Annotated in this window: 59 protein-coding genes, 1 riboswitch and 1 other annotated feature (2 of these 61 running past the window's edge); of the genes, 45 read left to right on the forward strand and 14 right to left on the reverse strand. The window is 35.8% G+C overall.

Going from position 1 to position 57,671, the window contains the following annotated elements; genetic code table 11:
* A protein-coding gene (locus D8M04_RS00580; RefSeq protein WP_121520359.1) for a UDP-N-acetylmuramoyl-L-alanyl-D-glutamate--2,6-diaminopimelate ligase crosses the window boundary here: on the reverse strand, positions 1–794 show its 5' portion. It extends 697 nt beyond the left edge of the window; the window shows 794 of its 1,491 coding nt (coding positions 1–794); its start codon is at positions 792–794; its stop codon lies beyond the left edge, outside the window.
* A 348-nt stretch (positions 795–1,142) separates the two neighbouring features.
* Here D8M04_RS00580 and D8M04_RS00585 point away from each other — a divergent pair, with 348 nt between their 5' ends.
* Together D8M04_RS00585 and D8M04_RS00590 are read left to right on the forward strand one after the other, a co-directional pair.
* Positions 1,143–2,327 (forward strand): carboxylate--amine ligase, encoded by a 1,185-nt coding sequence (locus D8M04_RS00585; RefSeq protein ID WP_121520361.1) that lies wholly within the window; start codon positions 1,143–1,145, stop codon positions 2,325–2,327.
* A 97-nt stretch (positions 2,328–2,424) separates the two neighbouring features.
* Positions 2,425–3,144, forward strand: a complete 720-nt coding sequence (locus tag D8M04_RS00590) for an aspartate/glutamate racemase family protein (protein WP_121520363.1) — start codon at positions 2,425–2,427, stop codon at positions 3,142–3,144.
* A 132-nt stretch (positions 3,145–3,276) separates the two neighbouring features.
* On the opposite strand, the gene D8M04_RS00595 is transcribed toward D8M04_RS00590, so the two are convergent.
* The 4 genes from D8M04_RS00595 to D8M04_RS00610 all read right to left on the reverse strand — a co-directional run bounded on the left by D8M04_RS00595 (position 3,277) and on the right by D8M04_RS00610 (position 8,901).
* Positions 3,277–4,440, reverse strand: a complete 1,164-nt coding sequence (locus D8M04_RS00595) for an acetoin utilization protein AcuC (protein ID WP_121520365.1) — start codon at positions 4,438–4,440, stop codon at positions 3,277–3,279.
* Entirely contained in the window at positions 4,437–5,087 is a 651-nt protein-coding gene (locus D8M04_RS00600) for an acetoin utilization AcuB family protein (protein ID WP_121520367.1), read from the reverse strand. The genes D8M04_RS00595 and D8M04_RS00600 overlap by 4 nt, the downstream gene beginning before the upstream one ends.
* The gene (locus D8M04_RS00605) at positions 5,087–5,743 is read right to left on the reverse strand and encodes a GNAT family N-acetyltransferase (protein ID WP_121520369.1); all 657 of its coding nucleotides are present in this window, start codon (positions 5,741–5,743) and stop codon (positions 5,087–5,089) included. The genes D8M04_RS00600 and D8M04_RS00605 overlap by 1 nt, the downstream gene beginning before the upstream one ends.
* Before the next feature lie 146 nt (positions 5,744–5,889).
* A complete protein-coding gene (locus tag D8M04_RS00610) occupies positions 5,890–8,901 on the reverse strand; it encodes a transglycosylase domain-containing protein (protein WP_121520371.1) in 3,012 nt (1,003 codons plus the stop codon).
* A gap of 124 nt (positions 8,902–9,025) precedes the next feature.
* Positions 9,026–9,239, forward strand: a binding site (T-box leader).
* Positions 9,240–9,291: 52 nt separating this feature from the next.
* On the opposite strand from D8M04_RS00610, the gene tyrS reads away from it, so the two are divergent.
* From tyrS to D8M04_RS19950, 5 genes are all read left to right on the forward strand, one after another.
* Complete coding sequence (gene tyrS, locus D8M04_RS00620; RefSeq protein WP_121520375.1) at positions 9,292–10,563, forward strand: tyrosine--tRNA ligase; 1,272 nt, start codon at positions 9,292–9,294, stop codon at positions 10,561–10,563.
* 94 nt (positions 10,564–10,657) lie between these two features.
* Positions 10,658–11,284: a flavodoxin family protein gene (locus tag D8M04_RS00625; RefSeq protein WP_121520377.1), complete on the forward strand. Its 627-nt coding sequence runs from the start codon at positions 10,658–10,660 to the stop codon at positions 11,282–11,284.
* Positions 11,285–11,461: 177 nt separating this feature from the next.
* Positions 11,462–11,680 carry a hypothetical protein gene (locus D8M04_RS00630; protein WP_121520379.1) on the forward strand — a complete coding sequence of 73 codons (219 nt, stop codon included), beginning with the start codon at positions 11,462–11,464 and terminating at the stop codon, positions 11,678–11,680.
* A gap of 117 nt (positions 11,681–11,797) precedes the next feature.
* Positions 11,798–13,060: a hypothetical protein gene (locus tag D8M04_RS00635; RefSeq protein WP_121520381.1), complete on the forward strand. Its 1,263-nt coding sequence runs from the start codon at positions 11,798–11,800 to the stop codon at positions 13,058–13,060.
* An 82-nt stretch (positions 13,061–13,142) separates the two neighbouring features.
* Positions 13,143–13,292 (forward strand): hypothetical protein, encoded by a 150-nt coding sequence (locus D8M04_RS19950; protein WP_158595066.1) that lies wholly within the window; start codon positions 13,143–13,145, stop codon positions 13,290–13,292.
* A gap of 299 nt (positions 13,293–13,591) precedes the next feature.
* On the opposite strand, the gene D8M04_RS00640 is transcribed toward D8M04_RS19950, so the two are convergent.
* The 4 genes from D8M04_RS00640 to D8M04_RS00660 form a co-directional block, all read right to left on the reverse strand.
* Positions 13,592–13,723 (reverse strand): YjcZ family sporulation protein, encoded by a 132-nt coding sequence (locus tag D8M04_RS00640; protein WP_121520383.1) that lies wholly within the window; start codon positions 13,721–13,723, stop codon positions 13,592–13,594.
* Between the two features lie 580 nt (positions 13,724–14,303).
* Positions 14,304–15,620 (reverse strand): DUF5068 domain-containing protein, encoded by a 1,317-nt coding sequence (locus D8M04_RS00650; protein WP_121520385.1) that lies wholly within the window; start codon positions 15,618–15,620, stop codon positions 14,304–14,306.
* A gap of 579 nt (positions 15,621–16,199) precedes the next feature.
* The gene (locus tag D8M04_RS00655; RefSeq protein WP_121520387.1) at positions 16,200–17,369 is read right to left on the reverse strand and encodes a tyrosine-type recombinase/integrase; all 1,170 of its coding nucleotides are present in this window, start codon (positions 17,367–17,369) and stop codon (positions 16,200–16,202) included.
* 129 nt (positions 17,370–17,498) lie between these two features.
* Positions 17,499–18,326, reverse strand: coding sequence for a hypothetical protein (locus tag D8M04_RS00660; RefSeq protein ID WP_121520389.1), 828 nt, complete (start codon positions 18,324–18,326; stop codon positions 17,499–17,501).
* A 226-nt stretch (positions 18,327–18,552) separates the two neighbouring features.
* Here D8M04_RS00660 and D8M04_RS00665 point away from each other — a divergent pair, with 226 nt between their 5' ends.
* The 15 genes from D8M04_RS00665 to D8M04_RS00735 all read left to right on the forward strand — a co-directional run bounded on the left by D8M04_RS00665 (position 18,553) and on the right by D8M04_RS00735 (position 29,113).
* Positions 18,553–18,732 (forward strand): hypothetical protein, encoded by a 180-nt coding sequence (locus tag D8M04_RS00665; protein WP_121520391.1) that lies wholly within the window; start codon positions 18,553–18,555, stop codon positions 18,730–18,732.
* Positions 18,733–18,812: 80 nt separating this feature from the next.
* Complete coding sequence (locus tag D8M04_RS00670) at positions 18,813–19,097, forward strand: hypothetical protein (RefSeq protein WP_246001082.1); 285 nt, start codon at positions 18,813–18,815, stop codon at positions 19,095–19,097.
* A 155-nt stretch (positions 19,098–19,252) separates the two neighbouring features.
* Positions 19,253–19,861 (forward strand): CHC2 zinc finger domain-containing protein, encoded by a 609-nt coding sequence (locus D8M04_RS00675; protein WP_158595067.1) that lies wholly within the window; start codon positions 19,253–19,255, stop codon positions 19,859–19,861.
* On the forward strand, positions 19,840–21,411 hold the full coding sequence (locus D8M04_RS00680) for a YfjI family protein (RefSeq protein ID WP_121520395.1): 1,572 nt from the start codon (positions 19,840–19,842) through the stop codon (positions 21,409–21,411). Before D8M04_RS00675 ends, D8M04_RS00680 begins: the two co-directional genes overlap by 22 nt.
* Before the next feature lie 238 nt (positions 21,412–21,649).
* Positions 21,650–21,859: a hypothetical protein gene (locus D8M04_RS00685; RefSeq protein WP_121520397.1), complete on the forward strand. Its 210-nt coding sequence runs from the start codon at positions 21,650–21,652 to the stop codon at positions 21,857–21,859.
* Positions 21,860–22,096: 237 nt separating this feature from the next.
* Positions 22,097–22,315 (forward strand): hypothetical protein, encoded by a 219-nt coding sequence (locus tag D8M04_RS00690; RefSeq protein WP_121520399.1) that lies wholly within the window; start codon positions 22,097–22,099, stop codon positions 22,313–22,315.
* The gene (locus D8M04_RS00695) at positions 22,308–22,517 is read left to right on the forward strand and encodes a hypothetical protein (protein ID WP_121520401.1); all 210 of its coding nucleotides are present in this window, start codon (positions 22,308–22,310) and stop codon (positions 22,515–22,517) included. Before D8M04_RS00690 ends, D8M04_RS00695 begins: the two co-directional genes overlap by 8 nt.
* Positions 22,510–22,794 (forward strand): hypothetical protein, encoded by a 285-nt coding sequence (locus D8M04_RS00700; protein WP_121520403.1) that lies wholly within the window; start codon positions 22,510–22,512, stop codon positions 22,792–22,794. Before D8M04_RS00695 ends, D8M04_RS00700 begins: the two co-directional genes overlap by 8 nt.
* Positions 22,795–23,083: 289 nt before the next feature.
* Positions 23,084–23,722, forward strand: coding sequence for a GIY-YIG nuclease family protein (locus D8M04_RS00705; RefSeq protein ID WP_121520405.1), 639 nt, complete (start codon positions 23,084–23,086; stop codon positions 23,720–23,722).
* Entirely contained in the window at positions 23,659–25,488 is a 1,830-nt protein-coding gene (gene asnB, locus D8M04_RS00710; protein ID WP_121520407.1) for an asparagine synthase (glutamine-hydrolyzing), read from the forward strand. Before D8M04_RS00705 ends, asnB begins: the two co-directional genes overlap by 64 nt.
* Positions 25,489–26,336: 848 nt before the next feature.
* On the forward strand, positions 26,337–26,534 hold the full coding sequence (locus D8M04_RS00715) for a hypothetical protein (RefSeq protein WP_121520409.1): 198 nt from the start codon (positions 26,337–26,339) through the stop codon (positions 26,532–26,534).
* 107 nt (positions 26,535–26,641) lie between these two features.
* Positions 26,642–26,977, forward strand: coding sequence for a hypothetical protein (locus tag D8M04_RS00720; protein ID WP_121520411.1), 336 nt, complete (start codon positions 26,642–26,644; stop codon positions 26,975–26,977).
* 250 nt (positions 26,978–27,227) lie between these two features.
* Positions 27,228–27,785, forward strand: a complete 558-nt coding sequence (locus D8M04_RS00725; RefSeq protein WP_121520414.1) for a recombinase family protein — start codon at positions 27,228–27,230, stop codon at positions 27,783–27,785.
* Positions 27,786–27,820: 35 nt separating this feature from the next.
* Complete coding sequence (locus D8M04_RS00730; protein ID WP_121520416.1) at positions 27,821–28,093, forward strand: hypothetical protein; 273 nt, start codon at positions 27,821–27,823, stop codon at positions 28,091–28,093.
* A 141-nt stretch (positions 28,094–28,234) separates the two neighbouring features.
* Positions 28,235–29,113: a hypothetical protein gene (locus tag D8M04_RS00735; protein WP_121520418.1), complete on the forward strand. Its 879-nt coding sequence runs from the start codon at positions 28,235–28,237 to the stop codon at positions 29,111–29,113.
* 352 nt (positions 29,114–29,465) lie between these two features.
* On the opposite strand, the gene rpsD is transcribed toward D8M04_RS00735, so the two are convergent.
* A complete protein-coding gene (gene rpsD / locus D8M04_RS00740) occupies positions 29,466–30,068 on the reverse strand; it encodes a 30S ribosomal protein S4 (protein WP_121520420.1) in 603 nt (200 codons plus the stop codon).
* Between the two features lie 503 nt (positions 30,069–30,571).
* On the opposite strand from rpsD, the gene D8M04_RS00745 reads away from it, so the two are divergent.
* Complete coding sequence (locus tag D8M04_RS00745) at positions 30,572–32,377, forward strand: sensor domain-containing diguanylate cyclase (RefSeq protein WP_121520422.1); 1,806 nt, start codon at positions 30,572–30,574, stop codon at positions 32,375–32,377.
* A gap of 15 nt (positions 32,378–32,392) precedes the next feature.
* Here D8M04_RS00745 and D8M04_RS00750 read toward each other — a convergent pair whose 3' ends face one another.
* Positions 32,393–32,878 (reverse strand): GAF domain-containing protein, encoded by a 486-nt coding sequence (locus D8M04_RS00750; protein WP_121520424.1) that lies wholly within the window; start codon positions 32,876–32,878, stop codon positions 32,393–32,395.
* Positions 32,879–33,020: 142 nt separating this feature from the next.
* On the opposite strand from D8M04_RS00750, the gene refZ reads away from it, so the two are divergent.
* The 5 genes from refZ to D8M04_RS00775 all read left to right on the forward strand — a co-directional run bounded on the left by refZ (position 33,021) and on the right by D8M04_RS00775 (position 38,432).
* A complete protein-coding gene (gene refZ, locus D8M04_RS00755; RefSeq protein WP_121520426.1) occupies positions 33,021–33,653 on the forward strand; it encodes a forespore capture DNA-binding protein RefZ in 633 nt (210 codons plus the stop codon).
* Between the two features lie 273 nt (positions 33,654–33,926).
* A complete protein-coding gene (ezrA, locus tag D8M04_RS00760) occupies positions 33,927–35,621 on the forward strand; it encodes a septation ring formation regulator EzrA (protein ID WP_121520428.1) in 1,695 nt (564 codons plus the stop codon).
* 126 nt (positions 35,622–35,747) lie between these two features.
* The gene (locus D8M04_RS00765; protein ID WP_121520430.1) at positions 35,748–36,887 is read left to right on the forward strand and encodes a cysteine desulfurase family protein; all 1,140 of its coding nucleotides are present in this window, start codon (positions 35,748–35,750) and stop codon (positions 36,885–36,887) included.
* A 5-nt stretch (positions 36,888–36,892) separates the two neighbouring features.
* Positions 36,893–38,095, forward strand: a complete 1,203-nt coding sequence (gene thiI / locus D8M04_RS00770) for a tRNA uracil 4-sulfurtransferase ThiI (RefSeq protein WP_121520432.1) — start codon at positions 36,893–36,895, stop codon at positions 38,093–38,095.
* A 133-nt stretch (positions 38,096–38,228) separates the two neighbouring features.
* Positions 38,229–38,432, forward strand: coding sequence for an alpha/beta-type small acid-soluble spore protein (locus tag D8M04_RS00775; RefSeq protein ID WP_121520434.1), 204 nt, complete (start codon positions 38,229–38,231; stop codon positions 38,430–38,432).
* 202 nt (positions 38,433–38,634) lie between these two features.
* Here the strand turns inward: D8M04_RS00775 and D8M04_RS00780 are convergent, their stop codons facing one another.
* Positions 38,635–39,435, reverse strand: coding sequence for an NAD kinase (locus D8M04_RS00780; RefSeq protein ID WP_121520436.1), 801 nt, complete (start codon positions 39,433–39,435; stop codon positions 38,635–38,637).
* A gap of 411 nt (positions 39,436–39,846) precedes the next feature.
* On the opposite strand from D8M04_RS00780, the gene D8M04_RS00785 reads away from it, so the two are divergent.
* The 5 genes from D8M04_RS00785 to D8M04_RS00805 all read left to right on the forward strand — a co-directional run bounded on the left by D8M04_RS00785 (position 39,847) and on the right by D8M04_RS00805 (position 43,865).
* Positions 39,847–40,263, forward strand: coding sequence for a DUF2953 domain-containing protein (locus D8M04_RS00785; protein WP_158595068.1), 417 nt, complete (start codon positions 39,847–39,849; stop codon positions 40,261–40,263).
* A gap of 42 nt (positions 40,264–40,305) precedes the next feature.
* Complete coding sequence (ytfJ, locus tag D8M04_RS00790) at positions 40,306–40,791, forward strand: GerW family sporulation protein (RefSeq protein WP_121520440.1); 486 nt, start codon at positions 40,306–40,308, stop codon at positions 40,789–40,791.
* Between the two features lie 182 nt (positions 40,792–40,973).
* Positions 40,974–41,474: a thiol peroxidase gene (tpx, locus tag D8M04_RS00795; protein WP_121521670.1), complete on the forward strand. Its 501-nt coding sequence runs from the start codon at positions 40,974–40,976 to the stop codon at positions 41,472–41,474.
* A gap of 188 nt (positions 41,475–41,662) precedes the next feature.
* On the forward strand, positions 41,663–42,652 hold the full coding sequence (locus tag D8M04_RS00800) for a class I SAM-dependent methyltransferase (RefSeq protein WP_121520442.1): 990 nt from the start codon (positions 41,663–41,665) through the stop codon (positions 42,650–42,652).
* A gap of 19 nt (positions 42,653–42,671) precedes the next feature.
* The gene (locus D8M04_RS00805) at positions 42,672–43,865 is read left to right on the forward strand and encodes an acetate kinase (RefSeq protein ID WP_121520444.1); all 1,194 of its coding nucleotides are present in this window, start codon (positions 42,672–42,674) and stop codon (positions 43,863–43,865) included.
* A gap of 497 nt (positions 43,866–44,362) precedes the next feature.
* Here D8M04_RS00805 and D8M04_RS00810 read toward each other — a convergent pair whose 3' ends face one another.
* Complete coding sequence (locus D8M04_RS00810; protein WP_121520446.1) at positions 44,363–44,791, reverse strand: universal stress protein; 429 nt, start codon at positions 44,789–44,791, stop codon at positions 44,363–44,365.
* Positions 44,792–44,915: 124 nt separating this feature from the next.
* Here D8M04_RS00810 and D8M04_RS19955 point away from each other — a divergent pair, with 124 nt between their 5' ends.
* Entirely contained in the window at positions 44,916–45,092 is a 177-nt protein-coding gene (locus tag D8M04_RS19955) for a hypothetical protein (protein WP_158595069.1), read from the forward strand.
* Positions 45,093–45,236: 144 nt separating this feature from the next.
* Positions 45,237–46,355 (forward strand): alanine dehydrogenase, encoded by a 1,119-nt coding sequence (gene ald, locus D8M04_RS00815; protein ID WP_121520448.1) that lies wholly within the window; start codon positions 45,237–45,239, stop codon positions 46,353–46,355.
* 75 nt (positions 46,356–46,430) lie between these two features.
* On the opposite strand, the gene D8M04_RS00820 is transcribed toward ald, so the two are convergent.
* Entirely contained in the window at positions 46,431–47,525 is a 1,095-nt protein-coding gene (locus tag D8M04_RS00820; protein WP_121520450.1) for a M24 family metallopeptidase, read from the reverse strand.
* Positions 47,526–47,674: 149 nt separating this feature from the next.
* Here D8M04_RS00820 and D8M04_RS00825 point away from each other — a divergent pair, with 149 nt between their 5' ends.
* The 10 genes from D8M04_RS00825 to D8M04_RS00870 form a co-directional block, all read left to right on the forward strand.
* Complete coding sequence (locus tag D8M04_RS00825; protein WP_121521671.1) at positions 47,675–48,193, forward strand: DUF4178 domain-containing protein; 519 nt, start codon at positions 47,675–47,677, stop codon at positions 48,191–48,193.
* A 14-nt stretch (positions 48,194–48,207) separates the two neighbouring features.
* Positions 48,208–48,873 carry a PspA/IM30 family protein gene (locus tag D8M04_RS00830; RefSeq protein ID WP_121520452.1) on the forward strand — a complete coding sequence of 222 codons (666 nt, stop codon included), beginning with the start codon at positions 48,208–48,210 and terminating at the stop codon, positions 48,871–48,873.
* 82 nt (positions 48,874–48,955) lie between these two features.
* Positions 48,956–49,585, forward strand: a complete 630-nt coding sequence (locus D8M04_RS00835; RefSeq protein ID WP_246001083.1) for a DUF4247 domain-containing protein — start codon at positions 48,956–48,958, stop codon at positions 49,583–49,585.
* A 15-nt stretch (positions 49,586–49,600) separates the two neighbouring features.
* Positions 49,601–49,996: a DUF350 domain-containing protein gene (locus tag D8M04_RS00840; protein WP_121520454.1), complete on the forward strand. Its 396-nt coding sequence runs from the start codon at positions 49,601–49,603 to the stop codon at positions 49,994–49,996.
* A gap of 121 nt (positions 49,997–50,117) precedes the next feature.
* Positions 50,118–51,674 carry a polyamine aminopropyltransferase gene (locus tag D8M04_RS00845; RefSeq protein ID WP_121520456.1) on the forward strand — a complete coding sequence of 519 codons (1,557 nt, stop codon included), beginning with the start codon at positions 50,118–50,120 and terminating at the stop codon, positions 51,672–51,674.
* Positions 51,675–51,823: 149 nt separating this feature from the next.
* Positions 51,824–52,504 carry a metal-dependent hydrolase gene (locus tag D8M04_RS00850; RefSeq protein ID WP_121520458.1) on the forward strand — a complete coding sequence of 227 codons (681 nt, stop codon included), beginning with the start codon at positions 51,824–51,826 and terminating at the stop codon, positions 52,502–52,504.
* Between the two features lie 127 nt (positions 52,505–52,631).
* On the forward strand, positions 52,632–53,387 hold the full coding sequence (locus tag D8M04_RS00855) for a prepilin peptidase (protein WP_121520460.1): 756 nt from the start codon (positions 52,632–52,634) through the stop codon (positions 53,385–53,387).
* 163 nt (positions 53,388–53,550) lie between these two features.
* Positions 53,551–53,634, forward strand: a riboswitch (cyclic di-GMP riboswitch).
* A 134-nt stretch (positions 53,635–53,768) separates the two neighbouring features.
* Positions 53,769–55,322, forward strand: coding sequence for a VanW family protein (locus tag D8M04_RS00860; protein WP_121520462.1), 1,554 nt, complete (start codon positions 53,769–53,771; stop codon positions 55,320–55,322).
* On the forward strand, positions 55,322–56,977 hold the full coding sequence (locus D8M04_RS00865; RefSeq protein ID WP_121520464.1) for a GspE/PulE family protein: 1,656 nt from the start codon (positions 55,322–55,324) through the stop codon (positions 56,975–56,977). The genes D8M04_RS00860 and D8M04_RS00865 overlap by 1 nt, the downstream gene beginning before the upstream one ends.
* A 13-nt stretch (positions 56,978–56,990) precedes the next feature.
* Positions 56,991–57,671: the 5' portion of a type IV pilus twitching motility protein PilT gene (locus D8M04_RS00870; RefSeq protein WP_121520466.1), read on the forward strand. 363 nt of this gene lie beyond the right edge of the window; the window shows 681 of its 1,044 coding nt (coding positions 1–681); its start codon is at positions 56,991–56,993; its stop codon lies beyond the right edge, outside the window.

Genomic DNA, 57,671 nt, shown 5'->3' on the forward strand with positions numbered 1-57,671 from the left:
TATATATCAGCAGAATCGTCTAAACCATAGGTTATTAAATTTGCTTTTTCCTTTTCTAACATTTCGACTAACTTTTTACCATAGTAATCTTCATTATTTATAATGTTATAATCACTAGTCATTTTAAATAATTTTGCTTTTGCCAGGAAATATTCTTCCATGTTTTTATGCAGTTCCAAATGATCTGGAGTAAGGTTTGTAAAAATGCCTATATTAAAGTCTGTATAAGATACCCTGTCTAAACTAAGTGCATGAGAAGAGACTTCCATCATACAATTGTCAACATCTGCATCTACCATTTGTCTGAAAAGAGATTGAAGTCTTAAAGATTCTGGGGTAGTATTATCGTTTTTAGTTAGTTCATTATTTATGACGGTACCTATTGTACCAATTAATGCAAAGGGTCTGTTGGATTGGTCAAAAATTGATTTAACAAAATAGCTGGTTGATGTTTTTCCATTCGTGCCTGTTATTCCAATCAACTTCAAATTCTCTGATGGATTTCCATAAAAGTTACTAGAGATCCTAGCTAAAGCTTTTCTGGAATTATCTACTTTTATAACAGTAACACCTTTATCTGAAGTAAACGGTTTTTCGCATACAATAACAGAAGCACCAGCATCTATAGCACTTTCTATAAAATGATGTCCATCTACTGTATAGCCGGTGATGGCAACAAACATGCTATCGTTTTTAACTTCTCTTGAATCATATGTAACGGAATTTATCTCCTGATTGAGTTGACCTTGTAAAACTTCAAATTTTAATCCTTCTAAAATTAAAGATCCTAACATTGTTATCGCTCCTTACAATCTGTATATGACCAATGCTTGTTAACTAAATATAAGAATACACAGAGAGTGTGTATAATAGAACAATTTTTGTTTCTGGATTCTTACCTTGTAATTATATCGAGAAGAATTTATTATGTCTAATATTATTTAACCGGTACCGTTTCTTCATAGTTAAAATCTTTATATGATTACACTAAATGGGATTAAATGCTTAGATATTACTTTTCTACTTACCAAATATTGGGTGGTAGAAGTGCGCCCAATGTAGTATAATTTAGGAATATAGAGAAAATTCATTAGGTTATATAAATTGGTTCAACTTAACTATTACATTGGGGAGAAGATGGAATGAATAATAAGGCGGTCATATTAGGCAATAATTATTATATTGGCTTAAGTACTATAAGATGTTTAGGTTCACAAGGTATTCATACGGTAGCAATGGATTATTCTGATGAAGAGAGATATGGTGTCAGATCAAAATACTGTAAAGAGCAGGTGATTGTTCCGCACTATAAGAAAGAAAAGGAACAATTTATTGGGGCACTCATTAATTATGCTAAAAAACAAGAAATGAAGCCGGTTCTAATTCCCTGTCACGATTCATATGTAGAGGTTATTGATGAATATTTACCAGATTTAAAGGAATATTATTTAATCCCTCAAACAGAGCAGGGTCTTTATACAAGGATTATGAATAAGGATAAATTACATCAACTAGCAGAAAAGCATGGAGTTAGAGTGCCAGAGACGGTCAGGGTGGATGAAGTAGATTTTGAGAAAAAGATTGAAGAAACTATCAAGTTCCCCTGTTTAGTAAAGCCGGTAGACTCACCAACATTTGTTAGCGTATTTCGTAAGAAGCTTTTTAAAGTAAACAATATGGAAGAGCTATATGCTTCAGTGGAGAAGGCGAAGGAAGCAGGTCTCGAAGTCATTATTCAACGAATCATCCCTGGTTTTGATGATCATATGCATACGTTTGATGCTTATTTGAATCAAGAATCCAAGGTAACACATTGGGTGACCTGCCAGAAACAGCGTCAGTACCCAATTAACTTTGGTGCAAGTGTATATACATCGCAAAAATATATACCAGAATTATATGATATTGGAGCTACTTTTCTTGAGGCAATTGGATATAAGGGATTCGCAGAGATTGAATTTAAAAAAGATGCTGAAACAGGAAATTTTTACTTAATCGAAATAAATGCGAGAATAACAAATTTCAACCAACTATTATATAAAGTTGGTATTAATTTTCCTTACATTACCTATAAAGAATTAACTGGAGAGCCACTAGAACCGAAAGCCTTAACGGAAACAACAAACAGAACGTTCTGGTATGTTTATGAAGATATGTTAGCGATTCGGAATTATTTAAAAACAGGTCAATTGACTATAAAGCAAATTATACTTTCCTTCTTACGACCTAAGATTCATGCCTTTTGGGACAGGACAGATCCTAAACCAGCATTATACTACACTAAGTTAATGGCATTTAAAGCTGTTAGGCGGGTTGGGAAGAGATAAAGTGAAATTTAACCTGAATTCTGGAAGCGGCTCTTACAGCCAGTTAACCTGAATAAAAGGGAGCAATATTGAATTTTATTATAATGGCGGTGAAATAATGCAAGGAAAGATGCTAGGAGTTATCGGAGGAATGGGGCCAATGGCAACATCTGTATTTTTAGCAAAGCTAGTTAAAAATACAGCAGCAGAGAAAGATCAAGATCATATAGACACCATTATTTTGAACCATGCTACTATTCCGGACAGAACAAATGCAATAATAACAAATACAGGACAAAATTTCCTTAAAGTTATAAGAAAAGATATCAAATTATTAGAAGATATAGGGGTGGAGAATATAGCCATCCCTTGTAATACATCTCATTTTTATTATAAGGAAATGCAGGATATGACTAGTGTTCATATTATTAATATGGTGGAGAAAACGACTGAATATATCCATCAACTCTATGGTGATTATAGTAAAATTGCCATCCTAGCTACAGATGGAACGATAAGATCGAGAATCTATTGTAATTCAGGTCAACAGTTTAATTTAGAAGCATACCATCCCGAACCAGCTATTCAAAGAAACATCATGCAAGTTATATATAACTATAAAGCAGGTGTGGCGGATGAGAAGGAATTTGAAGAAATAGTGAAGCATATGATTTACCGCGAAAACTGCAGGTGTGTCATCCTCGGGTGCACAGAATTATCATGTCTTCCTATTAGTGAAGAGATTAAAAATTATTGTATCGACCCAATGGATATACTAGTGGAGGAATCTATCATTCTTTCCGGTAAACAAACCATTCATTCACTAGTAATGAATTGAATAAGAATAATAAGTTGGTCAGTCAAAAAAGGCTGACCATTTTATTATCAACAGAAATATAGCAGTGATAATATCAAACCCCAAGTAGAAGTGTAAGGAATGCATTTCTTAAAGTGATGCAAAATAAGTCTTCTATTTTTTTTCTACTCTTTTCGTATATTTTAAGGCTCCTTCTAGGATTTGCTGGTTTTTTTCTTCTATCTCTTTTTTTCTAGGAATGGTAGGCAGCTTCTCCTCTTCATCATGCCAGTATTTTGGTAAGGTGAAAGGAGAGTGGGGTTGCCATTTTTCTATCCATTTTGTTGGAAGTTCCCCTGTTTCTATATGATCGTGTCTCATAACATTCCATATTTGTGACCATGCTCGTGGAACTACTCGCCAAGCGTCATAACCACCGCCACCAAGGGCTATCCAGCGGCCTCCGCAGTATTGGTGCGCTAGTTCATGAGCTAACAGCGGAATTTTCTCGTAGATTTGCATACTAGCACATAGATGGGTTAAAGGGTCCAAAAAGTGAGAATCAGCACCATTTTGTGTAACAATGATATCTGGTCGGAAAAAATCAATTACAGCTCGGAAAGCGGATTCATATAATTGTATATAAGACTCGTCCTGAGTAAATGCATCAATTGGCAAATTAAAGGAGTAACCATGCCCTTCTTTAATGCCGCGCTCACTTACATTTCCTGTTCCGGGAAAAAGATACCGGCCAGTCTCGTGGATGGAAAGAGTGCATACATTTGGATCTTCATAAAAAGACCATTGTACACCATCCCCGTGATGTGCATCAGTATCGACATACAAGACTCGCAGATTGTATTTTTTACGGATATAAGCAATGGCAATTGCACCATCATTATAGATACAAAAACCAGATGCTTTTCCTTTAAACCCATGATGGAGCCCACCAGCTAGATTTAAAGCATGGTCTGCACGATTCGTTAGAACTGCATCTACAGCAGCAAGTGTGGCCCCAACCAGCATACTGGAAGCTTCATGCATATTACGAAAGATTGGAGTGTCTTCCGTTCCAAGACCATATTTGTATTTTTCTTCGTCGCTCAATTTTCCCTTACCAGCTCTTTTCACTGCATCGATATATGCATAGTCGTGAATAAGACCTATTTCTTCTTCCGTAGCAATACGAGGGGGGAGAATATCATCCGTCATTAGTGTTCCAGAATGTTCTAATAAGTCCTTCGATAGTAAGACTCTTTTTTGGGTGAATGGGTGCTCATCATGGAAATGATACTTCATCACATCATCTGAAAAAACAAAGACTGCATTTTTCTTCATAGCTTTGGCTCCGGTATATTATTTGGCCATAATAAGGCATAACCAGCTTGCCTAAGATCTTGAATTAATGGCATAGGATTCATTGTTTGAACACGAAAAACAAGTATCTTATATTGTGTATCCTTTTTATACGGGTATACAAGAATAGAGGCTATATTTACCTTTCTCCTCCCAAAAATCTGTGTTACTTCAGGAATAATCCCAGGGATGTCTGGAACTTTAACTTCGATTAATGAACTTTGTACATTTGTTCCAGTTAATTGGATGAAGGTATATAACATGTCCTTTTCAGTGACCACTCCAACTAACCTGCCATGATTCACAACGGGAAGGCATGCAATTTCTTTATCATAAAAAACTTTAGCTATTTCTTCTACAAAATCCAGCGGATGCACCGTAATGACAGGTGAACTCATAATAGTATGCAGTTCATTATCTAGTTCTCGTGTATCATGATTCTTCAATAGGATGGAGGGACTTGCATCTCGAACATCCCGGTCTGATACTATTCCTACGACGTGATGCTCTTCATCCACAATGGGAATATGACGAATCCGGTTCACCTGCAATAAATGCACTGCTTCCTTAATCGTATCGTTGGCTTTTAAAGTAATAACTTCCGTTCTCATAATTTCTTCCACTAACATTATAATCCCTCCCTCATGTTGCGATTTTGATGACGCGTTAAAAATCGTAATGTATCAAACTGCTTAATCGACTCGTGTGAAACATTTTTACCAATTCGGACCATTAAGCAGTTTGCCGGATGGGATATGATCTCTGGATCATCTGTTGGGGCAGGAAGCAATCCACCAGCTGCCATCATTTTTTCCATGACTTTACGATAATTCCAGATACTTAACCCCGTTCCATCCAGATCCCAGTGCCAATAATATTCTGTGGAAATAATAATGTAGTTTTCCATATATTCATCCATCATTGCAACCTTTAATAAATTGGAAGCTATTTTTGCGCCACGATAGGCCGGTATAACCTCTACTGCTCCCAACTCCATTAAATCTTCCATATTAAACTTAGACCATCTTTCAAGTGGATCTGGATGCAGGTATGTTACATAACCAATAATCATATTGTTCTTTCTTGCTATAATGATTCTCCCTTCAGGAAAGTCGGCAATACTCAATAAAGCCTCAAACTGCTTTGGAGCGGGGCGAAAAGCGGTTAGTTGTCCATGAAAATCATATTGTCTTAATTGGTTTGATGACAAGGGACCTTCAATAGTGATCATTTGTTGTTCCGAAGTTTCTAATTCCATTGAATGATACGTTTTAATGTGTTCCATACATTCACCACCTAATTGGCTCAATCTTCTTTCTTTAGTATACATTAATTCCAAGAATATTTTTAGTATTATATATAGTGGAAAATAAAAAAGCATAAAATGTAAAAAAGATGGATTGGGTAATCCAATCCATCTATGTTCATTAACTATTCATTTTCACTATTTTCTTCTTCGGTATTACTATCATTCTCTTCTTCTGGTGTATCCTGTTCTGGCTCACTCTCATTATTATTTTCATTGCTTTCACTGGCTGCATCGTTATTATTCTCATTTTCATTCTCTTCTTTTTCTTCTGCAGGCTCCTTAGCAGGCTCTTCTTTTTCTTCTTTCGGTGGTTCTTTTTCAGGAGCTTTACCTACTGTTACAGGGTTAGATGGATTAGACTCCTTTCCTGTAAAGTCTACTGCTCTAACTCGGTAACTAGCATATCCGTTACCGGCCTGGAAGCTTGTAGAAGTGGTACTCTCGATTAAAGTAAAATTGCCATCTGGACTATCTGCCCGGTAAACACGGTATCCAACGACATCTTTTGCTGGCATATTCCATGTTAAATTACTGCCGGAAACGGTTAGTTCTGGTGCAGCAGGAGCTTTGCCATCATCCTCTATGGTAGCCTGTCTACTCGCGCCTGGAAAAGCAATTCTCTCCCATTTCTCGCGTTCTTTATTTGGATATAGCTGTGTTGGATCCGAAAGTCTATCGTAGCCTTGGTTTTTGAACCATTCTGGGTTAAACATTAACCCATTTCCGCGTACAAATTCATCAGGTGCATTTGCACCAGGTGGTAATGCTCTTCCATCTATTAAGATTTGTTGTGCTCGGACTAAGCTATTATCCGTCTGTGTAGGAACAAACTTCGCATTGAATATATCGGTTTTAACTAGGCCTGCATCAGCACAGAGGTCAGATGGCAGCATTCCGGAAATTTGACAATAGCTTCTTGAAACAATACCTTCAGGCTGTGCAAAGTTTTCTTGTGGAGCCAATAATTCTGGATTAATAGCTGTAGCTGCATTAATCAGCTCAGCCCAAAGTTTCATGTTTCGATTACTATGGTATATCTCACAGGAGTCACACCTTAATGAGTCAGGATATTCATATCCCAGCCATGATCCCATGGTTACATTTGGATTACTAGCAACAAAATGGACGTTTTCCACATTTTGAGAGGTACCCGTTTTACCTGCCCAATCTACTCCGGAGTATCGAAGCTGTGAATTTAGGTAGGTAGCAGATCCGTTTGAGATAACATCACGCATCATATCTACCATTAAATAACTTGTTTGTGGACTAAATACTTCAACAGGTTCTGGTTTATGCTCATAAACTACTTCGCCATCCACTGTTGTTATTTTTTCAATCATATAGGCATCATTAAATTTACCAGCATTTGCAAAGGTAGTGAACGCATTTGTATTTTCTTCTAATGAAATACCTACAGATGTCCCGCCTAATGCTAATGATGCGTTTTGGTATTCATTTTCGCCCAAAGAAGTAATTCCCATCTTCTCCAGATATTGTTCAACTGGATTATCATTCATTACCTTCGTATAGAGTTTAACCGCAGGAATATTGAAAGAATCTTTTAAGTTATCTCGTGCTGATAATATCCCGTGATACCTCAAGTCGAAGTTGTTAGGAGAATACCCGCCACTAAATGTGGTTGGAATATCAGCTATTGGTGTACCAGGCTGAATAATCCCTTTTTCCAATGCTGGTGCATAAACAAGCAGTGGTTTCATCGTACTGCCATTTGATCGTAAGGCCTTAACATAGTTTGTTTGATCCTCTTCACTAAATTCCCGGCCACCCAAGAAGCTAATAATTCGGCCAGTTTTGTTGTCAATTAAGATGGCAGCAGCCTGAACAGACTGTTGTACTGTATATGTTTGACCCTCCGAATTCTTTAATGTTGTAACGGTATCAGGTCCATATTGTTTAAAGTTCTTAGCAACCTCTTGAAACGTATCATAAATTTCCTTGTCAATGGTTGAATGGATACGATAGCCATTGTTCTCGAGAGCTTGACCAGCAAGCTCTTCAAACTCTAAGTTTAATTCATCATCAGCTTTTACTTCTTCTAAAGTATAGCCTTCTTTTTCAATCAGCATTTCCTTAATCAGTTCTTTTGCTTCTATTTGTAGTTCTCTAACTAAATATGGATATTGGTCCAACGGCTTAGGAGTTGGCTCTATAAAATCAGCAACAATATCGTAGTCTATTGCCTCTTTATATTCCTTCTCGGTTATATGCCCCATATCTAGCATTCTATTGAGTACAACTTTCATTCGGTCAAGACCTGGTTGTAATCCTTCTTTATCCTTTAAACCACCTGTATTCTCAAAAGGAGTATAATAGGAAGGACTTTGAGGTAATCCAGCTAAATAGGCTGCTTGAGCAAGGTTGACTTCATTCGCATTAATACCAAATATACCTTGTGCCGCAGTCTGCACCCCCGCAATATTATCACCAGAAGCATTACGGCCATAAGGAACGATGTTTAAATATGCCTCCAAAATCTGATCTTTGTCTAAAAATTGCTCTAAGCGAAGAGCTAAGAGGATTTCTTTAGCCTTTCGTTCGAATGAAACTTCGTTGGTCAGAACCTGATTTTTAATTAATTGTTGTGTTAATGTGCTGCCCCCGGATTGCATACTAGCATTCGTAATTTCCTGGAATAACGCTCGGAAAATTGCCTTAGGAACAACACCATGGTGTTCTTTAAAGTATTCGTCCTCTGTGGCAGTAACTGCCTGAAGAAGCATTGGAGAGACTTTATCTAAAGTGGTTTCTTCTCTCAAAAGGTCAGAACGTATATCACCTATATAGATATCGTCAGCGAAGTAAAGCTTTGATGTCTCCGCGTAATTATAAATATCATTCTCCATTTCGGCTTGACTGCGGAGGGGTTCATCTTTTACAAGGGATGCAAAATAACCAAACCCAATTCCGCCAATAAAGAACATACCGATGAAACTAACAATTAAAAAGAATAAAATGATATTCCAAATAATATCGTATGTAATGCGAGAGCTCCGTTGTATTTTTCCTGTTTGCCACTGTCTTTTGAATATTTTCGCAAAAGGAATCTCATTTATAGCATTTCCGATAGATTTGATTTTCTCTCGCCATCTATGGAAAAGTTCTTTTATCTTCATAGAAAAACCCCCTAAAATTCTTTCTATATTATAGCATAAGTATAATTTCTGTTGAATGGGAAATTAGGAAGGGGTTTGCATTTTTAGAGAGATTATGGTATTAATGAATAACAAGTAATTAAACCTAACGGCAATGAAAGAACTTAGTAGCCTAGTAAATCCCTATTCTAGAGAGCTAGCGGTGGTGAAAGCTAGTATATATTTGCAGGCGAATTACAATCTGGAGCTTTTTCTTTACATAGATATATGTGAAGAAACGGTGGAGACATCGTTAACAATCCCAAGTGGCATACGTATGCAACAAGGGTGGTACCGCGACTTTAAACCTCGTCCCTTCTTTTTAGAAGGACGGGGTTTTTATATTTTAATAAATGATTGGAGAGTGGAAAAGTGGAAATTTTACAGGATTTAGAAAATCGTGGCTTAGTCCAGGCAATTACTGATAGGGAAGGTTTAAGTGAACAATTACAAAGCAGTCAAGTTTCCTTGTACTGTGGATTTGATCCAACTGCTGACAGCTTACATATCGGACATCTAGTGCCATTGATGATGCTGAAACGCTTTCAAAAGGCCGGCCATAAACCAATAGCACTAGTTGGTGGCGGAACTGGAATGATTGGAGATCCTAGTGGCCGTTCTACAGAAAGATCTTTAAACACGGAAGAGGTTGTGGATGGATTCAGCGAAGCTATAAAACAGCAGATTAGTAAAATTGTTTCAGAAGAAGGAGAAGAAAATCCAATTGTTGTTCGAAATAATAAAGAATGGTTAGGGCAAACAACCATTATAGAATTTCTCCGTGACACTGGTAAGCATTTTAGCATTAACTACATGCTTGCAAAAGATTCTGTAGCAAGTCGTATTGAAAATGGAATATCTTTTACTGAGTTTAGTTATATGTTATTGCAATCTCTTGATTTCTTAAAACTAAACCAAGAAGAAAATGTAACACTGCAAATTGGCGGAAGTGACCAATGGGGAAATATTACAGCAGGAATGGAGTTAATTCGTCGTTCACGTGAAAATCAAGATGAAGAAGTGAAAGTATTCGGTTTAACTGTACCTCTTATAACCAAAGCCGACGGAACCAAGTTTGGTAAATCTGCTGGAAACGCGATCTGGTTAGATGGCGAGAAAACAACTCCATATGAATTCTACCAGTTTTGGATTAATACAGATGACCGTGATGTGGTTAAATTTATTAACTACTTTACATTCTTGTCTCAAGAGGAAATTGCTGAATTAGAAGAAGAAGTGAAAAACCGTCCTGAGAATCGAGTGGCGCAGAAGCGTTTAGCGGAAGAGATGACGAAGCTCGTACACAGTGAGGAAGCGTTAGTACAAGCTCAGAAAATCTCAGATGCTCTATTTAGCGGGGATTTAAAGCAATTATCGGGCAGCGAAATTAAACAAGGATTTAAAGATGTACCTACCTTTGAGGCAATTAAAGAAGAGGTTGGGTTAGTTAACTTGCTGGTTAATGCAAAAATCTCACCATCGAAGCGTCAAGCAAGGGAAGACATTAAGAATGGTGCCATCTACATTAATGGTGAGAGACAGCAGGAAGTTGACTACAAAGTAGACGCCAATGATCGTATAGAAGATACCTTTACAATCATACGTCGTGGGAAAAAGAAATACTACTTAGTTAATTTTAAATAGTTATATGAAGCACTGGCGTGAATGCTAGTGCTTTTTATGTTTTATTGAAGTTAAAAAAGGGGAGAGTTAAGTATAATTAGAAGGAGGAATATGTATGGGGAATTTAAATGTCTTGTTTTTAAACACATCCTTAAAAAGTAGTGAAGAAACTTCAAATACACAAGTATTGTTTGATCAGGCTGCACTTATTTATCAACGTGAAGGGTTTAATACCGAAAGCATTCGTTTAGCGGATTACAATATTAAATATGGGATAAGTGGAGATATGGGAGAAGGCGATGAATGGCCGCAAATATTAGAAAAAGTAAAAGAAGCTAATATTGTTATTATCGGTACACCTATATGGTTAGGGGAAAAAAGCGCTATTGCTAAGCTTGCGATTGAACGGCTGTATGGGAGCAGTAGCGAAACCAATGAGAAAGGCCAAGCCATCTTCTATAATAAAGTTGGTGGTGCGATCGTAACCGGGAATGAGGATGGGGCTAAAGGTTCTGCTGCATCAATTCTTTATGCTTTAGCACATATTGGATTCGTCATTCCGCCAAATGTCGATACGTATTGGGTTGGTGAAGCGGGACCAGGACCATCCTTAATTGATGCAAATGGACTGGAGAATGAATTTACACAGCAGCATATCGAAATGCTAGCATATAATACAATGTATTTTGCTAAATTATTAGATCAAAACCCTATCCCCGCTAAAGGGAATACATTGGAATAGAAGGAAACCTTAGAGTTGCTCTAAGGTTTTTTTTAAGAAACTCATTGCCTACAGAGGTTGAATCAGCCTTCTTGAAGAAAATCGGCACAGTTAGCTAATGAATAAAAAAGATTTAGTGGTTTAGATAATCTTTATAAAGGATAAAGTATAGAAAGCTTTATTTTGGAGGCGATAAAAGTGAAGAAAGAGCAGCGAAATAAGTCTGAATATGAGAATAATGTAAAAAAATATGATGAAAAGCGTACTCCATTGGACGAGCAGGAAAATCAAAAGTTTGCAGATGACATACCATTAGAAGATTTGAAAATCGAACAAGAGGACGAGAAGAAAAAAGAGAAAACCAAAGACGACTCCCAAAGTGAACGAAAATATCATAATGAGTCCCATAAATTATAAACAGACTAGGTTATCAGTTTGTTGCCCCGTAGAAGATACCCTTTCATTTTGCTTGAATGGGTATCTTTTGTTCAAAGAAATATAACAGAAATACATATGATAAAAAGGAGTGGGAGAATGACAGCAGAAGTGGTGATTATGAATAAAAAAGGTTTATCTTTAGCTGCAGACAGCGCTATAACGAGTGGTGCAGATGGTGTTCAAAAAGTATATCATTCGGCTAATAAATTATTCTCTCTTACAAAAGAACATCCAGTAGGAATAATGGTATACGGTGCTGCGTCCTTTATGGAAGTGCCCTGGGAAGTAATTATCAAATCATTTCGGGACCATTTAAGGAATCGTAAATTTGCAGATTTAGCGGATTATGGTAAAGAATTTATGGATTTTATTAGCAAGGATGAACGATTTAAAAATGAGGAGCTTGAATCTATTATTGTTTACCGAGTTTTTAGTGATTACTTTAAAAATCTTATAAGAGATGTCGAACAGATAATCGGAGAGAATAAAGATGCTGGACAAGTTGTTAATAATGAAAAGGTAACAGAATGGCTTGTACAAAGAGTTAACAACAGCATTGCAGATTTTAAGCAAGAAAATCACTCTTTGTTGGAAATAGATTACCAATCTTTTAAAGTAAAGTTTGCCGATATTGTAACAGAAGTAAAAGAGGAGTTCATACCTTATGATTTTCCTGAAGAAGCGGAGGAATGCTTGCATGAGCTCGCTTTTCAGTGCGTGACAAAGGACTGTTTTAGTAACGGCAGCACAGGTTTGGTAATCACTGGATACGGAGATAAGGAAATTTTTCCCGTTTTAATAAATTATCGATTAGAAGGATTTGTATTCGGAGAATTAAAGTATAAAAAATTAATAGAGAGAAAAATTGGTTATACGCCGGATATAGAGGATGGAGTTGCTTGCATTACTGCTTTTGCTCAAAAAGAGATGGTCCATTCCTTTATGGGGGGAGTAGAACCGAATATGGAGGATGCAATATTTACAATTATGGACCAAGTGTTGAGCCGATATCCTGAACAAATACAGAAACATTTAAATATAAACTTTACAGACAAACAGGTTCAAGAATTGAAAAAATTGGGTATAGAGATGTATAGATCTATTGAAGATGCAGTCGATGAATACAAACAAAATAATTATATTAAACCTTTACTGGGAATTGTTCGGTCTTTACCAATAGAGGAACTAGCGAAAATGACTGAGGCGCTAATTAATCTAACCTCCTTTAAACGCAAAGTGACAAGAGCTACTGAATCAGTTGGTCCACCAATTGATGTCGCAGTCATTACAAAAGGTGATGGTTTTGTTTGGATAAAAAGGAAAAATCTTGTTGATTCAGAGTTGAATGCAAGGCTGTAACGAAGTTTACCAGTTCACTCAGTGAATGCTGTGCTTGGTTAAAAAGGAAAACTTCTTCCTTAAATATGAAAGGGGCCTCATTATGGATATCAAGGAAAGAAAAAAAGAAGAATACTTTAATCTATCTAAAAAGGATCGCCTGGAATTTGAGATGGAAGAAAAAGAAAAGCAGGAAAAGGAAACAGCTGCCGAGAAAGTTTTTGACAAATTAAATGAAAAATATTCTAAATAACTGAGCAAAATAAAACCCAAGAAAACTAAACAGATTTTCTAGGGTTTTAATATTATTAAGAAATGCTAAAGGGATCAGCTCCTTAGCAAATTAATGGTAGGTAGTCGATTACTTTTTAGAAGGCATGATGTACTGATTATTTTGAATTCAGAACAAGTCAGCGACGTGCAATTATAAGAGGGATAAGTATAGGAATAAGGGCTCGGAAAAATTGTAAGTCCCGGAGCCCTATTTAAAAAAGGAGGTACATGATGGTAGGTTATGGTGGTTATCTAATATTAGGACTTCCTATTAATAAATTAGTATCCAGTATGAACGAAGGATACACCGATAATAATTAATAGGATAAATAGGACTACGATTAAGGCGAAATTCATGCCCCCGCCGCCATAACTGCCGCCATAACCGCCGCCACTGCTGTATTGATACATTAAAGCTCACCACCTTTCTTAGATAATATATGATATGTACTAGAAAGCATTCTAGTAAGAGACAAGAATGGAGTTCTTGATAAATAGGGGAATTAATTAGTAGATTTAATTAGTAGATTTAATTAATTGTACTGTAGATGGAGAGTTTGGGATTGATTTGAAATTGGCAAGAAAGAAGAGAGGAGAAACGGTCGGAAGCCAAGTACTTAATCATTCACTGTGGAATTTTTTCTAGTTTATTAGTAATTGCATCTGACCATGTTTTACTTTTTTAAAAGTCTCCCTAAGTTAGCCAATTAAGTAGGGGAGAATACATATATAGAACCTTTATTAATGGAAACCCCTAGAACACTTGTTATAACAAGGTTTCTAGGGGTTAGCCTTATAAAGCCTATAAATTAATGAGAGTAGAACTCAACGGTTAATTTCTGCTGGAAGTTCAGAACGCTAGGGTAAACAGTGTATGAAGCTTCTAGTTTGTTTTCGTCAAATCTTAAATATTGTGGTACGAAGTTTTTCACTTCACTTGCTTCTTTTACTTATAAAAATAGAGGGATATGGAACCTGCCCTGCAACTGGCTTATAAATTGAAAATAGCTGTTTTTCCTTTGGATATATCTTTTGCTTCTTCGTTCTTCATTGGACCAACTTCCACTTCGAAGGCCTTATCCTTCCAAATTTTCTCATATTGCTCCTGATCCAAAATGTACAGCTGTAAGAATTCTCCGGATTCCCCCGCTGGTATCACATCATCATAGCTATAATCGAGCAGCATTCCTTCGTTAAGCGTATACTGAGTGCCGTCATTCATTGTTAGCTTGGAATATGTGGAAGACAAGCCGATTGCTTCGGATCCTTTATTATCAAGATTAAATTTCACTGTCAATAACACCATTCCATTCGTAAAATTCACAAAGCGCGGTGCTTCCACTTCATTAGGAGTGAACTCTGTAAATTGGTATCCATCCAATGTTACGGTAACGTCACCTAATTCTTCACTTTCATTGGTGCCGTCTTTTTCCTCCAGCATTTTCTTTTCACCCATGTCAGAACTTGTTACCTTATCTTGGTAAAATGCCTGGTTGGCTTCGACCTTTTCAGCCCCTTGTTCACTTAAACTTAACGTGAACTTTCCGTCTTTACCAATAGTCGAACCAAAGTCATCCTTTTCAGCTTGTGCTGCAGGAACCTCTACGACTGCTGTTGATTCGTCTAAAACTGTTTTTAAATCTTTGGCGCCAAATGGATATGTATAGAATCCTGTCATAGATTCACCAGCTTCTAATAAATATCCATCTGATGGGTTGAGCATTGTTGGGATCTGGTCGTCCTCAGGGAGCAAATCTTTATAATTATTATAAGCTTTTTGAGCTCCAGTAAATGACAAATAGAAGGCAGGCATATAATATACATCTTTATCCATTTCATTTGAGATTGTATATTGAGCAATTATTACACCACCATTCGTTTCATCATTGAATGGTATACTATAGTCTGTATGAAAATCATTAAGTTCTATTAATTTGTAAGAATCGAGAGAAACGGAAACCGCTTCTGTCGTATGTACTTGTGGTTCATCGTTTTCATAAAGAATACTTGTTGTTCCTTCCGTTTCTTCTTCCATAAAACTTATTAATTCTGAAAAGTCACTTGAACTATTGGCTGTATCGTTAGCAGCATCCGTGTTTTCTTCCGTATCCTCTTTTTCTTCTTCGTTAGATGCTTCCTCTGCTGCATCTTCATCTTGTTCCTCTGTTTGTCCGGCTGCAGCATCCGTACTTTCTGCAGCATTTGCAACTTCTTCTTCCTTTGGTGTTTCTGTCTCACTTCCACATCCACTAATTAGTAGTACTGCGAACAACATTGTGACAAGCATCGTCAGTAATCTTCTTTTCAATTTTCTTAACCTCCAATATTTTACTACTACCAAAATACTAACATATGGTTATAATTTCCAATATCGGTAGAAAGCAATAAAATTAGTTAGATAAGGGTTAGAAGCAAATACAACTGCCTAGGAAAAAATAATCATTTATTAGAGAAAGTAGGACTGTCTACTTTTAAAATATTTTTTTCTAGTTCATTTTTGGTGGTTTTAGAGAATCAATAAAAATATATTCTTATAATAATAAAACTAGATTTTATATGTTGGCTTTTTCAAAAGACGACAATTATTAATGTATTTTAAACACCGAGAGATAATAAGATGCAAACTAGAAATGTGAAGGAAGACCGTCTATATGAAATAAAGAAGAAGAGCAAGAAGAGGAGAGATATCGGGGGGTGGGAGAAGAAATATGTTTTCGAATGCCTTCCCAAAAGGATGGTTTAAAAGTAACACAATAAAAAAACCCTAGAAATGTTAATACAACGTTTCTAGGGTTTTTTATACTATATTCTATCTTTCGATTAACGAGAGTAGAACTCATTAGTATTAATAAACCCTAATATATCAACGTTTATAGCTTATATTTTATTATTCTTCCCCAGAAGTTCCCCCAACTTGCTTTAAAATAGCATTAAAAGCAGCGACTGATTCTTCTTCTAATTCCTTAAATGAATGACCGTAAATGTCAAATATCATCTGTGGGGTATTCCCTAAACGATCAGCTATAACTTTTACTGGAATACGCTGGCTAATTAATAATGTTGCATGAGTATGTCTTAAACCATGGAGTGTAATTTTTTTAATACCAGCTTTTTTTATTACTCTACGTAATCCATATAATACAGAATTATCCGTTATTGCTTCTCCGGTCTGATAGGAGATGAATACGTATGTTTGTTCATTAAGTTTTTTCCCGAACTCAAATAAGGTCTTTTTGCACCATGTTTTATATTTCTCCAAATGGTTAATAACCACATCATCTATAAGAATGGTTCGGTAACTATTCTTTGTTTTTGGCTCTCTAGTCCCTTTGTTATCCCTAGTACGATTGACAGTTATCGTTTTACGTTCCAAATCCACCTCTTGCCATGTTAAACCTAACGCTTCTCCTTTACGTAATCCAGTATAAGCCAATACAAGTAAAATAGAATAATTCGTTATGTTTTCTTCCTTTTTCGCAGTTTTAAGTAATTGATTTAATTCAGATGCAGTAAGGAAGTTATCTTTTTGTTCTTCCTGTTCAATCGTTATTTTATTAAAACGGTTGCGAGGTATAATTTCATCATCCACAGCAGCGTTGATCGCAACTTTAAATAAACGGTGGAACAATTGAACAGTGCTAGGCTTATACTTTTTTAACAACTCATTAATATAAACACGTTTATAAGTTGTTTTGTCCAGTGTGGCTAGTTTGTATTTACCAAGCAGCGGCTTCATTTGATGCTTAATAGCGTTTTCTCTTTGTATTTGAGTGGATACTTTCCAGTCATTCTTATGTGTTTCATACCATAGATCAAGCCAATCAGAAATGGTTAAATTGGAATACTCTACTTGTTTAGAATTTCCATCAAGTATATTTGCCTTTACTTCTATTAACGCTCTTATGGCTTGTCTTTCTGTTTTAAACCCTTGTTTGGATTTTTCCCTACGCTTACCCCAAGTATCATAATAACGATGACGGTAACACCAAAGTTTTTCTTTTTTACTATTGTGGTAATAGAAAACCTCATTATCTTTCTTAGATTTTTGCAATTTCATTTTTAACTATCCCTTCTAAACGTGGGTCAGACGCAACTAGAAATAGGTAGTTATTATTTATAAAATGGTTTCAATTTCTGTATATTATTTTTCTTTTCTTCTATAATTTGGCTACTTCTAGCCATGTTATTAATCCCCTTTCTTTTTAAGCTTTTTTAATCTATTGTTATATGCCATTTCACAACTAGAGCGTTTTCTTCCCGGAGTAACAGGACAAAATTTTTGCCTTTGATGTGTTACTTCAAATAGATTGTCGCAGTTTTCACACTTCCTAAATTCAGCCTTTTTAAATATAGCTAAATTCAAAAAAAGATAGGCATATTCGAACATATCCTCAAAAAAAGCTAGTGCCACAGGTTCGCCTTCCTTATAACTTGGCTTATAATGGTAAATCAAATCAGCACTATCAATAAAATGCTGAGAAAATTCTTCATAAGATGTTTTCTTTACATTCCCTATAATTTTCGTTTCAACATTATGAAGTTTTCTTATCGAATCAAAGTAAGCATCAAAAAATCCAAACTTTGTACGGAAATCGTGTAAGGACATCATGTCTATTTCGATATCGGTTCCTTTTTTTCGTGAAGTATTATTAGTTTTGATTTGGGTTGGTAATCCCCAAGTTTTAACAAAGTTCAGCACTTTTTTTTGATCCGTTATATCCAATTTGGCAAGTTCAGTATAAAAAACATGACCATAAGCAGATAGTTTATATTGCTTTGCGTTCTCTTTATTACTAGCAACAAGATATTTGTATCCTTCAATAGGTGATTCAAAAAAGGGTTTATGTAGTTGTAATTCTTCCTTTATTTTCTTATTAGTTAATTCTTGCCCAGTCATTTCCTTTAATGGCTTGTCTTCATTAAATAAGAATGACTCATCTACTTCAAATTGATAATCATTATATACCGAAAATTCCCCTTCAATTAATAATTCATTAAAAAAATTATTTTTCATGTCGTTTATACACCTTCTTTTTAGATTAAAGCTATTATTCATAGGTTTTTTATTGCTTCTATTATGGATTCTTTATAATAAAACTACATAAAAGTTAAATTTATAATAAATTTTGTGTGTTTACAAAATATTTATTATGGTATATATTTACAATAACACCACCAACACATAAAAACAATATTATTTTTAATTTTTATGTAGTGATTTGTTCAGAGGAGGTGAAAAGATGTTTAAAAGAAATGACGATATTCGAGAAGCCAAAGGAAATATACCATTCTGGATATTAGCGGAGCATTTAAATATTCACGAGAACACACTACTCAATTGGATGAAAAAAGAAATGCCAGAAGAAAAAAAGAAATCCATTTTTAATGCTATTGAAGCAGCTAAAAAAGAATGGAATTAAGCCAATGAGTAATAAAGCTTTTGACTACTTCTATCTAATAGTAGTCATTGGAGTATTGGATTAAATAGGGGGATGTAAAAATGACTAAAATGACACTAGCGGATGTTCGAGTGGATTTAGATGAAAAGCAATTGAGAGATTATATTAACAAAAAAATGGACGAGCAGTTACACCAGGTTTATTGGACAATAGATATAAATAAGTTTTCTGAACTAACTGGAATGAGTAAAAGCACACTGGAAAATGTTATCTTGCAGGATCCAAGAATAAAACAATATGAACGTAAGAAAGACCGCTCCAAACGCTATTGGTTATATGAGCAAACGATGGAAGCTTATCTAAATATTTTAGACGAATGGGAATAAAAAAAGCGTGGGTCAGGCGCAAACATTTATAAAACATCATGAAAGCAAATAAAAAATCGCTACTGGCGATAGCGATTCAGAAAGATTGATTGTAACACCAACACAATACAAGCAGAAAGGATGGCGAAACAATATAGATTATGACTAAATATAACATGGATTTTAACTATTTTGCTATGGAAATATTAAAAAGAATAGATATTCTGGAAGAAGCAGTAAAAGAAGGATTGCAATTTAAAAGAAAAGGCAAAAGTTATTTTGCAAAGTGTCCATTCCATGAGGACAGTACCCCATCCTTTTCGATAAATCCACAAAAACAAGTATTTAATTGCTTTGGGTGCGGTAAAAAAGGTAATGCTATCACAATGCTAGCATTACTTAAGGACATATCAAAAGGGAAAATTATTTATAGATATGCCAGTTATCTGGGTCTTATACAAAATGGAAAAATCAATCAAGAGCAACAGCGTGAAATGGAAGAACGAGCAAAACAACGTGAATTTATTCAAATGCACCAACAGAAATTCAATGCTGTTTATATATTGTTATCCGATATGATGCATAGCTTCAAAAGATCCATGAGTAAAGCAAATAACATGGATGAGGTTATCATGGCGCATGAATTGTACCGGGTGTATGACGTGATACCTTATTATGAACATTTACTAGATTGTATGTTAGGGCAATACGGAGAAGTTATACAAGTCGAAACATACCTAGTTGCAGAAAGGATAGTTAAACAATGGCACTCGAACCTCATCTAAGTGAAGAACAGTTAAATATATTATTTAATGAACAACAGAAGATACATACTTCTGGTAAAGATGATTTAGAGGAAGGTAAAAAGGATACATCACCATATTGGGATGAGCCAATAGGATTTGATGAAGAAAAGTTGCCAGAGTTTAATATAAGTATTTTCCCCGACTGGTTAAGGGATTATGTAGAAGCAGTTTCTGAATCGGTACAAGTAGCCCAAGATGCTCCTGCAATGGCTTGTATATCATTACTATCAAGTATACTATCCCGTAAGTTTGTAATCAAACCGAATAACGATTGGACAGAAGTACTAACCATTTTTTCCGCAGTGGCGATGGCTTCATCAGAGAGAAAAAGTCCATCCCATGACAAAATAGTTAAACCATTATTTAACTATGAACGTAATAGGTCAGAAGAACTTCAAGACACCATCACAGAGCAAAGAACATGGCTTAAAGCACAAGAAAAACGATTGAATGAACAATATAGTAAATACGGTAAAAAGAAAGAAGATGCAGTATTAAAAGACATTCATGCCATTGAAAAGGAAATTAGTAATACGGTAATTATAACAAATCCTCGGTTGGTTACTTCCGATGCAACACCAGAAGCGTTAGCTTCCCTGATGCATAAAAACAATGAAAAAATAGCTGTCTTGTCAGCAGAAGGTAAAGAAGTTTTTGATATGATAGCCGGAAGGTATTCAGCCAATGGACAACCCAACATGGACTTGTATTTAAAAGGTTATACCGGGGAATCAACTTCAATTGACCGCAAAGGTGGCGATCCAATCCTTCTTGAAAATCCGTGTATGACAGTAGGATTGTTTGTTCAGCCATCTGTAATTAAAGGCATTGGTAAGGAATTTCAAAACAGAGGACTTACAGCAAGGTTTTTATTCTCATTTCCAAGAAAAATGGCTGGCAATCGAAATATGGAACCGGAAACCATTCCTGAAGAAATAAAAAATACGTTTGAATCAGTTGTTGAGAAGATGCTCCGGTTTGAATCTAAAAATGAAGTTCTGACATTGGAAGAAGAAGCAGGTCAACTATTTCTATACAACCGATACACGACAGAAGAACTATATAAGGATGATGACCTTTCGGAAAGTTTCAAGTCCTGGATTGGTAAATTAGATGGTAATTTAATAAGATTGGCGGGTCTTTTCCATATTGCCGAACATGCACCAAATGGGATGGAATCTATTCCAAAAAAAATTGGTGTGAAATCTGTTCGTGCTGCTATGGACTTAAAAGAATATTTTATCGAACATGCCAAAAAAGCATACGGTGTGATGGGTGTGAGTGAAGATGATGAAAATGCAAAATATGTCTTAAAGCGTATCAAGGATATTATAGATAAACGAAAATCCAAAAATGAAGATACTGGATATATGAGCCATCAAGAGTTGTACCAGGCAGTTAAAAACAGAATTGGAAAAAGCAACAACCTAAATCCAATTCTATTGGAACTTCAGAATCGGAATTTCATACGGGATAGTTTTCGAGAAGGCAGAAGAGTTTTAAATATAAACCCGAAAACCGTTACCTAACTTACCTAAATGGCAATCAACCCTGTCATATCATCATTTACAGGTAGGTTATCTTCATTACCTAGTCATACCTAAATTACCTATTTTGTTCCATTAGGTAAGCTAGGTAACCTTAGGTATCATAGGTAACCTAGACGATGATGCTGGCACATCAGGGTTTATAGGGCGTGAGGTAAGTTAGGTAAGCATTTCAGAGATATTTAATCAACTAATTTTTAATAATTTTGGTGGTGAGATAATGGCAATTCCAATTATGGATAATTTTAATTATCATGTTCTAGCTAAAGAAGTTGGCTTAATGATTGGAATACCAAACACATTGTATTGCTTCACAGTGAGCCGCTTCAGTACCGCTTATACAGAACGTTGGAAATGTAAATGGATTGCATGGCGTGAAACGTACCAAAAAGATAGAAGGAGAATCTATAAATCAAAAAGTCATTGCTAGAGGGAATACTTTCGATTATGTCCTTATTCAATTTGATAAATATATTGACTATGTTTCCAGAAGTGGTGGAATAGCAAAGTAAAGTATCGAATAATTAAAAATGGAGGCTATTACATGAAAACAACCAATATTTGCCTGATTATCAGTGAAATTTAGTTATTCGTTGCTATGGATTATGTAATGCTATCTGGAGTAAAAACAGCGTGAATAAAGCTTTATAACGAGAGGGGTGGGGTTATGATTAAAGACAGACGAATAAACAAGCCTTCCCACATTAAAGCATTGATGCAGGAACAAATAAATATTTTAAGGCGTGATGATGACTTAGAGCCGATAGCAAAAGCGAAGGCGATTGCTTATTTATCAAGTATATCCTTATCAGCGTATAAAGAAGGCGAAACAGCCAGGAGACTAGATGAGATCGAACAGAGGTTGGAGGGTTATAAGAATGAGTAATACACGTTTGAATAGATTGGAAAAGGAATCCAAGAAGCTAGAGGGGATTTGCCCTTGTTGTGGAAGTCAAAGAACGGAACTCATGACAGAGGAACAGCTAGAAAGAGATATTGCTATATTAGAAGCCAAGTTGGGAATTACATCTTTGCAAGAGGAAAACGCAGAATTGAAAAGAACACTAGGGATGGTGCATGATGAGTAGAATTAAACGACTGGAAAAAGAAGCGGAAAAAATTGCAATAGCAAGGGAGATAGCCAAAAGGAAGAACATGAAAAACCCTTTAGAAGATTGGACAGATGAGGAATTAAGGGAACTTATTTATTGCTATGACAATGACAAAAAGTTTTCCCAGGAATTACAAGAGAAATTGGAAGAGGTACACAATAGTGGATATTTTGTAGAAACCAGTAAAGCTTTATCCAAATATACGGATGAAGAACTAGATAGGATAGCAAAACAATACGATATTGAAGAATAGGCAGGCATATCAAGGTTGGGGGAAATGGTAAAATGAATAAGCTAGATTAATAGGCGATTGCTTTTGTATTTAAAAGTGATTGCCTATTAATTATTCAAAAAATCTTTACATAACCTATCGAATTTAACTTTTTAATATAATTCTAATAGTTACATCGCCAAATTAATTAAAAACGGTTCTATGACATTAAATTAGCTTTTTAAAAGAAATATATAAAATAGAAAACAATAACCATAACCATATAATGCAAATGGATGTGGTAGAATTTGGAATAAAGGGGGAGAAAAGAGTGCCGATGGTTAAACATTTTGGAGTTAGTATACGTGAAAAAAATAATGGATTAAAACTAACAAGAGACAATTACATGAAAGTAAGTAATAAAAGCTCATTCCATAAAGGAAAAGTATACACTGATTTAGAAATAAATGAGCATAAAGAACGTTGTTTATATAATTACGATTTGAATATGAAATATTTTCAATCATTATCTAAAGAGGATTTTAATAAAGATCTTATGGAATTTGACAATAAAACTAAAGTATTTAAGGAAATTACTAATCTTGCCCCGTTTGATTCGATATCTGGATATTACATTATGGTGTTAGATAAATATGCTCAAGTTTATATCGGTACAAGTGAGGATATTAAAAGACGTATTCGAACTCATTGGAGTAAACAAAAAGAATTTGACCGATTAATATTCGGAGGGAAAGACAGCTCCATTTTGTCGATAGATAGCTTTAGAGCTTATGACACAACAAGAATATTTGTATATCCAACTCATGAACTTTACATTGGAGAAGATGGTTTTATTAATCTCTTTAATAAAAGGTATCTTTTAAATAGAACTGGAGGAGTATCTATATGTGCGGATTTACTGGATTTGTTGGTGAAACAGAGAATGCCAAGATGGTTCTGGAAAATATGATGAACAAAATCATCCATCGTGGTCCTGACTCATCAGGTATGTTTGTCGAAAACGAGGCTGCCCTCGGTTTCAGACGTTTAAGTATTATTGATTTAGAACATGGAAGTCAGCCACTATACAACGAGGATCATTCATTGGTTCTAATTTTCAACGGAGAGATTTATAATTTTCAAGAGCTTAAAGAACAACTGATCTCAAAAGGGCATCAGTTTGTGACCCATACGGATAGTGAAGTACTACTTCACGGATATGAAGAATATGGAGAAAAATTAGTAGAAAAATTACGCGGCATGTTTGCTTTCGTAATTTGGGACAAAATAAATAAAAAATTATTTGCGGCGCGCGACATGTTTGGTATTAAACCGTTTTATTATGCGCATACAGAAGGTACGCTTCTATTTGGATCTGAAATAAAAAGTTTTCTTCCCCACCCTCGGTTTAATAAAGTATTGAATGAAAAGGCTTTGAAACCCTATTTAACTTTTCAATATTCTGTTTTAAATGAAACCTTTTTTAAAGGCGTGTTTAAATTACCAGCTTCTCACTATATGACATACGAAAATGGACAAGTAAGTATTCAACGCTACTGGTCTCCCAAATTTAATCCTACAGAACAGCCTTTAGAAGAAATTGTAAATGAAATTGATGATGTGGTACGAGATTCAGTACATGCACACCAGATAAGTGATGTTAAAGTTGGTTCTTTCTTATCTAGCGGAGTGGATTCAAGTTATGTTGCTTCTGTATTGAGACCTAATAAAACCTTTACAGTTGGATTTAGCGACCAAAATTTTTCTGAAATCGATAATGCGAAGGCACTGTCTGACGAGCTTAATATCGAAAATGTAAATAAAGTATTAGACTCTGATCTTTGTTTTGAAAAGTTAAATGAAATGCAATACATTATGGACGAGCCACATTCGAATCCATCTATTGTTCCGCTTTATTTTTTATCAGAACTTGCAAGCCGTGATGTAACCGTTGTGCTCTCAGGAGAAGGTGCGGACGAATTATTTGCGGGATATGCAGAGTACGATGGAACTCTTCCTCTTAAGAAATATAGGAAGTTACCGTTGTGGATTCGTAAACCATTGGGAGTTGTTGCAAATAATTTGCCTGATTTTAAAGGGAAAAACATCTTAGTAAAAGGCGGTCTCCCTGCAGAAGACTGGTTTATTGGTCAAGCGAGAATCTTTCAGGAAAAAGAAGCGAACAGCTTACTGAAAGATGAATATAAAAATGGGAAAACGGTCAAAGAAATTGTGAATCCTTACTATGAGCAAGTTAATAAGGAAGATGATGTGACAAAAATGCAGTTTTTGGACTTACATCTTTGGTTAGTAGATGACATTTTGCTAAAGGCAGACAAAATGAGCATGGCGCATTCCCTTGAGCTTCGAGTGCCTTTTTTAGATCGTAAAGTGATGGAAACCGCAGAAAAGGTACTAACTAAGTATCGCATTAATGAAAAGGGAACGAAATATGCATTTCGATTAGCTGCAGCTCGTTCAATTCCAAAAGAGTTCGCAAATCGTAAAAAAATTGGCTTCCCTGTACCTATTCGGAACTGGATTCGTACGGAAAAATATTATGCAAAAATTAAGTCCTATTTCATGAGTGCTAATGCAGCTGAATTTTTTAATCAGGCTGAGATTATGGACCTTTTAAATGAACATTATGAAGGGAAAAAGAACAACGCACGTAAAGTCTGGACTATCTTCACGTTTTTAATTTGGTATAAAGAATACTTTAATGAAGAAGAGTGAAACGATATTAATAAGCTATTAAAAATCCTCCTATAACGGAGGTTTTTTTAAAAGTAACGTAACAATGTCTTATTTATCCATCCAAGTTTTTATGAATTTTTTAACAAAGAAAATAGCATAGAAAAATACATTCGAATATTTACATTCCATACTAGTAATAGAACATTATTGACCCCTATCAAATCTTGAACTGTCCGTACTGGTACAGTAAGTAATAAAAAGAGAAAAAAATATAAAAAGTGAACTGTCCGTACAGAGACAGCAGTAAGGGTATAACGAACCCACTCTATAAGGCTTAAAAAAGGGAAACATATAATATAATAATTTTTTTTAATAGACGTTTATTCGGTCAGCGTAGATATAATAACAACCGTCTAGTTTGTTATCTAGTCTATAAAGAAAAAATAACTCTAACGAGAAAATAGTCCTTACCAACTGTAGACTAACGGGTTTACTTCAAAGGAGCAAACATTGTAAAACGCATAGCAAAACGCACTTGAATTCACAGTGCGTTTTTTTATTTATTTATTTATCAACATTTTGGCGGATTTCAATCGCTCATTTCATCTTAATTTACATAGTGAATCACAGGGTATGAAATAATTATTGGAAGGTGTGTGAATTCTTTGTGATTTAGTGAGTGAAATTATTTTGGAATTAACGAAGGTTATTGGATATTCATGTTAAAATCGCATTATAGTTATTGAAGAGTTTGTGAAAAAATGTACTTACGCTAACGGGGCAGTTTAGTTAAATAAGGTAAAAGAAGGATAAACATCCTTTCTTATTGAATTTACTATAGGGGCATTTTGTTGAAGAACAGGTAATTTACAGAAAGGGGCAATATGATGGGTTTTTGGTATTTACTATTGCTTTTGATAGGAATCGTTTTGATTATTGTAGGAGCCATGAAAAAAGGTGTCTCCGCAGAGGTCAAGGCAGTAATTTTGTTGTTTGTTATTGGCATCTTATTCATTGTTGTGTCAATAGTTTTATTGATGCCTGGTAGTTCTGATGTCATTGCTGAACTTTTAAAATTGGAATAAAACAAACGGGTGCAAGAGTTGAAGATAAGATCGGGCAAAATCTATCCATTATAATGTACTACAGGGGCAGTTTAATACTAAGTGTTAAAGAAAGGGTTTGTGGCTAATTGGAAAGTATAGAATATAAAAATTTAATGCAGGAAATAGAAAAAATAAAATTTCATAATATCAGTCTCATTACATTAGTAGGATTGTTGAATGAAGATAAAATGTCTGAACCAACAATTTATGAAACAGTAGTCACATTTGATTTATCAAAAAGGGATCTAAGAGAATTTACTAAACTTATTCAAAATTATAATGGAAACAATTGTACTTTTGAGCAGAAGGCTTTAAGGATTAATCCTATTTTTACTCAAACTAATATCATTTCAATTCTGAAATCCTTAGTTGTATCAGGGATGTTCAAAGAAAAATGCTTAGATATTTTGAATTCATATTAGTAACAGTTGCTAATATAATTTTAAGAAGTCCTTTTTAAACTAACTATAGGGTGCTTTAGTTGAATAAAAAGAAGTTAAAAGTCGATCTTAAAATATCGGCTTTTTTTATTGGCTGAAAAATGATACAGGATTGATACAGTTTTAAAAGTGTCATAACTCATAAGTATTGACTCCAACATGATAGAGTAGTAGAATTAAGAGGTAACAAGGTGTCATTACATAGAGCCATAAATGAAAGGGATAATTAACGATGAAATACGGTTATGCAAGGGTATCAACATTGAACCAGGATTTAGAAGCACAATTACAACGATTAGAGCAAGAAGGTTGCGAAAAGATTTATAAAGATAAATTCACAGGAACAAAAAGGGATCGACCACAATTTAATAAATTACTGGAAGTGTTAAAAGAAGGGGATACGCTTGTCGTAACTAAGCTAGATAGATTTGCCAGGACAAGCAGGGATGGAATAGAAATTATACAGGATTTATTTAAACGTGGTGTCAAAGTCCATGTATTAAATATGGGATTGGTTGAAGATACACCAACAGGAAGGCTTATTTTAAGCGTTATGTTAGCTTTTGCAGAGTTTGAAAGAAATATGATTGTAGAGCGTACCCTGGAAGGAAAAGCGATTGCAAAACAGCGTGATGACTTTAGGGAAGGGCGACCGAATAAATATAGTAAAAAGCAAATAGATTACGCTCTTAAACTGAAAGAAAATATGTCCTATAGGCAAGTAGAGGAAATGACAGGCATTTCTAAAAGTACATTGATTAGAGCAAAAAGAAAACTTGCTACTGTATAAGCAGCCTTTTTAAATCAAGGGAAGGGGGTTATAGCATGGGTTTAATTAAATGGCTTAAAGATGATTGGAAAAGGTTTAAAGGAACTATCAAATATGAGTTTTCAGAGGAGGGGAAAGCTGCTTCTGAACAAAAACTAATGGAAAGAGCATTAAAAGTAGTGCTTGTTTTAGAAAAAACATCATATAAGCTAGAAAAAATAACAAATAAGCTAAACGTATCCAGTAAAAAAACAAGGAAATCTCCTTTAATTCTAATATTAATTATGTGGCTAGTGGGAATGTGCCTTACAAAAGATAATGAAGGGTGATTTAATTGGATAAGTAAGAATTAAAAACTTCTAGTGATTATATAGGATTAGCTAACACTATCGAGCAAAAAAAGAAAGGCGGAATGAAGGTCCAGCTGTTTGGTAAATTATGGTAACATAAAACTACTGGAGGGATTAAACATGGCGAAAAAAAATGCTAAAAAGCCGTTTTATAAAAAATGGTGGGTATGGCTTATTGCAATTATTATTGTTTTTGGAATAATTGGTACGGTAACTGATGATGGACAAGAATCAGAAGTGGTTGAACCAGCACAACAAACGGAACCAGATGCACAGGAAGAAAATCAAAGTGCCTATACAGCAGAAAATGTTTATACCTGGCTAAAAGAATCTAATCTTATTACAGAAGATGCTGAAGATAAAATGGATACATATGGTAATGAAGAAGGTATTGTGAATGCTATTGGAAATGGTGAGGTTCATATTTTAGAATATGAGGATGAAAGTTTTGTAGATGCATCATCTGAACCTACGACTTTAGCTCATGAAAATATCTGGATTTTGATTATACAAGGTCAATCTCAGTATGAAAGTTTTAAAGAAGTGTTAGAAGCTGGTAAACCTATTACTGATTTAGAAGAATCCTATGCTTCAGAAGAACAGAAAAAAGTAGCAGAATTAATGGAAAATGAAGTTGATTTCTTTGAAATAGTTGAAGCATATTATAATTTACCTAGTGACCAAAAATCTCAAACATGGGATGATTTTATGTACGGAAATACGGTTACTTGGTCTGGAACGATTGCAGATCTTGAAGCTATCGGAGATAGCATTGTTGTTTATAGTGGCGAAAATTATAATGGTGAAGATTGGAAAACCATTAGTATGGAAAAGAAAGATATGCTGCCTTATACGTTTATTGTGGAATTAAAAGATGAATCACAGAAAAATGATTTAAAACAAGGCGACACAGTAAAAATTAATGCATCCCTTGAATCTCGTGGTGATAAGGAGATGCAATCAAATTGGAAATTGTATGAGGGCGAAGTTATAAAATAATCCTGATCTTTTCAGGGTTATTTTTTTCTAGTATTTTTTATTTATATATATTTATTTATAAAAAATTAATTAATTTAATTATATTTAAGCGGAGATTGGGTCCTTATATATCAAGGGTTCTAGCATTTCATTGTATCTTTTTGTTCCCTCTATTGTATTTACTACCTAATATATCTTTAAGATAGCGTCTGACCCACGTTTTACTTTTTAAAATCCTCCCCCAAAAGTTCCCTCAATTAAGTAGGGGGAGAATACATTTATTTGGAAATATTAATACATAGAAAAACCCTAGAACACTTGTAATAACAAGGTTTCTAGGGTTTAAAATACTAGTCTTTATATAGACTATAACTTAACGAGAGTAGAACTCAACGATAAGAGCTTCGTTAATTTCTGCTGGAAGTTCAGAACGCTCTGGTAAACGAGTGTACGTACCTTCTAGTTTGTTTTCATCAAATGTTAGATATTCAGGCACGAAGTTGTTTACTTCGATTGCTTCTTTAATGATGTCAAGTTTTTGTGATTTTTCACGAACAGCAATTACTTGACCTGGTTTTACAGAGTAAGATGGAATATCAACACGTCCACCATCAACTGTGATATGACCATGGTTAACTAACTGACGAGCTTGTCTGCGAGTGCGAGCAAGTCCTAAGCGATAAACAAGGTTATCAAGGCGAGATTCAAGTAATACCATGAAGTTTTCACCATGAATACCTTTCATTTTACCAGCTTTGTTGAATAAGTTACGGAATTGACGTTCATTTAATCCGAACATGAAGCGAAGTTTTTGCTTCTCTTGCAATTGCATTCCGTATTCAGACATTTTTTTGCGTTGGTTTGGTCCATGTTGACCAGGAGCGTAAGGACGTTTATCTAATTCCTTACCAGTTCCAGTTAAAGAAATGCCAAGACGGCGTGATTTCTTCCATACTGATCCAGTATAACGTGACATAAGAGTATTTCTCCTTTATTTGTTTTATTTGCATAAAATAAAACGAGCGTGATACCAATCGCCTGCTCATTTTGTTTCCTGTACCATCGCTCTGGCAGCAGAGAGTTACACGATACACCTTGGTGGTTTTACCACTCGAAGGAACAAAATGATGACATACGTAGTTCACATAGGCTACCAATTATTTTACACAAAGACTAGTATATAATTAATAAGTGCTGCTGTCAATAACAATTCATCATTTATTTCATATCTAAGTTTATGAGAAGAGATTAAATGTCTCTTCATTCTTCTAATGGATAGCAGGTTTCTGTTTTTCTTTGAATCTATTTCAGGTAAGGGCACTACCACGATTAGTAGAAATCTCAAAGAATGAGTAGCGAGGGAGATGAGGAGATTTCCCTAAGTTAATCTTTTTAAGTAGGAATAACGAACTAATTACGATATAATAAAGCGTAGAAATGTATTTTATATGAAGGCTTTGTTAAATAGGGTGATAATAGATGGGAAATGTACAATCAATCATACAAACAGATAGTTTCAAATTGCTTACGAAGTACTTTAATCATTCATTAGGGAAGGATGAGCTTTATGATGAGGTAGTTAAACAATTGGCCATCCTTCTTCAAGCATCACACGTTAGATTATATGAATTTAATGTAAAAAGTCAAGAGTATAAGTTAATAAGTGGAACGGACATAGATGTCGGGGAAGTAAAGGACCTCATTCTGTCTAAGGATGAAGTAGAAACATTCTCTGTCATGCAAAATGAAGGCAGTCTAGTTAAATTACCTTTGGAAATCGGAACAGGGAAGAAAATGGGCTTGCTTATTGCAAGTGAAAAAAAACTTGAAAATGAACTACTGAATTCAACAATTAACATGGTGGAAATATTGTTCGATATCGTCGAGAAGATTTATACACTGCGTAAGAAGAATGAACAGCATCAATTTTTATATAAGCTTAGTACGGAACTATTCTCCCAGAATGAAAAAGAAAAGATCTTCGCATTTATATTAGAAGCTTTAGAAACTCTATATCCTGATATGGAATATTCCTTGTTTATGGCACAGTACAATGGAACAGATGCAACGCTGCCGATTAAATCGTTCAAGATAAGTGAAGCAGGTAACTTCTGTCTCTCAACAGAAGCGTTTATGACAGGTGAGTTTAAGATGGAAAATATAGATGAAGAAGGAAAAACATATATGTATGCCCCGCTTAGTGGTAAGCAAGGTACATACGGGGTGCTTCAAATGATAGTACCTATATCCAGATTTTTTTCAGAATTAGAGTTAACCTTTATTCAAAATTTTGCAGGCTTAGCAGGGAATGCAATTGAAAGAGTCAGTTTATATGAAAATTCCAACCATCAAATTTCTTCTTTAAGCTTAATTAATGAATTTGCCAAAAAACTAAATCAAAATTTGGAGCTATCCCAAATAACCACACTGGTTAAAAAAGAAATGTTGGACCTTTGCCAGCCAGATGAAATTGGTTTTGTATACTTTAATGAAAAGAAATTGACAGATGTGCTGATTCAAGAGGAAAGTACTGCCTATTTTAAAACTAGTAAAGGGATGCAGTTTGCCAAGAGCCTTTATGAGAAAATTTCAAATGAAGATGAGCCAATTTTCAGTGGTAAATATCAGAGTGATTTTTCACCATATCAATCCATCATGGCTATTCCGATGAATCACTCTAATTATAGTCATGGCGCTACCATCGTGATGCATAAGGAAATGTATTACTTTACCTTTGAAACCTTTAAATTAGCGGAAGCGCTAATACAACATGCTGCTTTGGCTATGACAAATGCGTTACTAAAGGATCACCTTCATAAAGCAGTAATAACAGATTACTTAACTGGTATTTATTCTCGTAATTATCTTGAAAAAAGTATCGATAAAGATATGAAGCACGGAAAGTATGGAGTATTGCTTCTATTCGATATTGATAACTTTAAGCGAGTAAATGACAATTATGGTCATCATATAGGGGATAAAGTAATTATTCAGGTAGCGCAAGTCATCCGTTCAATAGGGAGAGATTCAGACATTCCAGCTAGATGGGGTGGGGAAGAGTTAGCACTGTATATGCCAAATTGCTCAACGAAGGAAAGTTTACATGTTGCTGAGTTGATTCGAAGTCGAGTTTCAGAAGTGACAAAACCTCATGTAACTGTCTCCTGTGGAGTGTCAGCTTGGACGATAGAAGAAAATCCTTCTATTATAAATCTATTTCTGCGCACGGATAAAGCACTCTATGAAGCGAAGAGAACAGGGAAAAATCGTATAGTAAATAAATAGCAGCCGTCAGGGCTGCTATTTTGCTAAGGAATTCTCCAGAACACTTACAAACTTCTCTAGATATTCTTGATCTACATTATCGAAACGGTTCAATATTGGACTATCAATATCTAACACACCGTAAACCTCATTATGTATAATGATTGGTACAACAATTTCAGAATTACTGGCACTATCACAAGCAATATGCCCAGGAAATGCGTGAACATCAGGAACAAGCTGGGTTTTTCGTTCTTTTACCGCTGTACCGCAAACACCTTTGCCATATTGAATATGAACACAAGCTGGTAAACCTTGAAATGGGCCAAGTATTAATTCGTCATTTTTCCATAAATAGAAACCAACCCAGTTTACATTTTCTAAAAACTGATTTAATAGAGCTGAAGCATTGGATAGGATGGCGATGTGATCTGATTCACCCTCGTTCAATGCCGCTAGTTGCTTTACTACTAATTCATAATCTTTTGCCTTATTTCCTGAATATATTGATGTTTCAAACATAATTATCCTACCTCTCATTTCCATTATTTATAAAACATATGTCTTGTGCATGTTTCGACATGGCCTATATTATTTGTCGAGCAAAAGATAAAGGATAACAAAGCCGGATGTCGTATTTCATTAATTAAGGAGCTGATATAAATTGAAACAAAACCCATCGAAACAAAAAGTGATGAAGGCTGCATCTTCTTTGTTTTTCCTAAAAGGGTTCCATGGCACATCTGTAAGAGATATTGCACAAAAGGCCAATATGAATGTTTCTTCTATTAATTATTATTTTAAAAGTAAACAAGGTTTATTAGAATATACTGTTACAGCTTACTATGAAGCGTATTTAAAAGCTTTAGAAAAGACACTTAATGAGACAGAGACTCTAGCACCAATAGAAAGGTTGCATGCACTGATTTCAACTATTATACATTACAAGCAATCCAACTATCAACTGACTTGCTTTATTCAAAGGGAGTTGTCTTTGGACTCTGTATTTGTAAGGGAAATGGCTGTAACTTATTTAGCAAAAGAAAATTATATAATACGAGAAACGTTCTATAATGTACTGGAAGGCCGAGTGAAAATTGATTTTAAAAATTACTTGCTGATCCAATTAAAAGGAATGCTAGTCACACCATATATCCTGCATAATGATTGGAAAGATCAGGTGATAGGTGAGTATTCTCACCAATTATTTGTCAAACGGTATGTGAGAGTAATCCAACAATGGCTGGACTTTATTATATTGAACGGAATGCAAACAGAAAAAATGTTAGCACAGTAAATGGGATATTAGGTCTATGCTATAAGTCCTTATATTATATTTCAGCTAGATATTTGAAAGGCAGAAGACTTGTGGAGAGTGCATGGACAAAAAATTATAGCGAACTCTGAAATTATTTGTATAAATTTAGCCATAAATGGGAATTCCATGGTATCATAGTTATATAATTTTTATTATAGTTTTAGAAACTATTAAATGTTGTAATAAACTTATATAACTTTTTATGATAATAGAATTATCCTCTTGTTTGGAAATTGGTTGGGAGGCTTTTTTATGGCATACATCATTGGAATCATTCTAGTCATCATTGTATTATTAATCATTGGACTTATACTTAGAAAACGTATTTATGATCTTGTAGACAAGTATGAGAATTGGAAGTTGGATATTATGGGAAGAAATGTTGCTTCCCAGCTTAGCAGAATTAAAACCTTAAACCTGTCTGGTGAAACCCAAGAGCGGTTTGAAATGTGGAAAGGCCGTTGGGAAGATATTATTACAAAGGAACTTCCAGATATTGAAGAGCATCTTTTCGATGCGGAAGAGGCTGCAGATCGATTTCTAATCTCCAAAGCAAAGAAGATATTAAAAGAAGTAGAAACTATCTTACAATCCATTGAAAAAGATATCGAGCAAATACTAGCGGGTCTTGATGAATTATTGGATTCTGAAGAAACAAGCAGAAAAGAAGTGGAAGAGTTAGAACCAGGTATTAAATCTTTAAGAAAGCAGATCTCTCAAAATCGTTATCAATACGGGAAAGCAGAGCTCTATTTTGAAGAAGAGATTGATAAGTTAGAAGATGCATTAAAAAGCTACCATGAACTGGTCGGTGCTGGTAACTATATTGAAGCAAAGGAAGTTGTGTTAGGCATTAAGTATGACAGGGAAATTGTAGAAGAGCAGCTGAATACATTCCCATCTATATATAAAAAATGCCGCCATGATTTACCTGTTGTATTAGATAACCTTCTTTCAGGAATTAAGGAAATGAAGGAAGAAGGATACAGAGTGGAACATCTCGCATTTGAAAAAGAAATCAATAGTTATCAGAACCAACTTGTTGAATTAACAAAGCTATTGGATAAAGGTGAAATGGAGACAGCGGAGAAGTCATTAAGTGACATGGAAGAGCGAATTAACGAAATGTACCAATTATTGGAAAAGGAAGCTATTGCCAAAAATTACTTAGATTCGAAACTTCCTGTTTTCACGGAAAGCATTTCTTCCATAAGTAATAAGTATAATGTGATGAAAGAAGAAGTAGAAGCATTGAAAAAAGCTTACTTCTTTGAAGATAGCGACATGGAGAAGTACCTTTCACTCGGAAAAACAATTTCTTCATTGCAAGAACAACTAGAGGAAATTTTAGAGGAAAACAAAGAAGTTGGACATTCAGAACTTCGTGAAAGCATGGAAACCAATTTCCAAAAACTGGAAGAGCTAACGGAAGATCTTGAAGAATTCAAAGAAAGAATTCATAGCCTCCGAAAAGATGAATTGGAAGCCAGAGAGCAGCTTGACCATATGCGTAAACGGCTTTATCATATCAACAGAAAACTAAAGAAAAGTAATATTCCAGGTGTTCCAACTTTTATTTGGAATAGCATTGACCAAACAACCGAAAAGAATAATCAAGTGATTACTGCGTTAGAAGGTAAACCATTAGATATGTCCCTTGTCCAAAAGGCATTAACAGAGGCGAACTATGCATTAGAACAAACGGTTGAACAAACAGACATTATGCTTGACCAAGCTTACTTAACAGAACAAGTTATTCAATATGCGAACCGTTATCGCAGTAAATATCCATTATTAGCAGCAAAGCTCATAGAAGCAGAACGATTATTCCGTAATTATGAATATGAATTAGCTTTAGAAACAGCTGCGAAGGCAATAGAGGAAGTAGAGCCAGGTGCTCTTAAAAACATAGAAGAGGCACAAACAACAAATATAGTAGGTCAATGATGATGTTGTGTGTTGGAAGTTAATGATTATGGTATAATACTGAAGGCTGGCATTAGGGATGAAATCATTCTCAATGTCCAGCCTTCCGTTTTGTTATTAATTACAGAACAAGGAGTTATTTAGCTTATGATATATTTAGACAATAGTGCTACAACACGACCCGATGCATCTGTCTTGGATAGTTTTATGAAGGTATCTCAAGATTACTTTGCCAATCCATCCTCTATTCATCAATTCGGAGGTACTGCAGAAAAGCTTTTAAAGGCGGCAAAAAATCAGGCTGCTGAAATATTAAAAGTTGAAGCCGATGAGCTCATTTTTACTTCTGGAGGAACAGAGGGAAATAACCTAGCAATTAAAGGGATTGCGCTTGAACATCAGCATCGTGGAAAACATATTATTACAACTGAAATTGAGCACCCTTCTGTTTACGAAGCTTGTTATGGATTAGAAAGATTAGGTTTCGAGGTGACTTACTTACCAGTAGATAAACAAGGTGTCATCTCTTTGGATGAACTGCGAAATGCGATTCGGGAAGATACCATTCTTATTAGTGTGATGCATGTCAATAATGAGATTGGTTCCATTCAGCCTGTTGAAGAAATAGGGGAAATCGCTAAACAGTATCCTAAACTATTCTTCCATGTAGATGATGTACAAGGTTTAGGAAAGGTACCTTTGAAATTGAAGGATAGCGGAATTGATTTATGTACGTTTTCTGCTCATAAAATCCATGGTTTAAAAGGAACAGGGATGCTTTATATTAATAAACGTACAAAGCTCTTTCCTCTATTTCATGGTGGAAGTCAGGAGTTTTCAAATCGCTCCGGCACTGAAAATTTAGCGGGAAATGTAGCGATGGTGAAAGCATTAAGATTAATCAAAGAAAAAGAAAAGAACGAAGTAAATAAATTGTATGATTTACAACGATTTCTCCTTAATGAATTAAAAGAATTAGATAATGTATGGGTGAATACACCCGATGGTGCTGCACCGCATATTATTAATTTCTCTGTACAAGGTATTAAACCTGAAGTAATTATTCATATGTTAGGTGAACAAGATATATATATATCGACTAAATCAGCTTGTTCATCGAAACTAAAAGATGAAAGTAAAGTACTTGCCGCATGTGGATATGATACGAAACGGACCACATCAGCCCTCCGAATTAGTTTGTCATATGATAATACAGAGCAGGAATTAAAGATATTTATTACAGCACTAAAAAAAGCAATTAAACAATTTAAAGAAGCACTGGAGTAGATATTATGGAATTCGATCATATATTAATTCGCTATGGCGAAATGGCCTTAAAAGGAAAGAATATAAAAGTATTTATTAATCAATTGCACCATAATGTTCACCAAAAGGTAAAGGACTTTCCAAATGTTAAAGTAAAACGTACACAGGGCAGAATGTTTATCTTGCTTAATGGTACCGATCCTGAACCAGTAATGGAGAAATGCAGAAATATTTTCGGGATACACAGCTTAAGTTTGGCAATAAAGGTTGAAAATGATATTGATAAAATTAAGGAAGCAGCACTTTATGCATTACAGCAAGGAAAGAATATAAAAACGTTTAAAGTTTCTGTGAAACGAATCAATAAAGAGTTTCCTTTTAAATCACAAGAATTGAACCATATACTTGGCGGACATCTACTGGCAAACACGGAGGATATAACAGTGGATGTTCATCATCCTGATGTAGAGGTTAAGATAGAGATACGTCAGGAAGCGACATATATCACCTCTGGTGTCACACTAGGATTAGGCGGTTTACCTGTTGGTACCTCTGGCAAATCACTCCTATTACTTTCGGGAGGTATTGATTCTCCTGTTGCGGGTTATTTAGCAATGAAACGTGGCGTAGCGATAGAGGCCATTCATTTTCATTCTCCGCCATATACGAGTGATCGTGCAAAACAGAAAGTATTGGATTTAACAAAGCAGTTAACGAAATTTGGTAAATCGATCAATGTTCATATTGTACCTTTTACAAAACTACAGCAAGAGATTTTTCGGGAAATGCCTGAAGCGTATGCAATGACAATTATGCGAAGAATGATGTTTCGAATTGCGGAGGCCGTATGTGAGAAGGAAGAAATTCTATCCCTTACAACTGGAGAGAATCTTGGTCAGGTAGCAAGCCAAACAATGGAAAGTATGCACACCATTAATGAAGTTACCAATTATCCAGTTATTCGACCGTTAGTTACAATGGATAAGCTGGAAGTGATTGAGATATCTCAACAAATTGGAACTTATGAGACATCCATCTTGCCTTATGAGGATTGTTGCACTATTTTTGTACCTAAATCTCCAAAAACAAAGCCTAAAAGACATAAGGTAAACTTCTATGAATCCAAGCATGATTTCCATGCAACTTTGCAAGAAACATTAGAAGGTATTGAGACAATAAAGATAACAGAGAAAATGAAAACAGAGGATGCTTTCACTAATCTTTTATAGCTTTAAGTAGAGGATTATCACCATTCTATAAATTGGGAAGTTAAAGATAAATTAACAACAACTTCCAGTTCGTTTTCGTGTATGGTTTTCCTTCTTGGTGCGCAATCTATAGGTACCAAGGAGGTGAACAAACATGGCAAATAACAATAACTCAAATGAATTATTAGTTCCTGGTGTACAACAAGCACTAGATCAAATGAAATATGAGATTGCTCAAGAATTTGGTGTTCAACTTGGTGCTGATACAACATCTCGTGCAAACGGATCTGTTGGTGGTGAAATTACGAAACGTCTAGTTTCTATGGCTGAGCAGCAATTCGGTGGTTCACAATTCTAATTAAATAAAATTGGCATGGGCTATTCCTTTAGAGGAATAGCCTATCTTAATTTTAGTATGCGGTTTCAGGTTAGCTACCTGAGATTTCCGATTAGAAATTAGAGAGTTAAAAGAATTGTAAGTTGAGGATTCAACTGACAAACAGTAGCGGAAAAAGGGAAACCTCACTGAATAAAGTTTCACTTTATCCTGTGTCAGCGTTCTAGGACAGAAACATGCGTTTTACGCGATGCCAGCTTGTGTTATTTTTTAGTTTAACGGTCTTTATAACCGTTTCATCCATAGAAATTTCAATTTCTTGTATTTTTCTTATTGGAAATGCCTCATTATCAAAGCTGACAATTGGATGGTCGTTTCCGTCTTCTCGTTCAATAAATCTGACTACGTGATCTTTACTCAATATAAACGAAGACCCTAAAGTGCGATAGTTGTTATTGTTCATGGATGCAATTTCGGATACTTGGAAACAGGGGAGGAGGGGGTCGATCACTGCACCAGTTGTTGATTTATTATATCCTGTACTACCAGTGGGTGTTGAGACAACAATCCCATCCCCTCGAAAAGTTTCGAAATGCAAATCATCGATATAAACATCAATGACGATAGTCTTTACAATAGTCGAACGGACAGTTACTTCGTTTAAACAGTAATTGGAATTGCCGTTATTCACTTTTACTTTGATAACAGGAAAACGTCGTACCTCTAGTTCTTCATTTAATACTGTATGGAATAGTTCATCAAAATTGTCTAAGTTAAAGTCACAATAGTAGCTGGATGCTTCATTACTTATTATTCCAGCATAAATGGCATTCTGCCTAAAACCAGTCTCTCTAACTGCCTGCAGAAACATTCCATCTCCACCAACGCTTATAATGATTGTTGCTTTGCGATGATCATCTACTATTTGAAATCCATTTTCCTTAGCCAGGGCGAATACGGCTTGCAGTTTTTGCTCTGTATCTTCATCTTTCTGATAATAAAAATACATATTTTTTCGATCCATCCAGTTTAGCCTCCATTCTGTCCTTTTTTTCATCATAACATGTAAGCGTATTTTCTTCTAATTCCATCCTAGTTTGTACTAGTGAATAATACACTTTTTGCACTAAGTATTTTGCTGTAAAAAATAATCTTAACTTAAGAAACGGAATGTTGTTAAAGGAAGTGCAATGCGTTTTTAATTATAAATAAGACTATTTTTGGAAATTTGTAGCAAAATAGAAATAAGTATTCCTATGAAAGTATCCGAGGTGATGTCATGACACTAATACTTCTTCTGTTATTTGTATTGCTCCTATTATTTCTTTTGTTATTTATTCGGATATACATAACTGTAGATTATTCTTTTGAAAATCAATCTCATCAATTAGATTTCTCGATATCTTTATGGAGAATAAAAATAAGGAAGATAAACTTGCCGATCCAAACTCAGTCTAATATTGATATAGCTTCTTCCCTAGAAGATAAAGATAGTGAAACCTTTAATCTTAATTGGGATAATCTAACCCAAACAGTGAAAAAATATAACAAAATAATGAACACCATGACCAATGGAGTGAATTTGCATTCTCTTCATTGGTCTACAAGCCTTGGAACAGGCGAAGCGAGTTCAACTGGTATAGTGACCGGCTCTGTTTGGACTATGAAATCAAGTGTCATTGGTCTGCTTTGCAATAAATTGATTAACCAATGTCAACCATTTATAGCTGTAAATCCTAATTTCGGGCAGGAAGAATTCCAGACTAGGCTATCCTGCATGGTATCCATTAAATTGGGAAAAGCTATACGGACAATTCTAAAAGTAAGCCGGATTTCTCGTGAGAAAATCTAAGATTTGAGAAAAACAGGTATCTAAAATAGGGAGGACTTTATTGTGGAAGAGCATCCAATTCAAGGTCTAATGACAACTGCAATGGAAAATCTAAAAGATATGATTGAAGTAAACACTATAATAGGTGATCCAGTAGAGTCTCCAGATGGAAGTGTAATTATTCCAGTATCCAAGCTTGGATTTGGATTTGCTGCCGGTGGGAGTGAGTTCACTGGTTCAAGCGGTTCTGGTGGTGATTCTGGCCAATCCTTACCATTTGGTGGAGGAAGTGGTGGAGGGGTTTCTATCACTCCTATCGCATTCTTAATATTAGGAAAGAATGGCATTAAAATGGTTCATCTTGATCAACAAACACATCTTTATGAAAAAATGTTAAACAATGCTCCCCAAGTCGTAGAGAAAATACAACAGATACTAAGGGAAAATAACAATGGTAGGGAAGAAGGGGAGAAGAAAGAAGAAGAAAAAAAGCCATCAGCAAAAGACGATAAACGAGAGAAACCTGCACCATCTAGTTATGATATTTAAAGTGCAATCCGAAAGAACCTAATTCTAATATTTTTTTATCGCAGGTTAATTGACTGTAAGTCCTTTAACGAGATGAAAGAGAAAGGCAGCCCTCACAGAGTGAAGTTTCACTTTATTGGACATTACTCATTTATATCTTCATAATGTAGAAGAGGAAAGTATAAATGGGAGGGATTGTAGATATGGCAAATGTTACATTTGGACAAGAACCTGTTACATTGATAGGGAAAGAAGTTAAGGTAGGAGACAAAGCTCCTGATTTTACCGTATTGTCAAATAGCTTAAGTGAAGTAACGTTGGATGAATACAAAGGAAAAGTGAAATTAATCGCTGCTGTTCCTTCTGTAGATACCGGAGTTTGCTCAGATGAAACTAAACGTTTTAATGAGGAAGCGGGTAATTTGGACAATGTTCAAGTATTAACGATTAGTATGGACCTCCCTTTTGCACAAACTCGTTGGTGTGCAGCTGAAGGAGTTAAAAATCTTGATACATTATCCGACCACCGCGATGCATCATTTGGTGAAAACTATGGTGTTCTCATGAAAGAAAATCGACTACTTGCACGTGCGGTTTTTGTAGTTGATTCATCTGATACGGTTACGTATGTAGAATATGTACCAGAAGTTACTACACATCCGAATTACGAAGCGGCTATTCAGGCAGTAAAAGAAGCCAAATAATATAAAGGGGCTGTTTCCAGGTAGCCGGCTAATTTTTGTAGCCGTTACGGAACAGCCTCTTTTTATAAGAAAACAAGCCATTAATGTATTTTCTATAGAGCAAAATAACCTCCAAGTGTAAAAGTTACATATTTACGTAACTTTTGGTACAATGGTAAAGTTGTAGAAGGTACGAATGGAGGATTTTCATGGAAAAATCAAATGTTGAACATTTATTTGAATGGTTAGATCAGACAAGTGAGCTACTTGGTAAACACATCGATGAGCCGTACTTAGAAAGTTTAACAAATGCAATGGATGTTTTATTCTATCAGGATGTACCAAAAGATATGGATGATATTCTAACAAATAAATTAGAAAAAGCACTGAAAGACATAGATATTTCATCTTTTAAAACAGAAGAGATTCGAAAAGGTATTCAACTTGCGATTCTAAAGGGGATGAAGGATTCTACCCAACAGCAGCATCTAATGACACCTGAGACAGTGGCGTTAATTGTAGGATATCTTGCCGACAAGCTTACATCAGGTAAGGAAAAGATAAGAATCTTTGATCCAGCAAGTGGGACAGGCAATTTGATTACCACTGTATTAGAACGCTTAAAGCAAGATGTAGATGCATTTGCAAGTGAAGTAGATCCAACACTCATTCAGCTAGCTGTTTTAAATGCTAATTTACAAAGTAAGAAAATTGAATTTTTCCATCAAGATAGTTTGCGTCCGTTCCTTTTGGATCCGGTTGATTTAGTCGTTGCAGATTTACCTGTTGGATACTATCCGGATGATTTACGTGCAAGTGAATTTGAACTTCGTGCAGACGAAGGTCATTCGTATGCACATCACTTGTTTATCGAGCAGGGTTTGTATTACACCAAAGAAGCAGGATATGGAGTGTACATTATTCCTGAGTTCTTATTTGAAAGTGAGCAGGCTGGGAAACTAAACCAGTTCCTAAACAAGCATGCACATATTATTGGTGTTATTCGTTTACCTGAAAGTGCCTTTACATCAGAAAGAAACCAGAAAAGTATTCTTATCCTTCAGAAAAAAGGGGAGCAAACAAAAGGTGTTAAACAACCGTTGCTTGTGCAAATGCCGTCATTTAAAAATGCGAAAGCTATGTCGGATATCTTAGGACAAATGAACACTTGGTTTCAAGCAAATAAAAATAATTTATAGACCTTAGGAGTTGACATCAATGAGCAACAATGTATTAGCAATAAATGCAGGAAGTTCATCACTTAAATTTCAATTAATTAATATGCCAGAAGAACAAGTAGTAGCTAAAGGATTAGTAGAAAGAATTGGGATGGAAGATGCTGTTTTTTCAGTTGAAGTAAACGGTGAAAAAGAAAAAACAGTTGGCAGTATTCCAGATCATGCTGTAGCAGTTAAAAAGTTATTAGATTCTCTTATTTCAACTGGCGTTCTGAAATCCTTTGAGGAAATTGATGCAGTAGGACACCGTGTTGTTCATGGTGGAGAGTATTTTAATGATTCTGTATTAATTGATGACGAGGTTATAAGCAAAATAGAAGAAACTTCAGAATTAGCACCATTACATAATCCAGCAAACTTAACTGGGATTAGAGCGTTTAAAGAGATTCTGCCGAATGTTCCAATGGTAGCGGTATTTGACACTGCTTTCCACCAAACTATGCCAGCATCTTCTTACTTGTACAGCTTACCATTTGAATATTATAAGGATTATGGAATTCGTAAATATGGATTTCATGGAACTTCACACAAATATGTAACGGAGCGTGCGTCAGAATTAATAGGAGTACCCCTGGAAAATCTTCGTTTACTTTCCTGTCATATTGGAAACGGAGCAAGCATCACTGCTGTAGAGGGTGGAAAGTCAATTGATACTTCTATGGGCTTTACCCCACTAGCAGGAGTAACAATGGGAACACGTTCAGGAAATATTGACCCTGCCCTTATTCCGTATATCATGGAAAAAACTGGCAAGTCCGCTGAAGAAGTAGTAAATGTGTTAAATAAAGAAAGTGGAATGCTTGCTTTATCTGGTTTCTCAAGTGACTTGAGAGATATTCAAGCTGAAGCAGATACCAATGAGCGTGCACAGCTCGCATTAGATGTGTTTGCTGGAAGAATTCACAAATACATCGGATCTTATGCAGCGAAAATGTCTGGTGTTGATGCAATTATTTTCACAGCTGGTGTGGGGGAAAATAGTGCATTTATGCGTGAGAAGATTTTGCATGGTCTTGAATTTATGGGTGTTTACTGGGATCCTAAACGTAATAACGAGGCGGTAGGTAAAGAAACATTTATTAACTACCCGCATTCCCCAGTTAAAGTTATCGTGATTCCTACAAACGAAGAAGTCATGATTGCTAGAGATACAGTACGTTTATCATCCTTATAAGGATTTGAAAGAGAGTGGGTCATACACTCTCTTTTTTTCTTAGTATAGGAAATTATAAAATGAACGACCTGTGGATATTTCTTATCATTAAGAAACTTCCGGCTCCAGCGCCCAGCAACTAGCAGATCTTTTGGTGGGACGAGCATTGCGCAGTCCCAAACTTCACACTCCTCTACTAAGATAACGTTCAACTTAGTTGAACTTCCTTAATCAAGTCATAGGTTGCGCCGACTAAAACCGGCTTCCGCCAACGTCGGCGTACCCCATAAAGGAGCATGTTTCCTTTATCTCATTGCGGTAAGAGAAGTTCGACTAAGAGCGCCACATCACGTGGCACGTCGAACCACCCCACGTCCTGTGGGGCGCAGTTTGTACGTTGCTACGACGCACAGGACGTGCTAGTACAAACGCTTTTTGATGGGACGAGTAACCGCAGTCCCAGGCGTTGCGACCGGACGTCGCGTTTTTAGCCTGTAAGGGCGCTTCCGCCTTTGTTCTTAACGGACGACTAATACATCACAACTTGCATGTCTTGTTATGCTTTCAGAAACGCTGCCAATTAGAAAACGCTCTACCGCACTCATACCTGTTGCGCCGCAGATGATTAAGTCAGCATGAAAGTTATTTGCGATTGTTTTAGCAATTTTTAGTTTCGGGGATCCATATTCAATACAACGTATAATATCTGTTATACCTGCATCTCTCGCATTTACCATATAACTATGAAGCAGTTCATTTGCATATTCCTCAGCTCGCTCAGCTAAAGTTCGGTCATATGCTTCTGCTGTTGCAAAAGTACGGGAATCTACAACATGTGCAAGAATGAGCTGTGCATGATTCCTTTTCGCAATATCTAAAGATTTTGTGAATGCTTTCTCAGCAGCTTGAGAACCGTCAACAGCTACAACGATATTTTTATATTCCATGGTGATCTCCCCTTTCAATTTTATTATAAACCCTATATGAAAGCGCTTCAATAAAAATGGAAAAAAATAGTTACAACTTTGTTAAGTCGTAATGGACATACTATGATTAATGGAGGTGAAATCCTTGGAAAAACCAAATATAAAAGATAAGATCCCTAAAAGTCGGCTAAGACTTTCCGAAGATACAGACGGTATACAATCAGTAAGGAATCAGTTATTTGAAAGTTATCAAAGTGGAGTGGTGGACGATGAGCTGCACAATAATATAGGAATTCACCATTTTAATAACGCGAAAAAATAATAATGCATATGATGAATTCCTGTGCTCCTTATAAAAGCGGCACAGGAATTATCGTTTCTTGTGTTTTTTATTATGATATTTGTTACAATAGACTAGATAAGTGAAAATATTTCAGCAATATAAATATGAATGGAGGATTTACTTATGAGAATTGGTGTTCCTAAAGAGTTAAAGAGTAGTGAAAATCGAGTGGCCATAGCACCATCTGGAGTAATGACTCTAACAAATGCAGGACACGAAGTTTTTGTTGAGAAGGGTGCTGGACAGGGTTCCAGTTTTACAGATGAACAGTATGAACAAGCTGGAGCCAAAATTGTTTCTGCTGCTGAGGAAGCGTGGAAGCAAGAAATGGTAATGAAGGTAAAAGAACCACTTCCAGAAGAATATAAGTATTTTTATGAGGGTCAGATTTTATTTACATATTTGCATTTAGCAAACGAACCAGAATTAACAAAGGTTCTGTTAGAAAAAAAAGTAATTGGAATTGCTTACGAAACGGTACAGCTGCCAAACCGCTCTTTGCCTTTATTGACTCCCATGAGTGAAGTTGCAGGAAGGATGGCTACTCAAATAGGTGCGCAATTTTTAGAGCAACCTAAAAAAGGGAAAGGTATTCTATTATCAGGGATTCCAGGTGTGAAAAGAGGTAAAGTGACGATCATCGGTGGTGGAGTTGTAGGAACGAATGCAGCCAAGATTGCAGTAGGATTAGGTGCAGATGTGACAATCATTGATCTAAATCCTGAACGATTACGTCAATTAGATGATTTATTTGGATCATCCGTAAATACATTAATCTCCAATTACTCGAATATATATGATGCAGTAGTTGAATCTGATTTAGTTATTGGTTCTGTTTTAATTCCAGGTGCTAAAGCTCCTGTATTAGTCACAGAAGAAATGGTTAAAGAGATGGCAGATGGTTCAGTGATTGTAGACGTGGCAATTGATCAAGGTGGGAACTTTGAAACAAGTGATAGAATAACAACACATAACGATCCCGTATTTATCAAGCATGGTGTCGTTCATTATACAGTTGCCAATATGCCTGGAGCGGTACCACGCACATCTACGATTGGGTTAACGAATGTAACCGTACAATATGCACTGCAATTGGCCAATAAAGGATTTAAACAGGCCTGTCTGGACAACGAAGCGTTATTAAAAGGCATTAACACGTTGAATGGCTATGTGACTTCTAAAGGAGTAGCACAAGCGCATGATGTGGAGTTTAAGGATCCGTATTCTTTGTTGGGAAAATAGGATTAATAGGTTTGTTTCTCATAAATGGAAAGAAGGCATTCATTCAAGAGCTGAACGAGTGCCTTCTTTTCTAAATTAGACAATTATTAATTCTTTCGGGAAGCTGGTTAACACTTCTGGACCATCATTCGTTGTGAATATCATATCTTCAATACGAACTCCGCCTATTTCTGGAACATAGATACCAGGCTCAATTGTAAAGCACATACCCGGTTTGATGAGTAGTGGATTATTAGCATGCATGGACGGATATTCATGGGTTTCTATACCCAATCCATGTCCAATACGGTGAGGGAAATAGTCACTATATCCTGCTTTTGTAATAATCTCTCTTGAGACGGCATCAAGCTTACCGACCGGGGTATCTATTACCGACTGACTAATAGCAGCTTCCTCTGCTTGAAGAACAGTATGATAAATGTTCTTTTGTTTTTCAGTTAAGGTTTTAAGGCCTACCGTTCTTGTAATATCCGAACAATAGCCTTCATACACAACACCCAGGTCAAATAAAACGAAATCTCCTGCTCCAACCTTTTTATCAGATGGAGATCCATGCGGAGAGGCAGTTTTCTTTCCTGACAATGCCATGGTCGAGAAGGACATTTGCGTTACTCCTTGTTTTTTAAGTTCGTACTCAATCCGAGCAACGAGCTCTAGTTCTGTAATTCCATCATAAATAGCATTTACCGCAGTTTCAACTCCAAAGTCAGCAAGTCTTGCTGCTTCTTTTAGCAGTTTGTACTCACTTTTGGTTTTAATAACTCGTAAATTTGAGATCAATTCTTTAGCGTCAAATACTTCCACGTTCGGAAACGTCTTTTTAATTTCTTCATAACGATCTAAAGTTATGTGATCTTTTTCAATCGCAATGGAATGTATTATTTCATTATTTTTTCCTAAGTAAAGTTTAAGGAGTTCCCATGGATTTTCATGGTCATAATAACTAATGATTTCATAGTTCCAGCCACATTGCCTTGCATCCTGGACTTCCATTGCAGGAAGAAGCATGACAGGGTCCATGTAATGGGATACATAGACAGCAATTACGCGCTCATGTGGTTCTGTATAATAGTTACTTAAATAATAAAAATTGGCGGTAGATGTAATAAGCGCACCATCTATATTTTCTTTCTTTAGTACGTTTAACAATTCTGATATCCGACTTGCCACTTGAATCACCTCATTGATAGAATATAACTAGTATATCAAATGAATCTATGGTTACCATGATATTAAATTTTTTTCTTTTTTTATGAAACCTTTCTGTGTAATAGCCGTATTACTATTACACGGTGAATAAGTCAATGCGAGGTGAAGTTGTGGGGTTGTTTTCAAAGCTATTTTCCAAGAAAAAGCAAAGTGCACCAGCACCAAAAGAAAGAAATGCCTTAAATATTAAAGTGGGCGACATCATCACATATGATTTACGTGATTATGAAGTGGTTGGGAAAATCACCTACCGTGATGGAAGCTATGAATGGCTTAGCTATCAGTTATTAGAAGATGGCGGTCATAACACCATTTGGCTTGCAGCTGAGATGGATGATGAGCTGGAACTGGGCATCTATAAAAGAATTCAACTACCCGTCTCTACTCCTTATCCTAAGAAGCTCGTCCATGAAGGGAAAGCTTACTATTTAGAAGAAGAAGGAACAGCCAGGGTACTTGGAGAAGGAAGAAGTAAAAACCTGCAAGGAATGGAAACACATTATGGGGATTATGAGGATGACGAAGGAGAGAGCTTTCTCAGTTTAGAATCCTGGGGAACGGAAATTGAAGTAAGTATTGGTTATTCCATTGAGCCTTATGAATTAAAAATAATAGCAGGATCTATTTAAAGGAGGAAAATAATATGTTTCAATTTTTTAAACGTGTAAAAACTGTAGTAAGTTCTGAGTTAAATTCCATGCTGGATAAAGCTGAAGATCCAGTGAAATTATTAGACCAGTACATGCGTGATATGGCAGAGGATATTCGCGAAGTAGAAGCAGCAGTAGCGAAACAAATTGCAAATGAAAAAATGTTAAAACGTAAAGCGAACGATGCACTTGCGATGGTTCAAAAACGTCAAGAACAAGCAGAAAAAGCGGTTGAAGCAGGAAACGATGACTTAGCAAGACGCGCACTTCAGGATAAGAAAGATCATGATACAACAGCAATTGCTTTAAATGAATCTTGGGAAAGAGCAAAAGCTGACGCTGATATGCTTCGTGAGAAATTGGATGAAATGAAGAAAGAATATCAAGAAATGAGCCTAAAGAAAGATTCCTTGAAAGCTCGTGCAGAATCTGCGAAAACGAGAACGAAAATTAACCGTACGATGTCTTCTATCGGTGGCGATGAGTCGAAACGCGGCTTTGAGCGTATGGAAGAAAAAGTATTGCGCTACGAAGCAGAAGCAGAAACGTCAGAAGATTTGTCTCAAGCAAGCCGTACATTAGACGATGAATTTGAAGCACTTGAGAAAAACGACGTAGATGATGAACTTGCAGCATTAAAAGCAAAATTAGGAAAATAATATAAAGTAAGATGAAGAATGGAGCAGTCCATACTGCTCCATTTATGTTGAATAAGCCTGATAGAAGAAAGGGGGACCAGAGTTGCGTGGAAAAAGCTTTATCCTTTTCGCATTTATAAGTATTATTCTTGTATTATCAGCATGTTCTTCCCCTAACCTGAATAGTTCTGCAAGAGGAATGTCCAACGATGTATCAGTAACTAAAGATGATATTCCAAATGAACCTGATAAGGATACTACCCTGTCATCTATTTTGTCTAGTCCGAGTAATGATATAGATGATATTATTGAAGTGAATTTTCCACTGATTGATGTAGTGTCAGATAATAATGAAACTGCTGAAATATATGCGACAACTCAATTTAGTCTTTCAGAATTATCTGAAGCACTACAAGACGCGGTTTCACCGCAGGAGGTTAGTGAGGTAATTGAGAACCAGCAGATATTAATTTATCCAGAGAAATTTGTTACATTAGGATATAGTGAATCAGATGATGAGGTTCTTCTTATTGAGGTTGCTAGCGAAAATTATGCACGGGAAAATTATTCCCCAAGTTTTTTGCAAACCTATTTTGGTATAAGGTTATTAGATAGTATTTTTGGTAATAATTGGAGTTCTAATTACGATCGAGACTCCAGAGGCTCAACTAATACTACCCCATCTCGGGGGAACACCACATTTCGTGGTGGTGGACCAGGTTCAGGAAAATAGAGGAGGGTGATTAAAGTGGAAGCATTTATTGCAACGGTTGTATATTTCTTTATTTCCATTGTAATTCTATACATTGGCTTAGTAATCTTTGAAGTAATAACAACAAAGTATAAGGATTATGAGGAATTGAAAAATGGAAATGTTGCTGTAGCGTTATCCATTGCAGGTAAAGTAATCGGAATTAGTATTATTTTAGCTTTTTCGATTTATAACAGCACACATATTTATGATAGCATTATTTGGGGCGTAGTTGGGATTGTCTTACAGATGATTGCTTACTATATTATGGAGATTTTAACAAGAAGCTTTTCTGTGGAAGATCAGTTGAAGAACAACAATATTGCAGTAGGAATATTTTCTATGAGTGTATCCATTGGTTTAGGATTCGTTATCGGAGCATCGATTACATAACAACGGACAAAAAGTAGTTTAAACATAAGCGACCGAAAATGAAACCTTAGGATATTTTTAAACAATATTTGAATGGTCAGGCAACTGCTTGGCCTTATTTTATTTCTCGGAGTGTGTAGGAATGAACAATGAAGCAATAAGAAAATCGAATATCATTTATTGGTCGAGTGGAATTGTTTCCATCTGTGGGATTATTTTTGAAGTTTTATTTGGTGCATTAGGTTCATACATATTAGGGGATGGTGTAAAGCAGTATACACTGACCATTTCTTTGTTCTTAACTGGGATGGGAATTGGTGCCAGTCTTAGTGAAAGAGTAACAAAAAACCTCATCCTGTCCTTTGTTTGGATTGAATTTAGTGTTGGACTAATTGGGGGCTTTTCCAGCTTTTTCATGTTTGGCATTACAGCCATTGCTCCACCGGGGACTGACGCATTTTTCCTTTATTTTATTACGGTATTAATTGGGGCTCTGACGGGATTTGAACTACCTATTCTAATTCGTAAAGCCAATGAAATTGGAGTTACTTTAAACCGAAGTACTGCTAGAGTTCTATTTTCTGATTATGCCGGGGGCTTAATAGGTGGTTTGCTGTTTGTGTTTCTTCTACGTCCCCAATTCGGATTGGTGAAATCCGCTTTCGTGATTGGTTGTATTAATGTGATGGTCGCTCTTGTAGTTCTATGGCTGTTTCGTAAAGAAATTAACCATTTTGCTAAGCATACAGTCATTGGAGTCCTTCTTCTTCTTTCCTTAGTGATTGGGTTACTGTTTGGAGAGGAGGCTGCATTTAATTTTGAGCAAAAGCTGTATAAGGATCCAATCATGCATATGGAGGAAAGCAATTACCAAAAAATTATTTTAACGAGAGATGGTGGGGAAGAGGATGTAAGACTTTACTTGAATGGCTCTCTGCAATTCAGTTCAACAGACCAACATCGTTATCATGAAGTCCTTGTTCATCCTGCTATGTCGTTTGTGGAGCAACCAAGGAATGTTCTTATACTTGGTGGTGGGGATGGTATTGCGGCTAAGGAAGTACTGAAATATGAGCAAGTAGAGCAAATAACTTTAGTTGATTTAGACCCAGCTGTTGTTGACCTATCCAATACAAATCCACAAATACTTGAGTTAAATAAGGGTTCATTAGAACACGAGAAAGTAAAAATCGTTCATGAGGATGCCTTTGAATTTCTTGAAGAGTCGGATGGATTTTTTGATGTTATTATTGTAGATCTGCCAGATCCGAATGACGAAAGCTTGAACAAGCTCTACACATGGGAGTTTTATTCCTTATTAAGAAACCATCTTATTCCGGGTGGAGCAGCGATGATTCAGGCAACTAGTCCGGTATTTGCAACAGAAGTATATTGGACGATAAATGAAACTGTTCGCTCTACAGGATTAATTACAGAGAATTTCCATGTCGATGTCCCAAGTTTTGGCAATTGGGGGTTTGTAATGGCAAGTCGAGGGGAAATAAATATTGAAGGGCTTTCTATTGAAGTGCCAACCCAATTTTTAACTACCGAGCTGCTTCCTGGGTTAACAGAATTTGGGAAGGATGAAGATGCTCAGATTCAAGATAAAAATGGCAATGATATAAGCTTAAGACCGAATACATTAATCGATCCTCATCTTATTGGTATTTATGAAGATTCTTGGAAAAATTATTAAGGAATAAAGGAAATTCTTCTTTTATGTCGAAGCCATGTACTATAAGGAAACATGGCATTCATACATAAGAATGAATGCACTTTGGCAGGTCAATTCATTCGCTTACACATTTTTACCTGCTTATCGAATAGATAGAAAGGGGAAATAACATGAAAATATCATACCATGGACATTCAGTAGTAAAGGTGGAAACAGCCAATCATACCATCTTGTTCGACCCATTTATTAATGGAAATGTGGCCTGTGATTTGGATGCCAGCACTGTAAAGGCAGATGTGATTTTGCTGACACATGCACACAATGACCACGTAGGCGATACTGTCGAAATCGCAAAGCGTAATGATGCTTTAGTTGTCGCACCTAATGAGCTTGCAGACTATTTAGGGACAAAGGGTTCAAATGTTCATAACATGCATATTGGCGGAGCCCATGAATTTGACTTTGGAACAGTGAAATTAACGCAAGCATTCCATGGTTCTGCCTATACGGAAGAAGATGGAACAACGATTTATGGCGGAATGCCTGCTGGGATTCTATTAACAGTAGAAGGTAAAACCATTTATCATTTAGGTGATACAGCATTATTTACTGATTTGAAAATGTATGGAGAAATGAATGATATTGATATTGCTTTTATCCCAATTGGTGATAACTTCACGATGGGACCAGAGGATGCATTAGTTGCTGCGGATTGGGTGAATGCAAAGATTGTTGTACCAGTTCACTACAATACATTTCCGGTTATCGAGCAGGATCCTGAGGCATTTGCTAGTAGGGTAAGGACAGGTGAAGCAAGAGTACTGGAAGTGGGCGAAGAGATAGAATTTTAAATTATTGTAAAAGCGGGCTTAATCGGCTCGCTTTTTTTAGTGGTTAAAGCTAATATTAGGTAGAGTGAAAAATCTAGTAAAATAGACACGTGCTGAAAGTGTTATATGTCGATAAGGAGAAAGTTAAATGGAATATTTTTATATCATTTGTTTTTTTACTTTTGGAATAGTATTTGGCTCTTTCTTTAATGTCATAGGTTTACGCACACCTAAAAATGAGCCCTTTATACATGAGCGTTCACATTGTCCTTCTTGTAAACATCAGTTGTCGTGGTATGAATTAATTCCACTCTTATCATTTATAATACAGGGTGGCAAGTGCAGACATTGTAAAAAAAGGATTTCCCTTATTTATCCAGCAATAGAATTATTAACTGGTGTTCTCTTTGCTATTAGTTATATGAAGATAGGATTTAACCTCGAATTAGTCACTGCACTTTTTCTTATTAGCATGTTGATGATTATCCTAGTTTCAGATATTACGTATATGCTTATCCAAAATAAAGTACTGCTTTTTTTTCTTCCTATTTTTATTGTTATCCGCGTTTTCAATCCTCTTACTCCTTGGTGGTCTTCCATTGTTGGAGCAGCAGTTGGTTTTGGGATTATTGCACTTATTATTATCGTCAGCCGCGGTGGTATGGGAGCAGGAGATATGAAGCTCTTTGGTGTGCTAGGAATTATTTTAGGTACAAAATATGTGTTACTGGCATTTTTCCTATCCTGCTTAGCAGGAGCCGTAATTGGAATGCTTTTATTAGTAACAAAGATCATTAATCGAAAACAACCAGTACCCTTTGGTCCATATATTGTTTTTGCAACATTGATCACATACTTTTATGGAGATAGTTTAATAGATTGGTATTTAAGTTTAATGTCTTAGGTCTTACATATTATTATCTTACATAAAATTAAAATTAAGAGGAAAAATATATGCTAAAATTATAAAACAAGCTATATTATTGGTAGTAATTGTCGAAACATTGTTGACTCTATTATTTTCGACTGATACTATTGAACTATAAAAATGATTGAGATAGTAAATTAGATATAAAGGAAGCTACGAAATACGATTTTTATTTGGGCATCTGAATCGTATGGAGCTATTGATGCAACCGGCCTTTCAAAAGTTGTACTAGTATGTGATAGTGCGCACTTTTTGAAGGGCTTTTATTTTACATAAAAGTTACAGTTCAAAACTAACATGTTGTTCATTATATCGAAAAAGATTATATAGTCTAGGGGTTAAAGGTGGGTATTCTGCATGAGTTTACTAAAAAAAACGATAGTTCTAATCGTATTAACCTGTCTAATTTTTGGATTATTAAGCAGTTTTGCTGTGAAAGCGGCAGGAGAAATTTCTTCTGGTTCTTCTGTTGGCGGAGTACTGCTAGAAAATCTAACGATTGAGGAAGCTAAAGTTCTGCTGCAAGAGAAAGTTACAGAATGGTTAACTGAAGAGGTATTAATAGCTCAAAATGAATATGAAACACTTGAAATACATAGAACAGCATTTGAATTTGATATAGATGGTTCACTTGAATTACTGGAAGAAGAAATGAAACGTACATGGTCATCGTTCCTATTAAAGCCAAAAAATATTCAACTCCCATTCCTTGTTGAAGTGAATGAAAGCACAATTAAGAATTGGCCTGATCACATTGATATGGAAAAAACGATGGAACATGCGAGAGTGATAGCAAGTAATCTCAAGGGCAATCTTGTGCAGATTGAATATAAGGAAAGTCCAGCTACTAATCAAGAAGATGTAGCTAAGGTGAGCTACTCTCTGCCAAATATCTCCAATTCAGTTACAAATCACATTGCACAGGAGTTAGATGGATATGTCATTCCAGCAAGTGATGCTTTTTCCTTTTTGGATGCTGTAGAACTTATAGATGGAATGGGTAATTCTGAGGAAGAAACTAGCTTTACGGCAACTGCCCTTTATGCATTGGTGCTGCAGACAAACCTTGAAATTATAGAGCGTCACTCGCAAGGGGAGATTCCTAGTTATACGGATGCTGGGATAGAAGTAGAGGTGGACAGGGAGGAAGACAAGGACTTCACTATTTATAATCCAAACAACCAGCCATTTACGATTAAAGCTGAACTTCTTGAGAATGAATTAGTGATGTCGCTACAGTCTATTCCTTCCATGAGTAAGTACTCCTACATAACAGAAAATGCAATAGAAATTGAGCCAAAGACTATCTATCGCTATAGTCCTGACCTTGCCTATGGAGCCGAAGAAGTATTGCAGCTGGGACAAAATGGGTTGCAGATAGAAGTTTACCGTGCCGAAAAACATAAGGACGGAAGTACAGAGCGGGAGCAAATTAGTCGTGATTATTATCCACCAATCCCAGAAATTATTCTTATCTCAACTAAAGAAGAAGTAGAACAAAAAGAAATAATAGAATCTGAGATGGATAGCACTCTGCATGTTAATGATATTGAATTAAACGAGTTTTTAAGTGGAATTGCGGAAGAAGAAAACAGTGATTCTGATACAGCAAAAGACAAAAACATTGATCCGGAAAAAATATTACTATATTGCATGATGGAAGAGAATTTTATTTTGAGCGAAGAACAAAAAGAGTCTACAGAAGAAAATACTGAAGATGAAAAGTTTCCTCTATGTGACTTCCTTCTCCTTTATATGTTGAACAATATAATGGAGGATGAACAGGATACCAATTCTGAAGAGGAAGCAGAACTGGAAGATTCCTCAGAAGAGTTCCTTGAAAACAGCTCTCTTCCTAACAAAGTAGAAAAAGATGATTCCAATATCGAAGAAGAGAGGATGTTGAAATAATGGTAAGAAAACGGCTTGGAGATTTGCTTGTTGAATCTGGATTAATAACAGATCAACAACTATCCCAAACGCTTGCAACAAAAGCCGCTGAGGAAAAGCTGGGTGATGCCCTTTTAAGAGAAGGATTTATTACCGAACAGCAGCTTATCGAAGTACTAGAGTTCCAGCTCGGTATTCCTCATATCAATCTATTTCAGTATTCTATCGATCAAGACATCATACAGCTTGTTCCGAAAGAATTAGCAAAACGCTATAATCTAATGCCCATCCGTATAGATGACAATAAGCTATTTGTCGCTATGGCAGACCCAATGGATTACTTTGCAATGGAAGAACTGCGAATGGCTACTGGATTCCAAATTGTACCTGGTATTGCAACAAAGGATTCATTATATCGAACCATTACTAAGTACTATGATTTACAGGAATCGATTGAAGAAGTCATGGGAGATTTCACACCGGACGAAAGTGTTGAGGACTTAGGTATCACGGATGAAGACTCCCCGATTGTTCGATTAGTTAATCAAATCATTGCAAATGCTGTCGCACAAAAGGCAAGTGATATTCATTGTGATCCACAAGAGAATGAACTTAGAGTACGTTACCGGGTAGACGGCGTGTTAAGGACAGAACGAGAGCTTCCCAAATATATGCAAAACGTCCTCATTGCTCGGATAAAAATCATGGGTAACTTAAATATAACAGAAAACCGATTGCCCCAGGACGGAAGAATTAAGATGGAAGTGAATCATAAGCCAGTTGATATTCGGCTTTCTACATTGCCAGCTGTACATGGTGAAAAAATTGTGATGCGTATTCTTGATTTGGGAAATGCGTTAAATGATATTAATAAGCTTGGATTTACAAAGGAAAATCAAATGAAGTTCCGAACAATGATTGAGAAACCAAATGGGATTGTGCTAATTACTGGTCCAACCGGTTCCGGGAAATCATCTACCTTATATGCTTCCCTAAATCAATTAAATGGAGAAGAAGTGAACATAATCACTGTCGAGGATCCAGTCGAATATCAGTTGTACGGAATCAATCAGGTACAGGTGAGAGAAGAAGTCGGGATGACGTTTGCAAGTGGTCTTCGTTCGATTTTACGTCAGGATCCAGACATCATTATGATCGGGGAGATTCGTGACTTTGAAACAGCTCAAATTGCCGTCCGCGCTTCCTTAACCGGTCATCTTGTTTTAAGTACGTTACATACGAATAGTGCTGTTGCAGCTCTGTCAAGGCTTATTGATATGGGTGTTGAGCCGTTCTTAATTTCGTCTTCATTAAATGGGGTTGTTGCACAGCGATTAGTACGAAAAGTTTGTCGTGACTGTGCAGAAACAGTAAAACCCACGGCAAGAGAACTAGAAATTTTCGCTAATGCTGGAATGGAAATACATACGATGCAACGAGGAAGAGGCTGCCCAAACTGCGGAATGACGGGATATCGCGGGAGAGTTGCTGTACATGAAGTACTTCCCATCGATGGGAAGATCCGTAAGTATATTATGAGTGAGACGAAGCGTGGAGAAATTACCCGTTATGCTCGTGAATCTGGAATGCAATCCCTTCTGCAAGATGGATTATTAAAGGTTTCGGAAGGGTTAACGACAACAGAAGAAGTAATTCGTGTTGCTGCAAGCGATTAGGAGGAGAACGAAAGTGCCATATGACATCGATCAATTATTAAGAAAAGCATACACAATGGGTGCATCTGATCTGCATCTAACCGTAAATTCCCCTCCGATTTTACGTATCAACGGAAGACTTATCCATGAGGGAAAAGAAGCCCTTACAAAAATCGATACCGAAAGAATGGCAGAACATATTATTTCAAAAGGTGATTGGGATCGATTTATGGAGGTTGGCGAACATGACTTTTCCTATTACTTAGAGAAAACATCTCGTTTTCGGGTGAATGCTTATCATCAAAAACAGCAAATTGGAATCGTTGCCCGTGTTATTCCAAAGGAAATTCCAACGATAGAACAGCTCAGAATGCCAACTATATTAGAAAATTTAGCGGAAAAACCACAGGGTCTGATTCTTGTCACCGGTCCTACTGGTTCAGGGAAATCTACGACACTTGCTGCCATGATTCATTACATTAACCAACATGAAGCAAAACATATTATCACCTTGGAAGACCCTATTGAATATGTTCACCAACACAGAAAATCAATCGTAAATCAGAGAGAAGTAGGAATAGACACACAAAGCTTTTCCAATGGGCTAAGGGCTGCATTGCGACAGGATCCAGATATTATTTTAGTCGGGGAAATGCGTGACCATGAAACCATATCAACAGCAATTACAGCGGCAGAAACAGGTCATCTTGTGCTT

The sequence above is a fragment of the Oceanobacillus piezotolerans genome, assembly GCF_003665065.1.
GTDB lineage: Bacteria > Bacillota > Bacilli > Bacillales > Amphibacillaceae > Oceanobacillus > Oceanobacillus piezotolerans.

Bases quoted from the DNA above. Each gene is read 5' to 3' on its own strand.
- D8M04_RS00585 (WP_121520361.1), top strand. From the start codon at position 1,143: ATGAATAATAAGGCGGTCATATTAGGCAATAATTATTATATTGGCTTA.
- D8M04_RS00590 (WP_121520363.1), top strand. From the start codon at position 2,425: ATGCAAGGAAAGATGCTAGGAGTTATCGGAGGAATGGGGCCAATGGCA.
- D8M04_RS00595 (WP_121520365.1), bottom strand. From the start codon at position 4,440: ATGAAGAAAAATGCAGTCTTTGTTTTTTCAGATGATGTGATGAAGTAT.
- D8M04_RS00600 (WP_121520367.1), bottom strand. From the start codon at position 5,087: ATGTTAGTGGAAGAAATTATGAGAACGGAAGTTATTACTTTAAAAGCC.
- D8M04_RS00605 (WP_121520369.1), bottom strand. From the start codon at position 5,743: ATGGAACACATTAAAACGTATCATTCAATGGAATTAGAAACTTCGGAA.
- D8M04_RS00610 (WP_121520371.1), bottom strand. From the start codon at position 8,901: ATGAAGATAAAAGAACTTTTCCATAGATGGCGAGAGAAAATCAAATCT.
- D8M04_RS00625 (WP_121520377.1), top strand. From the start codon at position 10,658: ATGGGGAATTTAAATGTCTTGTTTTTAAACACATCCTTAAAAAGTAGT.
- D8M04_RS00635 (WP_121520381.1), top strand. From the start codon at position 11,798: ATGACAGCAGAAGTGGTGATTATGAATAAAAAAGGTTTATCTTTAGCT.
- D8M04_RS19950 (WP_158595066.1), top strand. From the start codon at position 13,143: ATGGATATCAAGGAAAGAAAAAAAGAAGAATACTTTAATCTATCTAAA.
- D8M04_RS00640 (WP_121520383.1), bottom strand. From the start codon at position 13,723: ATGTATCAATACAGCAGTGGCGGCGGTTATGGCGGCAGTTATGGCGGC.
- D8M04_RS00655 (WP_121520387.1), bottom strand. From the start codon at position 17,369: ATGAAATTGCAAAAATCTAAGAAAGATAATGAGGTTTTCTATTACCAC.
- D8M04_RS00660 (WP_121520389.1), bottom strand. From the start codon at position 18,326: ATGAAAAATAATTTTTTTAATGAATTATTAATTGAAGGGGAATTTTCG.
- D8M04_RS00665 (WP_121520391.1), top strand. From the start codon at position 18,553: ATGTTTAAAAGAAATGACGATATTCGAGAAGCCAAAGGAAATATACCA.
- D8M04_RS00670 (WP_246001082.1), top strand. From the start codon at position 18,813: ATGACTAAAATGACACTAGCGGATGTTCGAGTGGATTTAGATGAAAAG.
- D8M04_RS00675 (WP_158595067.1), top strand. From the start codon at position 19,253: ATGGATTTTAACTATTTTGCTATGGAAATATTAAAAAGAATAGATATT.
- D8M04_RS00680 (WP_121520395.1), top strand. From the start codon at position 19,840: ATGGCACTCGAACCTCATCTAAGTGAAGAACAGTTAAATATATTATTT.
- D8M04_RS00685 (WP_121520397.1), top strand. From the start codon at position 21,650: ATGGCAATTCCAATTATGGATAATTTTAATTATCATGTTCTAGCTAAA.
- D8M04_RS00690 (WP_121520399.1), top strand. From the start codon at position 22,097: ATGATTAAAGACAGACGAATAAACAAGCCTTCCCACATTAAAGCATTG.
- D8M04_RS00695 (WP_121520401.1), top strand. From the start codon at position 22,308: ATGAGTAATACACGTTTGAATAGATTGGAAAAGGAATCCAAGAAGCTA.
- D8M04_RS00700 (WP_121520403.1), top strand. From the start codon at position 22,510: ATGAGTAGAATTAAACGACTGGAAAAAGAAGCGGAAAAAATTGCAATA.
- asnB (WP_121520407.1), top strand. From the start codon at position 23,659: ATGTGCGGATTTACTGGATTTGTTGGTGAAACAGAGAATGCCAAGATG.
- D8M04_RS00715 (WP_121520409.1), top strand. From the start codon at position 26,337: ATGGGTTTTTGGTATTTACTATTGCTTTTGATAGGAATCGTTTTGATT.
- D8M04_RS00725 (WP_121520414.1), top strand. From the start codon at position 27,228: ATGAAATACGGTTATGCAAGGGTATCAACATTGAACCAGGATTTAGAA.
- D8M04_RS00730 (WP_121520416.1), top strand. From the start codon at position 27,821: ATGGGTTTAATTAAATGGCTTAAAGATGATTGGAAAAGGTTTAAAGGA.
- D8M04_RS00735 (WP_121520418.1), top strand. From the start codon at position 28,235: ATGGCGAAAAAAAATGCTAAAAAGCCGTTTTATAAAAAATGGTGGGTA.
- rpsD (WP_121520420.1), bottom strand. From the start codon at position 30,068: ATGTCACGTTATACTGGATCAGTATGGAAGAAATCACGCCGTCTTGGC.
- D8M04_RS00745 (WP_121520422.1), top strand. From the start codon at position 30,572: ATGGGAAATGTACAATCAATCATACAAACAGATAGTTTCAAATTGCTT.
- D8M04_RS00750 (WP_121520424.1), bottom strand. From the start codon at position 32,878: ATGTTTGAAACATCAATATATTCAGGAAATAAGGCAAAAGATTATGAA.
- ezrA (WP_121520428.1), top strand. From the start codon at position 33,927: ATGGCATACATCATTGGAATCATTCTAGTCATCATTGTATTATTAATC.
- D8M04_RS00765 (WP_121520430.1), top strand. From the start codon at position 35,748: ATGATATATTTAGACAATAGTGCTACAACACGACCCGATGCATCTGTC.
- thiI (WP_121520432.1), top strand. From the start codon at position 36,893: ATGGAATTCGATCATATATTAATTCGCTATGGCGAAATGGCCTTAAAA.
- D8M04_RS00775 (WP_121520434.1), top strand. From the start codon at position 38,229: ATGGCAAATAACAATAACTCAAATGAATTATTAGTTCCTGGTGTACAA.
- D8M04_RS00780 (WP_121520436.1), bottom strand. From the start codon at position 39,435: ATGGATCGAAAAAATATGTATTTTTATTATCAGAAAGATGAAGATACA.
- tpx (WP_121521670.1), top strand. From the start codon at position 40,974: ATGGCAAATGTTACATTTGGACAAGAACCTGTTACATTGATAGGGAAA.
- D8M04_RS00800 (WP_121520442.1), top strand. From the start codon at position 41,663: ATGGAAAAATCAAATGTTGAACATTTATTTGAATGGTTAGATCAGACA.
- D8M04_RS00805 (WP_121520444.1), top strand. From the start codon at position 42,672: ATGAGCAACAATGTATTAGCAATAAATGCAGGAAGTTCATCACTTAAA.
- D8M04_RS00810 (WP_121520446.1), bottom strand. From the start codon at position 44,791: ATGGAATATAAAAATATCGTTGTAGCTGTTGACGGTTCTCAAGCTGCT.
- ald (WP_121520448.1), top strand. From the start codon at position 45,237: ATGAGAATTGGTGTTCCTAAAGAGTTAAAGAGTAGTGAAAATCGAGTG.
- D8M04_RS00830 (WP_121520452.1), top strand. From the start codon at position 48,208: ATGTTTCAATTTTTTAAACGTGTAAAAACTGTAGTAAGTTCTGAGTTA.
- D8M04_RS00845 (WP_121520456.1), top strand. From the start codon at position 50,118: ATGAACAATGAAGCAATAAGAAAATCGAATATCATTTATTGGTCGAGT.
- D8M04_RS00850 (WP_121520458.1), top strand. From the start codon at position 51,824: ATGAAAATATCATACCATGGACATTCAGTAGTAAAGGTGGAAACAGCC.
- D8M04_RS00855 (WP_121520460.1), top strand. From the start codon at position 52,632: ATGGAATATTTTTATATCATTTGTTTTTTTACTTTTGGAATAGTATTT.
- D8M04_RS00860 (WP_121520462.1), top strand. From the start codon at position 53,769: ATGAGTTTACTAAAAAAAACGATAGTTCTAATCGTATTAACCTGTCTA.
- D8M04_RS00865 (WP_121520464.1), top strand. From the start codon at position 55,322: ATGGTAAGAAAACGGCTTGGAGATTTGCTTGTTGAATCTGGATTAATA.